Source organism: Streptomyces sp. LUP30 (assembly GCF_001746365.1).
Taxonomy (GTDB): Bacteria; Actinomycetota; Actinomycetes; order Streptomycetales; family Streptomycetaceae; genus Streptomyces.
In genome coordinates this window covers 113,996-171,666 of the sequence record NZ_MJAJ01000008.1, presented here as the reverse complement: position 1 = coordinate 171,666, position 57,671 = coordinate 113,996, and the positions used below count along the sequence as shown (strand labels likewise).

General features: G+C 71.3%; 49 protein-coding genes, 1 tRNA gene and 2 pseudogenes (2 of these 52 running past the window's edge). 28 read left to right on the top strand and 24 right to left on the bottom strand.

Annotation, left to right across the window (positions count from 1 at the left end; translation table 11 throughout):
- The 4 genes and pseudogenes from BG482_RS10305 to BG482_RS10295 form a co-directional block, all read right to left on the bottom strand.
- Positions 1–1,210 carry the 5' portion of a penicillin-binding transpeptidase domain-containing protein gene (locus BG482_RS10305; RefSeq protein WP_069768632.1) on the bottom strand. 419 nt of this gene lie to the left of the window's left edge, so 1,210 of the gene's 1,629 nt are visible here — the first part of the coding sequence; it begins with the start codon at positions 1,208–1,210; its stop codon lies beyond the left edge, outside the window.
- Between the two features lie 174 nt (positions 1,211–1,384).
- A pseudogene (locus BG482_RS45080) lies at positions 1,385–1,620 on the bottom strand (hypothetical protein).
- A 6-nt stretch (positions 1,621–1,626) separates the two neighbouring features.
- Positions 1,627–2,796 carry a right-handed parallel beta-helix repeat-containing protein gene (locus BG482_RS10300; RefSeq protein WP_141746563.1) on the bottom strand — a complete coding sequence of 390 codons (1,170 nt, stop codon included), beginning with the start codon at positions 2,794–2,796 and terminating at the stop codon, positions 1,627–1,629.
- Between the two features lie 249 nt (positions 2,797–3,045).
- Positions 3,046–4,794: a dolichyl-phosphate-mannose--protein mannosyltransferase gene (locus BG482_RS10295; RefSeq protein ID WP_069768630.1), complete on the bottom strand. Its 1,749-nt coding sequence runs from the start codon at positions 4,792–4,794 to the stop codon at positions 3,046–3,048.
- 62 nt (positions 4,795–4,856) lie between these two features.
- On the opposite strand from BG482_RS10295, the gene rsmI reads away from it, so the two are divergent.
- The 12 genes from rsmI to BG482_RS10235 all read left to right on the top strand — a co-directional run bounded on the left by rsmI (position 4,857) and on the right by BG482_RS10235 (position 20,080).
- Entirely contained in the window at positions 4,857–5,729 is an 873-nt protein-coding gene (gene rsmI / locus BG482_RS10290) for a 16S rRNA (cytidine(1402)-2'-O)-methyltransferase (RefSeq protein ID WP_069768629.1), read from the top strand.
- Positions 5,730–6,073: 344 nt separating this feature from the next.
- Complete coding sequence (locus BG482_RS10285) at positions 6,074–6,529, top strand: hypothetical protein (RefSeq protein WP_069768628.1); 456 nt, start codon at positions 6,074–6,076, stop codon at positions 6,527–6,529.
- Between the two features lie 47 nt (positions 6,530–6,576).
- Entirely contained in the window at positions 6,577–7,467 is an 891-nt protein-coding gene (locus BG482_RS10280) for a TatD family hydrolase (RefSeq protein WP_069768627.1), read from the top strand.
- 116 nt (positions 7,468–7,583) lie between these two features.
- Entirely contained in the window at positions 7,584–9,098 is a 1,515-nt protein-coding gene (locus BG482_RS10275; RefSeq protein ID WP_069768626.1) for a resuscitation-promoting factor, read from the top strand.
- A 48-nt stretch (positions 9,099–9,146) separates the two neighbouring features.
- Positions 9,147–10,028: a 16S rRNA (adenine(1518)-N(6)/adenine(1519)-N(6))-dimethyltransferase RsmA gene (gene rsmA / locus BG482_RS10270; RefSeq protein WP_069768625.1), complete on the top strand. Its 882-nt coding sequence runs from the start codon at positions 9,147–9,149 to the stop codon at positions 10,026–10,028.
- On the top strand, positions 10,025–10,930 hold the full coding sequence (locus BG482_RS10265; protein WP_069768624.1) for a 4-(cytidine 5'-diphospho)-2-C-methyl-D-erythritol kinase: 906 nt from the start codon (positions 10,025–10,027) through the stop codon (positions 10,928–10,930). Before rsmA ends, BG482_RS10265 begins: the two co-directional genes overlap by 4 nt.
- Before the next feature lie 122 nt (positions 10,931–11,052).
- A complete protein-coding gene (locus tag BG482_RS10260; RefSeq protein WP_256096324.1) occupies positions 11,053–12,330 on the top strand; it encodes a hypothetical protein in 1,278 nt (425 codons plus the stop codon).
- A gap of 342 nt (positions 12,331–12,672) precedes the next feature.
- Positions 12,673–14,478: an ABC-F family ATP-binding cassette domain-containing protein gene (locus tag BG482_RS10255; protein ID WP_069768623.1), complete on the top strand. Its 1,806-nt coding sequence runs from the start codon at positions 12,673–12,675 to the stop codon at positions 14,476–14,478.
- A gap of 189 nt (positions 14,479–14,667) precedes the next feature.
- Positions 14,668–16,494 carry a PQQ-binding-like beta-propeller repeat protein gene (locus BG482_RS10250; protein ID WP_069768622.1) on the top strand — a complete coding sequence of 609 codons (1,827 nt, stop codon included), beginning with the start codon at positions 14,668–14,670 and terminating at the stop codon, positions 16,492–16,494.
- A gap of 109 nt (positions 16,495–16,603) precedes the next feature.
- Positions 16,604–18,661: a PQQ-binding-like beta-propeller repeat protein gene (locus BG482_RS10245; RefSeq protein ID WP_069768621.1), complete on the top strand. Its 2,058-nt coding sequence runs from the start codon at positions 16,604–16,606 to the stop codon at positions 18,659–18,661.
- A gap of 253 nt (positions 18,662–18,914) precedes the next feature.
- Complete coding sequence (locus BG482_RS10240) at positions 18,915–19,613, top strand: LuxR C-terminal-related transcriptional regulator (RefSeq protein WP_069768620.1); 699 nt, start codon at positions 18,915–18,917, stop codon at positions 19,611–19,613.
- The gene (locus BG482_RS10235; protein WP_069768619.1) at positions 19,610–20,080 is read left to right on the top strand and encodes a hypothetical protein; all 471 of its coding nucleotides are present in this window, start codon (positions 19,610–19,612) and stop codon (positions 20,078–20,080) included. The genes BG482_RS10240 and BG482_RS10235 overlap by 4 nt, the downstream gene beginning before the upstream one ends.
- On the opposite strand, the gene BG482_RS10230 is transcribed toward BG482_RS10235, so the two are convergent.
- Together BG482_RS10230 and BG482_RS10225 are read right to left on the bottom strand one after the other, a co-directional pair.
- Entirely contained in the window at positions 20,081–20,278 is a 198-nt protein-coding gene (locus BG482_RS10230) for a DUF397 domain-containing protein (protein WP_069768618.1), read from the bottom strand.
- Between the two features lie 9 nt (positions 20,279–20,287).
- Complete coding sequence (locus BG482_RS10225) at positions 20,288–21,139, bottom strand: helix-turn-helix transcriptional regulator (RefSeq protein WP_069768617.1); 852 nt, start codon at positions 21,137–21,139, stop codon at positions 20,288–20,290.
- Between the two features lie 199 nt (positions 21,140–21,338).
- On the opposite strand from BG482_RS10225, the gene BG482_RS10220 reads away from it, so the two are divergent.
- On the top strand, positions 21,339–21,767 hold the full coding sequence (locus BG482_RS10220; RefSeq protein WP_069768616.1) for an ATP-binding protein: 429 nt from the start codon (positions 21,339–21,341) through the stop codon (positions 21,765–21,767).
- 115 nt (positions 21,768–21,882) lie between these two features.
- Positions 21,883–22,155, top strand: a complete 273-nt coding sequence (locus BG482_RS10215; RefSeq protein ID WP_069768615.1) for a hypothetical protein — start codon at positions 21,883–21,885, stop codon at positions 22,153–22,155.
- Between the two features lie 68 nt (positions 22,156–22,223).
- Here BG482_RS10215 and BG482_RS10210 read toward each other — a convergent pair whose 3' ends face one another.
- Together BG482_RS10210 and BG482_RS10205 are read right to left on the bottom strand one after the other, a co-directional pair.
- Positions 22,224–22,607: a hypothetical protein gene (locus tag BG482_RS10210; protein WP_069768614.1), complete on the bottom strand. Its 384-nt coding sequence runs from the start codon at positions 22,605–22,607 to the stop codon at positions 22,224–22,226.
- 34 nt (positions 22,608–22,641) lie between these two features.
- Positions 22,642–24,333 (bottom strand): sodium:solute symporter family protein, encoded by a 1,692-nt coding sequence (locus BG482_RS10205; RefSeq protein WP_069768613.1) that lies wholly within the window; start codon positions 24,331–24,333, stop codon positions 22,642–22,644.
- 148 nt (positions 24,334–24,481) lie between these two features.
- Here BG482_RS10205 and galT point away from each other — a divergent pair, with 148 nt between their 5' ends.
- Genes galT through galK form a run of 3 tightly spaced genes read left to right on the top strand, consistent with a single transcriptional unit; the run spans position 24,482 to position 27,707 of the window.
- Complete coding sequence (gene galT, locus BG482_RS10200) at positions 24,482–25,543, top strand: galactose-1-phosphate uridylyltransferase (protein ID WP_069768612.1); 1,062 nt, start codon at positions 24,482–24,484, stop codon at positions 25,541–25,543.
- Entirely contained in the window at positions 25,540–26,550 is a 1,011-nt protein-coding gene (gene galE, locus BG482_RS10195; protein WP_069768611.1) for a UDP-glucose 4-epimerase GalE, read from the top strand. Before galT ends, galE begins: the two co-directional genes overlap by 4 nt.
- Positions 26,550–27,707, top strand: coding sequence for a galactokinase (galK, locus tag BG482_RS10190; RefSeq protein ID WP_069768610.1), 1,158 nt, complete (start codon positions 26,550–26,552; stop codon positions 27,705–27,707). The genes galE and galK overlap by 1 nt, the downstream gene beginning before the upstream one ends.
- Before the next feature lie 46 nt (positions 27,708–27,753).
- Here galK and BG482_RS10185 read toward each other — a convergent pair whose 3' ends face one another.
- Positions 27,754–28,221, bottom strand: coding sequence for an N-acetyltransferase (locus BG482_RS10185; RefSeq protein ID WP_069768609.1), 468 nt, complete (start codon positions 28,219–28,221; stop codon positions 27,754–27,756).
- Positions 28,222–28,555: 334 nt separating this feature from the next.
- Here BG482_RS10185 and BG482_RS10180 point away from each other — a divergent pair, with 334 nt between their 5' ends.
- The gene (locus tag BG482_RS10180; RefSeq protein ID WP_069768608.1) at positions 28,556–29,323 is read left to right on the top strand and encodes a response regulator transcription factor; all 768 of its coding nucleotides are present in this window, start codon (positions 28,556–28,558) and stop codon (positions 29,321–29,323) included.
- On the opposite strand, the gene BG482_RS10175 is transcribed toward BG482_RS10180, so the two are convergent.
- Positions 29,282–29,779, bottom strand: a complete 498-nt coding sequence (locus BG482_RS10175) for a MarR family winged helix-turn-helix transcriptional regulator (RefSeq protein WP_069768607.1) — start codon at positions 29,777–29,779, stop codon at positions 29,282–29,284. The two genes, BG482_RS10180 and BG482_RS10175, sit on opposite strands and share 42 nt — an antisense overlap.
- 87 nt (positions 29,780–29,866) lie before the next feature.
- On the opposite strand from BG482_RS10175, the gene BG482_RS10170 reads away from it, so the two are divergent.
- From BG482_RS10170 to BG482_RS10160, 3 genes are all read left to right on the top strand, one after another.
- Positions 29,867–30,664 (top strand): trans-aconitate 2-methyltransferase, encoded by a 798-nt coding sequence (locus BG482_RS10170; RefSeq protein WP_069768606.1) that lies wholly within the window; start codon positions 29,867–29,869, stop codon positions 30,662–30,664.
- A 1-nt stretch (position 30,665) separates the two neighbouring features.
- The gene (locus BG482_RS10165) at positions 30,666–31,052 is read left to right on the top strand and encodes a VOC family protein (protein ID WP_069768605.1); all 387 of its coding nucleotides are present in this window, start codon (positions 30,666–30,668) and stop codon (positions 31,050–31,052) included.
- 65 nt (positions 31,053–31,117) lie between these two features.
- A complete protein-coding gene (locus tag BG482_RS10160) occupies positions 31,118–31,291 on the top strand; it encodes a CsbD family protein (RefSeq protein ID WP_069768604.1) in 174 nt (57 codons plus the stop codon).
- Between the two features lie 141 nt (positions 31,292–31,432).
- Here the strand turns inward: BG482_RS10160 and BG482_RS10155 are convergent, their stop codons facing one another.
- Positions 31,433–32,119, bottom strand: coding sequence for a TetR/AcrR family transcriptional regulator (locus tag BG482_RS10155; RefSeq protein WP_069768603.1), 687 nt, complete (start codon positions 32,117–32,119; stop codon positions 31,433–31,435).
- Positions 32,116–33,126 carry a fatty acid desaturase gene (locus tag BG482_RS10150; RefSeq protein WP_069768602.1) on the bottom strand — a complete coding sequence of 337 codons (1,011 nt, stop codon included), beginning with the start codon at positions 33,124–33,126 and terminating at the stop codon, positions 32,116–32,118. The genes BG482_RS10155 and BG482_RS10150 overlap by 4 nt, the downstream gene beginning before the upstream one ends.
- A 292-nt stretch (positions 33,127–33,418) precedes the next feature.
- Between BG482_RS10150 and ppc the strand changes: the two genes are divergently transcribed.
- Positions 33,419–36,172 carry a phosphoenolpyruvate carboxylase gene (gene ppc, locus BG482_RS10145; RefSeq protein WP_069768601.1) on the top strand — a complete coding sequence of 918 codons (2,754 nt, stop codon included), beginning with the start codon at positions 33,419–33,421 and terminating at the stop codon, positions 36,170–36,172.
- 134 nt (positions 36,173–36,306) lie between these two features.
- Here the strand turns inward: ppc and BG482_RS45075 are convergent.
- The 7 genes and pseudogenes from BG482_RS45075 to BG482_RS10110 form a co-directional block, all read right to left on the bottom strand.
- Positions 36,307–36,869 (bottom strand): annotated as a pseudogene (locus BG482_RS45075) (hypothetical protein).
- A 41-nt stretch (positions 36,870–36,910) separates the two neighbouring features.
- A complete protein-coding gene (gene pth, locus BG482_RS10135; protein ID WP_069768600.1) occupies positions 36,911–37,513 on the bottom strand; it encodes an aminoacyl-tRNA hydrolase in 603 nt (200 codons plus the stop codon).
- 187 nt (positions 37,514–37,700) lie between these two features.
- Positions 37,701–38,285: a 50S ribosomal protein L25/general stress protein Ctc gene (locus tag BG482_RS10130; protein WP_069768599.1), complete on the bottom strand. Its 585-nt coding sequence runs from the start codon at positions 38,283–38,285 to the stop codon at positions 37,701–37,703.
- 223 nt (positions 38,286–38,508) lie between these two features.
- Positions 38,509–39,483 (bottom strand): ribose-phosphate diphosphokinase, encoded by a 975-nt coding sequence (locus tag BG482_RS10125; RefSeq protein WP_069768598.1) that lies wholly within the window; start codon positions 39,481–39,483, stop codon positions 38,509–38,511.
- Positions 39,484–39,617: 134 nt separating this feature from the next.
- Positions 39,618–41,066, bottom strand: a complete 1,449-nt coding sequence (gene glmU, locus BG482_RS10120) for a bifunctional UDP-N-acetylglucosamine diphosphorylase/glucosamine-1-phosphate N-acetyltransferase GlmU (protein WP_079141725.1) — start codon at positions 41,064–41,066, stop codon at positions 39,618–39,620.
- Positions 41,067–41,196: 130 nt separating this feature from the next.
- Positions 41,197–41,267: transfer RNA gene (locus BG482_RS10115), tRNA-Gln, on the bottom strand.
- 11 nt (positions 41,268–41,278) lie between these two features.
- The gene (locus tag BG482_RS10110) at positions 41,279–42,154 is read right to left on the bottom strand and encodes a hypothetical protein (RefSeq protein WP_069768596.1); all 876 of its coding nucleotides are present in this window, start codon (positions 42,152–42,154) and stop codon (positions 41,279–41,281) included.
- Between the two features lie 166 nt (positions 42,155–42,320).
- Here BG482_RS10110 and BG482_RS10105 point away from each other — a divergent pair, with 166 nt between their 5' ends.
- The gene (locus tag BG482_RS10105; protein WP_069768595.1) at positions 42,321–43,601 is read left to right on the top strand and encodes a sensor histidine kinase; all 1,281 of its coding nucleotides are present in this window, start codon (positions 42,321–42,323) and stop codon (positions 43,599–43,601) included.
- 182 nt (positions 43,602–43,783) lie between these two features.
- Here the strand turns inward: BG482_RS10105 and BG482_RS10100 are convergent, their stop codons facing one another.
- Both BG482_RS10100 and BG482_RS10095 read right to left on the bottom strand, forming a co-directional pair.
- On the bottom strand, positions 43,784–44,278 hold the full coding sequence (locus tag BG482_RS10100; RefSeq protein ID WP_069768594.1) for an SUKH-3 domain-containing protein: 495 nt from the start codon (positions 44,276–44,278) through the stop codon (positions 43,784–43,786).
- Positions 44,279–44,346: 68 nt separating this feature from the next.
- Positions 44,347–44,928, bottom strand: a complete 582-nt coding sequence (locus tag BG482_RS10095; protein WP_069768593.1) for a YwqJ-related putative deaminase — start codon at positions 44,926–44,928, stop codon at positions 44,347–44,349.
- 308 nt (positions 44,929–45,236) lie between these two features.
- Here BG482_RS10095 and BG482_RS10090 point away from each other — a divergent pair, with 308 nt between their 5' ends.
- The 3 genes from BG482_RS10090 to BG482_RS10080 all read left to right on the top strand — a co-directional run bounded on the left by BG482_RS10090 (position 45,237) and on the right by BG482_RS10080 (position 50,178).
- On the top strand, positions 45,237–46,241 hold the full coding sequence (locus tag BG482_RS10090; RefSeq protein WP_079141726.1) for an SMI1/KNR4 family protein: 1,005 nt from the start codon (positions 45,237–45,239) through the stop codon (positions 46,239–46,241).
- 8 nt (positions 46,242–46,249) lie between these two features.
- A complete protein-coding gene (locus tag BG482_RS40790; protein ID WP_079141724.1) occupies positions 46,250–48,982 on the top strand; it encodes an SUKH-4 family immunity protein in 2,733 nt (910 codons plus the stop codon).
- A 311-nt stretch (positions 48,983–49,293) separates the two neighbouring features.
- The gene (locus tag BG482_RS10080; RefSeq protein WP_069768590.1) at positions 49,294–50,178 is read left to right on the top strand and encodes a cellulose-binding protein; all 885 of its coding nucleotides are present in this window, start codon (positions 49,294–49,296) and stop codon (positions 50,176–50,178) included.
- A gap of 204 nt (positions 50,179–50,382) precedes the next feature.
- On the opposite strand, the gene BG482_RS10075 is transcribed toward BG482_RS10080, so the two are convergent.
- The 3 genes from BG482_RS10075 to BG482_RS10065 all read right to left on the bottom strand — a co-directional run bounded on the left by BG482_RS10075 (position 50,383) and on the right by BG482_RS10065 (position 54,284).
- On the bottom strand, positions 50,383–51,993 hold the full coding sequence (locus BG482_RS10075; protein ID WP_069768589.1) for a cation acetate symporter: 1,611 nt from the start codon (positions 51,991–51,993) through the stop codon (positions 50,383–50,385).
- Entirely contained in the window at positions 51,990–52,427 is a 438-nt protein-coding gene (locus tag BG482_RS10070) for a DUF485 domain-containing protein (RefSeq protein ID WP_069768588.1), read from the bottom strand. The genes BG482_RS10075 and BG482_RS10070 overlap by 4 nt, the downstream gene beginning before the upstream one ends.
- A 351-nt stretch (positions 52,428–52,778) precedes the next feature.
- Positions 52,779–54,284 (bottom strand): MFS transporter, encoded by a 1,506-nt coding sequence (locus BG482_RS10065; protein WP_069768587.1) that lies wholly within the window; start codon positions 54,282–54,284, stop codon positions 52,779–52,781.
- 597 nt (positions 54,285–54,881) lie between these two features.
- Here BG482_RS10065 and BG482_RS10060 point away from each other — a divergent pair.
- On the top strand, positions 54,882–55,670 hold the full coding sequence (locus BG482_RS10060) for an ABC transporter ATP-binding protein (RefSeq protein WP_069768586.1): 789 nt from the start codon (positions 54,882–54,884) through the stop codon (positions 55,668–55,670).
- Positions 55,667–57,671 carry the 5' portion of an ABC transporter permease gene (locus tag BG482_RS10055; RefSeq protein ID WP_069768585.1) on the top strand. The gene runs 575 nt beyond the window's last position, so 2,005 of the gene's 2,580 nt are visible here — the first part of the coding sequence; its start codon is at positions 55,667–55,669; its stop codon lies beyond the right edge, outside the window. The genes BG482_RS10060 and BG482_RS10055 overlap by 4 nt, the downstream gene beginning before the upstream one ends.

The window sequence follows — 57,671 nt, the reverse complement described above, 5'->3', positions numbered from 1 at the left end:
CGGCGGAGACCGGGACCGAGCCGTCGAAGGAGGGGATGCCGGTCTTCCAGTCGAGACCGATCCCGAAGCGGTCCCGGGCCTCGGCGTTCAGCCAGCCGTCCTTGACGTCGTCCGCGAACTTCACGAACGCCGTGTTGCAGGAGCGGGCGAAGCTCTCGGAGAGCGTGGCCTTCTCGTTCGGCTTCATACCCGTGAGGTTGTGGAAGGTCTGGCTGTCCGAGACGGCCGAGTCCGGACAGGGGGCGGGTCCGGTCGCGGTGGTGAGCCCCTTGTCGATGAGGGTGGCCGCGCTGACGATCTTCATGGTCGAGCCGGGCGCGACCTCGCCCAGGAAGGCGGCGTTCCAGCCGTCGGTGCGGTTGTTGGCGACCGCCAGGACCTCGCCGGTGCTGGGCTTGACCGCCACCGTCGACGACTGGGGGTGCTTCTGCACCGCCTTCTCGGCGGCTGCCTGCACGCCCGCGCTGAGCGTGGTGCGGAGCCTGCCGGGCTTGCCCTCGGCGAGGGTCAGCAGCGAGGTGTCGGCCGAGCCCGCGGCGGTGTGTCTGATCGTCAGCTCGATGCCGGGCGTGCCGCCCGCCTTGTCGCCGTACTTGGCGCGCAGCTGGTCCAGGATCGGCCCCAGGGAGGGGTACTTCTCCTTGGTCAGCACCCTGCCGTCGCGGTCGACCGCCTCGATCGACGGCGTCGACGATGCGCCCGTGACCAGCGTGTCGTCCATGTTCTTCAGCTGCGGGTGGACGACCGACGGCTGCCAGTCCACCAGCGCCTTGCCGGTGGTCACGCCCCGCACGACCGTGAGGCGGCTCGCGTAGGAGAGCGGCTTGGACTTCCCCTCGTACGACACCGTCGCCTCGACCTTGTAGGGCACGACGGCGCCGGACGCCTTGCCCGGCGTGATCTTCATGCCGGTGATGTGCGCGGCGCCGTAGGAGGCGAGCAGGGACTCGGCCCTGGCGGCGTTGTTGGTGAGATCGGCGGCCGCGGCGGCCTGTCCCTTCGTCCACGCGGCGAAGAACGCGGCGCTGGTGTCCTTCACCTCGGAACCGCTCGGCGGCCCGCTCTTCACGGCCGCCGGTTCGGCGCCCCCGGGTCCCGCGGCCCCGCCCCCGTCCAGCGCGTTCACGATGTTGAAGGCGCCGTACCCCGCCCCGCCCACCATCACGGCGAAGACCGAGCCGATCACGGCTGCCTTGGCCCCCTTGCGCATCTGTGAACCCCTCCCCGTTGCGGCTTCCCGGGCCCGCGTTTTCTGAACGCGTTCAGAAAGCTCTTCTCCGGCTCACAGTAAGGGGTAACGGCGGCGCGCAGGGCATCAGTTTCCGCAATCGTTAGCCCCATGTATCCGGCCACGTACATGAACCCCGGCCGCTGATACGACTGATCAGGGGAAGCCCGGGACGGTGTACCCGTCCAGCGCGGGCTGGGCGGCCCCGGGATGTGCCTGCCGGCGCGAACCGGGGCACGAGACCGGTTCCCCGCTCCCCGCACGCCGGGCGGATCGCGCCGGGCGAACCGTCCCGCGACCACGGTGACCTCCCGGCGGCACTCCGGGCAGTTGCCGGCACCTGGAAGGGGCGAAACGAACAACGCCGCCACGTCGTGGTCACCGCCATGCATTCTCGACTACGCAAGGTGCGGATCATCGTTCGTGATGTCCGCCGCCACTCCGATGAACGTGTTGCCGGCCGAAACGCCGAGCGCGCCCTTGTAGTTGTAGATGGCCCACTGCATGCCATTGAACGTGTTGTCGTAGACGTTCGCGCCGATGTAGTGGTTGATGCCCACGCCGAACCTGTCGGCATTGCCGATGTCGTGGATGTGGTTGTTGTAGACGTTCAGATTCGTCACGGCGTTGAACGGGCCGCCGCTGATGCCGATGACCAGGATGCCGTCCGTGAACCTGGTTCCGCTGATGTCGTTGTCGTAAATGTTGATGTTGTCGGCCGCCGCGTTCTGGAAACCGCTGTACACGATGCCGGGCAAGGTGCCCGTGCCGCTCTCGGAACCGCCGACGATCGTGTTGTGGTGGACGAACACGTCGGACAGGGTCTCCGCGAACGAGTTGGGCTCGAGGTCGATGGGCCCGGGCATTCCGGAGCGCGAACACTTGACGAACCTGTTGTGGTGCACCTCGATGTGGGTGCCGGTGACGATGGAGACGCCGTTCCGGTTGAAATGGTCGGACGTGAACGTGTTGTCCGGCCCAATGGTGCAGTTCTTGGCGGAACTTCCGATGTTGACGTAGACGCCGTCGCCGATGATGTCGCTGAACTCGCAGTTCTTGACGACGACACCGCTGACGTTCCCCTGAATTCTCACGCAGTGCCGGTATTGGGACCAGGTGGCACCCTGCTTCGACGCGCGCCCGTCGAACTTGAGATTGTCGATCGTGACGCCCGATCCACTCACGGCCAGAATCTCGTCACTATGGGTGGTGGACTCGGTGGAGTTGTCCGGGAATCGCAGAGTCGAACCGTTGCCCTCGACGTGACACCCGGCGGGAATCGACAGCGACGTGACCGTATACGTCCTCCCGGCCGGGAAGACCAGGCGCTTGCCTGCAGCGGCGTCGGCCGCCAGCTGGGGCGTGGGGTAGTCCTTGACGAGCACATCGCTCTTGGCGCCGCCGAGAAAACGCTGCCCACCGACCAGAAGCGGGATGGAGACCAGGGCCAGCATCGACCTGCGGGAGACGGGGCGGGACCCGGACAGCATCTCCGCCGGTGATTTCTGCGCTCGGAACAAAACCAGTGACTCCATGCGTGGGGGGCATCGGCGGTCGGCGCCGCTCACGCGGAGATTTTATCTGTAAATGTCTAAATCGACATTAATGCACCGATGTGTCGATCCTCACTCAAGCCTTGGGCCTGTGTGGAGTTGTGAGCGAGAGGGGCAGGCATTGCGGCCCACAGAACAGATGCGAGCACCGGTGCACGGGACCGTCTCCGGGCCGTCCGAGGCCGGCCCGTGACGACCGGAAACGCCCGACGACGACCACGACTGCGGACTGCCCGTCGTGGTCGTCGTCGCGTGTCCGCCCGGCTAGACCCAGGTGTCCAGCCACATCCGGGAGCGCCAGGAGTCGATGGGGATCGCCTGGCCCGTGTAGAGGGGCCAGAAATAGATGAAGTTCCAGGCGATGAGCAGGACGAGGACGCCCGCGCCCGTCGCTCCTGCCACTCGGCGGGTGTCGTTCGCGCCCGGTGGGCCGACCAGTGCGCCGATCATCATCGCCACCGCAAGGCAGAGGAAGGGCAGGAAGACGACCGCGTAGAAGAGGAAGATCGTGCGTTCCTGGTACAGGAACCACGGCAGATAGCCGGCCGCGATGCCGCAGGCGATCGCGCCCGCCCGCCAGTCCCGCCGGAACAGCCAGCGCCACAGCACGTAGAGGACGGCGAAGCAGGCCGCCCACCACAGCAGCGGTGTGCCGATCGCGAGGACCTCGCGGGCGCACTTCCCGCTCGCGTCGGCCGGGCAGCCGTCCTTGCCGGGCGCGGGCGACTCGTAGAAATAGGACACGGGACGGCCCAGGACGAGCCAGCTCCACGGGTTCGACTGGTAGCGGTGCGGCGAGGTGAGGTGGGTGTGGAACTCGTACACCTCGTGCTCGTAGTGCCACAGACTGCGCAGCCAGTCCGGCAGCCACGTCCAGTGGCCGCCCTTGCCGTCGGTGGCCGCCCAGTTGCGGTAGTAGCCGCCCTTGCCGTCGGCGGCCGAGCGGATCCAGCCCGTCCACGACACCAGGTACGTGACCAGCGCGACCGGGACGGTGGCCAGGAAGGCGAGACCCGTGTCGCGCCTGAGCACCGTCCGGTACGGGTGACGGGCGCCGGCCACCCGGCGCGAACCGACGTCCCACAGAACGGACATCAGGCAGAACGCGACCATGATGTAGAGGCCGTTCCACTTGGTGCCGATGGCCAGCCCCAGGAACAGGCCGGCTCCCCAGCGCCAGGGCCGCAGGCCCAGGCCGGTGGTCTCCGCGACCGTCGCGTTCGGGCGGTAGCGGCCGTCGGCGTCCGGCGGCAGCGCGGCGGCGAGCCGCGCACGGGCCCGGTCGCGGTCGACGACCAGACAGCCGAACGCGGCCAGCACGAAGAACATCAGCACCCCGTCGAGCAGCGCGGTGCGGCTCATCACGAAGTGCAGCCCGTCCACGGCCATCAGGGCGCCCGCGAGGCAGCCCAGGAACGTGGAGCGGAAGACACGGCGGCCGATCCGGCACAGCAGGAGGACCGAGAGGGTCCCCAGCAGGGCGGTCATGAAGCGCCAGCCGAACGGGTCGAACCCGAAGAGCAGCTCGCCCAGACCGATCACGTACTTGCCGACCGGCGGATGCACCACGTACGCCGCGTCCGTCGGAATGGCGACGTGACCGCCCGAGGACAGGATCAGATTGTTGGCGTTCTTGTCCCAGTTGACCTCGAACCCGCGGTGGACGAGCGCCCACGCGTCCTTGGCGTAGTACGTCTCGTCGAATATCACCGCCTTGGGGCTGCCCAGGTTCCAGAACCGCAGCACCCCCGCCATCAGCGTGACCAGCAGCGGCCCTCCCCACGGCGACCAGCGCGCGATCCGGTCGGCCCACCCGTGCGGGACGCCGAGCGCCTGCCACAACCGCGGGCCGGGCTGCGCGTACGGCGGCGACAGCCGCTCGCGGACGTCGGCGGAGGGCTCCGCCGTGTATCCGAAGCGGCGCAGCCGCTGCTGCCACGACGGCCGCCGCTCGTGCGGCGTCCGGCCCGGCCGGTAGTCCGTTGAGTCCATGGAGGACGCGGTACTGGTCACCGCGCCATCGTAGGGAACAGGTCTGTGTGAGTCCCGTGTCTCTCCCCTGCGAGGATGGAAACGTGACAGCCACCCCCCGAACCGCCTCCGGACTCCTCGTGCTCGCCGGCACCCCCATCGGCGACGTCGCGGACGCCCCGCCCCGTCTCGCCGAAGAGCTGGCCGGCGCCGACGTCATCGCCGCCGAGGACACCCGGCGGCTGCGCCGGCTGACCCAGGCGCTGGGCGTGACGACCAAGGGGCGGGTGGTGTCCTACTTCGAGGGCAACGAGTCCGCCCGCACGCCCGAGCTGGTCGAGGAGCTGGTGAACGGCGCGCGGGTGCTGCTGGTCACCGACGCGGGAATGCCCTCCGTGTCCGACCCGGGCTACCGGCTGGTCGCCGCGGCCGTGGAGCGGGACGTCCGCGTCACCGCCGTCCCCGGCCCGTCCGCCGTGCTCACCGCGCTGGCGCTGTCCGGGCTGCCCGTCGACCGGTTCTGTTTCGAGGGGTTCCTGCCCAGGAAGGCGGGGGAGCGGCTGTCGCGGCTGCGGGAGGTCGCGCAGGAGCGGCGCACCCTCGTCTACTTCGAGGCCCCCCACCGGCTCGACGACACCCTCGCCGCGATGGCCGAGGTGTTCGGCGCGGACCGGCGGGCCGCCGTCTGCCGCGAGCTGACCAAGACGTACGAGGAGGTGCGGCGCGGGCCGCTCGGCGAACTCGCGGAGTGGGCCGCGCAGGGGGTGCGCGGCGAGATCACCGTCGTCGTCACCGGCGCGCCCGAGCGCGGGCCCGAGGAACTGGACGCGGCGGAGCTGGTGCGCCGGGTGCGGGTGCGCGAGGAGGCGGGAGAGCGGCGCAAGGAGGCCATCGTGGCGGTGGCGGCGGAGACCGGACTGCCCAAGCGCGAGGTGTTCGACGCGGTGGTGGCGGCGAAGAACGCGGGGGAACTGTGAGGGTTCCCGCGCGTTCGGGTGACGGTTGCGCCAGGGGTCTGTGACGGCTGTTGCCGAGGTGCTGTGAACCGGCTCACACCCCCTCTGAGCAGGGCGCATTTCGTCTGAGCATGCGCCCCATGCGGGGGCAAAGGGCGGTGGCCGAAAGCAAAGTCCAGCCCCCTCGCCGGGGCCGCTTCGGCAAGGAAAGTCCAAATCGCCTCCAACAGTGCGCAGACCTGATGCCTTCGCGCCCGCCGAGGAGTCCACTGGTGACAGGGGCGCACCCGTCCCTCGCTCCCAAGGGCGTTCCGGGGGGAACTCCCGCGCCGGGAGCGCTTGTCCAGCGGACAGCAGGAGCTGGCATGAGTGAGATCACAGGGCAGACCGACCTCCGGGACGGTGCGAGCGCCGTCGTCAACGAGTCGTACTCCTTCGCCTGCATGCGGTGCGGGCACGGCTGGGAGCAGTCGTACGAGATCGAGCACCACACCGACGGCGACGGACATCAGTTCGTGCTCTACGTGGCGGAGGGCCGGGTCGTGCCGTCGCCGCTGAGCCGCCCCGCCTGCCAGAACTGCGACGGACACATCGTGCGGATCATGCGCGCCGGACAGGTCTCGTCGGTGCGCGACGCCGCCCGCCCGCGCAAGGCGGCGCCCCCGGCCGGACCCGTGGCGGCGCCGACGCCGGCGGCCGCGGTGCCTTCCGAGGCGCGCGAGAGCGACGGAACCGGTGGAACCGGCGATCGCACCGAGCACGCCGACCACCACTGGCATCTCTCCGATCTGCTGCACCCCTTCCACCGCAAGGCGGGCTAGGCAAGGGCGTCGGCCGGGGGCGCGCGCCGTTTCCGTAGGATCGGGGCATGTCTTCGAACGCCGGCAGGAACGCCGACACCAGCGCCGCGCCGCCGCTTCCGGCTCCCCTGGGGGTGCCGGTCGCCGACTCCCACACCCACCTCGACATGCAGTCGGGCACGGTGGAGGAGGCCCTCGCGAAGGCGGCGTCGGTCGGTGTGACGACGGTCGTCCAGGTCGGCTGCGACGTACGGGGCTCCCGGTGGGCGGCCGAGACGGCGGCGGCGCACGACAGCGTCCACGCGGCGGTCGCCCTGCATCCGAACGAGGCGCCGCGCATCGTGCACGGCGATCCCGACAACTGGTCCCGGCAGGGCGCCCGCAAGGCGGGCGGCGCGGCGGCGCTCGACGAGGCGCTCGCCGAGATCGACCGCCTGGCGGCGCTCCCGCACGTCAAGGGCGTCGGCGAGACGGGGCTGGACTACTTCCGCACCGGCCCCGAGGGCAAGGAAGCCCAGGAGTACTCCTTCCGCGCGCACGTCGAGATGGCCAAGCGGCACGGAAAGGCCCTGGTCATCCACGACCGTGACGCCCACGCCGACGTCCTGCGCGTGCTGAAGGAGGAGGGCGCCCCCGAGCGCACCGTCTTCCACTGCTACTCCGGCGACGCCGAGATGGCGGAGATCTGCGCCCGCGCCGGATACTTCATGTCCTTCGCCGGCAACGTCACCTTCAAGAACGCGCAGAACCTGCGGGACGCCGTCGCCGTGGCCCCGGCGGAACTGATCCTGGTGGAGACCGACGCCCCGTTCCTGACCCCCGCGCCCTACCGCGGACGGCCCAACGCCCCGTATCTCGTCCCGGTCACGGTGCGTGCCCTGGCCGCCGTGCGCGGCGTCCACGAGGACGCTCTGGCCACCGCACTCGCCGCGAACACGGCACGCGCGTTCGGCTACTGACGGCGGGCGACGGAGTCGAACACAACTCTCGGTAGCCGCGCCACTTTGGAGAGTGACCGCCGCTCCGCTAGGTTCTGGGGGCCCGATCCGGAGCCCACCCCCTGGAGCGTGTCGGCGTGAGCAACTCGCAGCACCTCGAGTACGAGCCGTACGGCGGTGGCGGGCCGTACGTCGACCTGCACAACGCCGAGACGGTCGCGTACGGCGTGTACGCGGCCCCCGGGACCTACGACGACACCTACCGGCCCGCGTACGAGGCCTTCGAGCCGCCTCAGCCGCCTCCGCCGCGCCGGCCTCACGAGCCCTACCCGGCGCCCGCGCCGCACGACCCCTGCGCGCCGCAGGGAGCGCACGGGCCCTGGGCCGCCGACGAGGCGTACGCGCCCCCCGCGGCGCACGGGGCCCACGGATCGCACGACCCCTACGCGTCCCGCCCCCGGCCGCCCGAGACCCTCCAGCTGCCCGCGCCGCTGCCCGGACAGGACGAGCTGGGCGGGCGGGCCGCGCGCCGACGCAGATCCCGCTCCGCCGAGCGCCCGGAGTCGACGATGCGCCGGCTGCTCCCGCAGGCGCTCGTCGTCGCGTTCCTGGCCGGCGGCACCACCGCCTTCGTCGCCGAGGACAAGGCGGTCGAGCTGACCGTCGACGGCAAGCCGCGCACTCTGCACACCTTCGCCGACGACGTGGGCGAACTCCTGGCCGAGGAGGGCGTGAAGGTGGGTGCCCACGACGTGGTGGCGCCCGCCCCCGGCGCGGCCCTCACCAGCGGCGACGAGGTCGCCGTCCGCTACGGACGTCCCGTCCGGCTCACCCTCGACGGTCACCGCCACGACATGTGGACGACCGCGCACACCGTGGAGGAGGCGCTGCGGCAGCTCTGGGTGCGAGCCGAGGGCGCGTACATGTCCGTCTCGCGTTCGCAGCCCATCGGGCGCGCCGGCCTGGCGCTGGACGTGCGCACCGAGCGCTCCGTCACCGTCATGGCCGACGGCCGCGCCCGCACCGTCCGCACCAACGCGGCCACCGTGCGCGAGGCGGTGCAGGCGGCCGGGATCACCCTGCGCGGGCAGGACACCACCTCCGTCGACCCGGGCAGCTTCCCGCGCGACGGGCAGACCGTCACCGTGCTGCGGATCACCGGCTCCCAGGAGGTGCGCGAGGAGCAGATCCCGTTCCCGGTGCGCCGCACCGAGGACCCCTCGCTGTTCAAGGGCACGGAGGTGGTGGAGCGGGCCGGGCAGCCCGGGCTGCGCCGCATCACGTACGCCCTGCGCACCGTCAACGGGGTGCGGCAGCGGCCGCGGCGGATCCGCGACGAGGTGGTGCGGGCGCCGCGCACCCAGGTGGTGAAGGTCGGGACGAAGCCGCGGCCGACGTCCGTGCAGGGGGCCGACGGCCTGAACTGGCAGTCGCTCGCCGCCTGCGAGTCGGGCGGCCGGCCGAACGCCGTCGACTCCTCGGGCACCTACGGCGGGCTCTACCAGTTCGACACCCGCACCTGGCAGAACCTCGGCGGCAGCGGACGGCCTCAGGACGCGCCGGCGGAGGAGCAGACGTTCCGCGCGAAGAAGCTGTACGTGCGCCGCGGGGCGAGCCCCTGGCCGCACTGCGGGACGCGGCTGCACGGGTGAGGCCCGGCGGCGGCCGGGAGGGCCGGCGGACCCCCGTACCCTGGTCCCGTGAGTAGCAGCCCCACCCCCGACGCCCTCCTGGGCCCCGCCGACGTCCGCGAGCTCGCGGCGGTCCTCGGCGTGCGTCCCACCAAGCAGCGCGGCCAGAACTTCGTGATCGACGCGAACACGGTCCGCCGCATCGTCCGCACCGCGGAGGTCCGGCCCGACGACGTCGTCGTCGAGGTCGGCCCGGGGCTCGGCTCCCTCACCCTGGGACTGCTGGAGGCCGCCGACCGGGTCACGGCCGTCGAGATCGACGACGTCCTGGCCGGCGCGCTGCCCGCGACGATCGCGGCGCGCATGCCGCAGCGCGCGGAGCGCTTCGCGCTGGTGCACTCCGACGCCATGCAGGTGACCGGGCTGCCGGGCGCCGCCCCGACCGCGCTGGTCGCGAACCTGCCGTACAACGTGGCCGTGCCGGTGCTGCTGCACATGCTGGAGACGTTCCCGAGCATCGAGCGCACCCTCGTCATGGTCCAGTCGGAGGTCGCCGACCGGCTCGCCGCCGGGCCCGGCTCGAAGGTCTACGGCGTGCCGTCCGTCAAGGCCAACTGGTACGCCCGCGTCAAGCGGGCCGGCGCGATCGGGCGCAACGTCTTCTGGCCCGCGCCGAACGTGGACAGCGGGCTGGTGTCGCTGGTGCGGCGGACCGAGCCGATCGCGACCACGGCGTCGCGGCGCGAGGTGTTCGCCGTCGTCGACGCGGCGTTCGCGCAGCGCCGCAAGACCCTGCGGGCGGCGCTGGCCGGCTGGGCGGGCTCCGCGGCGCGCGCCGAGGCCGCCCTCGTGGCGGCCGGAGTCTCCCCGCAGGCCCGCGGCGAGGCCCTCACGGTCGAGGAGTTCGCCAGGATCGCCGAGCACAAGCTCCCCGAGGAGGCGTCCGCGTGAGCGTCACGGTGCGGGTGCCCGCCAAGGTGAACGTGCAGCTGGCGGTGGGCGCCGCCCGCGCGGACGGCTTCCACGACCTGGCGAACGTCTTCCTGGCGGTCGGTCTGTACGACGAGGTCACCGTGACCCCGGCCGCCGGGCTCCGCGTCACCTGCGAGGGGCCGGACGCCGCCCAGGTCCCCCTGGACCGCACGAACCTGGCCGCGCGGGCGGCGATCGCCCTGGCCGGGCGCTACGGCCGCACCCCCGACGTGCATCTGCACATCGCCAAGGACATTCCCGTCGCCGGGGGCATGGCGGGCGGCAGCGCGGACGGCGCGGGCGCCCTGCTGGCCTGCGACGCACTGTGGGGCGTCGGCGCGTCCCGCGAGGAACTCCTCGACATCTGCGCGGAGTTGGGCAGCGACGTGCCGTTCAGCCTGGTGGGCGGGGCGGCTCTGGGCACCGGGCGCGGCGAGAAGCTGACGGCCCTGGAGACCGGCGGCGCCTTCCACTGGGTGTTCGCGATGGCCGGGCGGGGGCTGTCGACGCCGGCCGTGTTCCGGGAGTTCGACCGGCTCACGGCGGGGCTGGACGTCCCCGAGCCGGTCGCCTCGCGCGAACTCCTCGACGCCCTGGCCAAGGGCGACCCGGATGCGCTCGCGGCCACCGTGTCCAACGACCTCCAGCCCGCGGCCCTCTCGCTCTTCCCCGAGCTGGCGGACACGCTCGCCGCGGGGAGGGCGGCCGGGGCGCTCGCGAGCCTCGTCTCGGGCTCCGGCCCCACCACCGCGTTCCTCGCCCGCGACCCCGAGGCCGCCGCCCGGATCGCGGGGGCGCTACGCACGTCCGGGACCTGCGGGAGCGTGCGCGTGGCGTCGGGCCCGGCACCGGGTGCGACGGTCGTCGGGGGCGCGGCGTAGCACTCCTGCCCTGCGGTGGCGCGGCCGTTCGGCTGCCGGTAATCGGGCTGCCGTGGGCGGCCCGCGCCCTCTAAGCTCCATCGGCCGGTCACACCGTGGGACCGGCCGGGGGAGGGATGCGCGTGAGGTCGACGGAACTGGTCGAAGCCGTCCGGCGGGGCGACGCCGAAGCGGCCGGGGAACTGCTGGCCGGCGGGGCGGACCCGGAGACCTGTGACCCGGCCGACGGTCTCCCCCTGCTCTGTGCGGCCGTCGCGGCGTACGACGCGAAGATCGCCGAGGCGCTGGTCGGGGTCGGCGCAGACCCGCTGCGCCCGCTGCCCGACGGCGGGGCCCCGCTGCTGCGGGCGGTGGACGGCGGCTCGACCGCCATGACCTCGGCATTGCTGCCGGAGACCGTGCGGCTGACGTTCGAACAGCGCACGGAGCTGCTGGACCGGGCCCGGTTCTGGACCGGCGCCGATCCGGAGGCCGAGCTGCGCCGCAGGACGGGCCTCCCGGGGCCGGCGGTGCGCGAGCGGGTCGAGGACCCGGACGGCTTCTGCCACTACGAGCAGATCACTCTGGGTGGGCTGACCGTGCGCGACGGCCATGCCGGGGTGCTCATCCTGCTGGAGGAGCGCTTCGGGAAGGGGGCGCCGTTCGACGAGGTGCTCGCGCGGGCGCTCGTGCGGCCGGACCGGGATCACGCGGTGTGGACGGAGGCGGTGGTCCGGTTGTCCTGGCGGCGGCACGAACCGACCTGGGCGGCCGCCGCCGGCCTGCGCGACCACCCGGACCGCGGGCGCCGCCTCTTCGCCGCGGACCTGCTGCGGCTCATGGCCGTCAGCGGCCCGCACGACGGCTCCCGGGCGCCCGCGGGGCGGGACTTCGCGCTGTTCTTCCCGTGGGCCTCGACGGAGGAGGACCCCGAGGTGCTGGCGCTCGTGCTGGACGCGGCGGCCGACGAGGGCGAGGAACACGCCGAGGAGATCGGGGCGCTCGGGCTGCGGTACGCGACCCACCCCGATCCCCGGGTGCGGTGCGAGGTGCCGTCCACCCTGTTCGGGTGGCGTGCGGGAGACGGGGGCGCGCAAACGCGTTCCGCGCGCCTCGACGCCCTCTACGCGCTGGCGCGTGATCCGGACCGCGCCGTACGCGAGCGGGCGGCCTACCAGTTGACGCACGTCGTCGGGGAGGCGCCCGGCCTCGAGGACGTGCTGGCCGGACTCCTCGACGACGAACTGCGGGAGACCCGGGTGCACGCGGCCCGCGGCCTCGCGCTGCGCGGCGACCCGCGCTGTGTGGAGGCCGCGCGTCGACTGCGCCCTCTCGAACCCGAGGGCTGGCCCGACAGCGACCTGATGCGGGCGATGTGGAGATACGAGGAGGCCACGGGGACCGCCGCCGAGCCCGGCTGAGGACCGGCGGACGGGCGCGGACTCGTGCAAGGGGCCGTCCGCCGGGGCTTGCGGGGTGCGGCGTCCGCCGGGGGCGCGCAACCGGCCGCCGTCCGCGGCCGGCCTCCGCCGGCACACCTCGACACCTGGGGGCGCGGGCCGACCGCGCACACGCCGCCGCTGAGCAGCGCGCACGCCCTTCACGGGTCGCGCGCTGGACATCGCGCGCTCCGGGGAGCCGTCTCCCCTCCCACACACCGCTCCGATCCCGGGGCCCCCGGCCCCCAGCCGGACGGGTGGGCGGGCGGTGCGGGCCGCCGGACTACCCTGGAGGGTCGATCGATCCCCCCGGGCAGGAGAGAAATGGCCGTCAATCTGGTCAATGTCGAGAACGTCAGCAAGGTGTACGGCACCCGTGCACTCCTCGACGGCATCTCGCTCGGCGTGTCCGAAGGGGACCGGATCGGCGTCGTCGGCCGCAACGGCGACGGCAAGACCACGCTGATCCGCATGCTGGCCAAGCTGGAGGACGCCGACACCGGCCGGGTCACGCACTCCGGCGGCCTGCGCATGGGCGTGCTCACCCAGCACGACTCCCTGGACCCGGCCGCCACCGTCCGGCACGAGGTCATCCGCGACCTCGCCGACCACGAGTGGGCCGGCAACGCCAAGATCCGGGACGTGCTGACCGGACTGTTCGGCGGGCTCGACCTGCCCGGCTTCCCGCAGGGCCTGGACACCGTCATCGGCCCCCTCTCCGGCGGTGAGCGCCGCCGGATCGCGCTGGCCAAGCTGCTGATCGACGAGCAGGACCTGATCGTCCTCGACGAGCCGACCAACCACCTCGACGTCGAGGGCATCTCCTGGCTCGCCCGGCACCTGCGCGAGCGCCGCTCCGCGCTCGTCTGCGTCACCCACGACCGCTGGTTCCTGGACCAGGTCTGCACCCGCATGTGGGACGTGCAGCGCGGCGACGTCCACGAGTACGAGGGCGGCTACTCCGACTACGTCTTCGCACGCGCCGAGCGCGAGCGCATCGCCGCGACCGAGGAGACCAAGCGGCAGAACCTGGTCCGCAAGGAGCTGGCCTGGCTGCGGCGCGGAGCCCCCGCCCGCACGTCCAAGCCGCGCTTCCGAGTGGAGGCCGCCAACGAGCTCATCGCGGACGTGCCGCCGCCCCGGGACAGCAGCGAGCTGATGAAGTTCGCCTCCTCACGCCTCGGCAGGACGGTGTTCGACCTGGAGGACGTCACCGTCCAGGCCGGACAGAAGGTGCTGCTCCAGCACATCACCTGGCACCTCGGCCCGGGCGACCGCATCGGCCTCGTCGGCGTCAACGGCGCCGGGAAGACCTCCCTGCTGCGGGCCCTGGCCGACGCCGCCCGCAGCGAGGGCGAGACACAGCCCGTGGCCGGCCGGATCGCCGTCGGCAAGACGGTCAAGCTGGCCTACCTCTCCCAGGAGGTCGGCGAGCTCGACCCGAACCTGAGGGTCCTGGAGGCCGTGCAGCAGGTGCGCGAGCGCGTCGACCTCGGCAAGGGGCGCGAGATGACGGCCGGGCAGCTGTGCGAGACGTTCGGCTTCAACAAGGACAAGCAGTGGACGCCGGTCGGGGACCTGTCCGGTGGTGAGCGCCGCCGTCTGCAGATCCTGCGCCTGCTCATGGACGAGCCCAACGTCCTCTTCCTCGACGAGCCCACCAACGACCTCGACATCGAGACCCTCACCCAGCTGGAGGACCTCCTCGACGGCTGGCCCGGCTCGATGATCGTCATCTCCCACGACCGCTTCTTCGTGGAGCGCACCACGGACCGGGTCTTCGCGCTGCTCGGCGACGCCGCCCTGCGGATGCTCCCGCGCGGCATCGACGAGTACATCGAGCGCCGGCAGCGCATGGAGGAGGCCGCCGCCGCCTCCGTCCCGGCCGCCGCGCAGAAGGCCGCGCCGGAGAAGAGCGCGGCCGACCAGCGCGCCGCCAAGAAGGAACTGCAGAAGATCGAGCGGCAGTTGGACAAGGCGTCTGAGAAGGAGGCCAAGCTGCACGCCCAGATCGCCGACCACGCCACCGACTTCGAGAAGGTCGCCGGACTGGACGCCCAGCTGCGGGAGTTGGCCTCCGAGCGCGAGGAACTGGAGATGCGGTGGCTGGAACTCGCCGAGGACGCGTGAAGGCTGCGTGAAGGCGCATAACGACGGCATCACGGGCCGGTCCTCCCTTGGGAACAGGGGCGGATCCGGCCCGTTGGCCTGTCGACGCCAGGTGATAGAAAGAGCCGTCTGCGTCCTACTGAAGACGGCTCCGGGTGGTCACTGACCCGGGGGCGTGGCTAAAAAACAGTGACAAGGGGGAACACGCTGATGGCTCAGCCGCCGGATCAGCCGCCGCAGCAGGGTGGTTTCGGAGCACCGCAGGACCGCCCGCAGCCACCGGCCGGACAGACGCCGCCGCAGGGCGGGTTCGCCGCACCGCAGCAGCCGCCGCAGCCGCCGCAGCCGCCCCAGGGCCCGCCCGCCCCGCCCTCGCCGCAGCCCGGCTACGGCTACCCCCAGCAGCCGGGACCGTACGCGCCGCCCCAGCAGCCGGGCCCCTACGGCCAGCCGGGGCCCTACGGCGGGCAACCCGTTCCGTACGGTCAGCAGCCCGGCCCGTACGCTCAGCCGAGCGGCCCCTACGGCCCGCAGCCCGGCTACGGCTACCCGCAGCAGCAGCCCCAGTTCCCCGGCGCGCCCGGCACCCCGCAGGGCGGCGGCCGCAACCCCTTCAAGGGCCGGCCCGCGCTGGTGGTGGGCGCCGCGGTGGCGGCGCTCCTGGTCATCGGCGGGACGGTGTTCGCGGTCACCAAGGGCGACGACAAGGGCGGCAAGAAGCCGGTCGCCGGACCGAGCGACGACGGCAAGGCCACGGCGAGCGACGCCCCGGTCAACCCCGGGGACGGCAGCGGCGACGGCGGCGGTGACGACGACCAGGACTTCAACGCCGGCCGCAAGGCCGGCGAGGCGAAGGTGCTCTGGTACAAGGAGGCGCCCGACGCCCCCGCATCCGGCGCCGACGCCCCCGGCATGTGGATCACCGCCAAGGCGGCCGTGAAGGCGGCCTACAAGGAACTCGTCGCGTACAACGTCGGCGACGGCAGGCCGACCTGGGCCGCCATCACGCTGCCGCAGAAGATCTGCGCGGTCACCCCGCAGAAGACGGCGGACGACAAGGTCGTCGTCGCGTACATGAGCGGCACCAGCGACCGCGCCAAGTGCAACCAGCTCCAGCAGATCGACCTGAACACCGGCGCCAAGGGCTGGACGGGCGTGGTCGCGGACGGCGCACTGTTCGACAGCGCGATCAGCGTGGAACTGTCGCTGTCCGGCAACACCCTGATGGTGGGCCGCTCGCAGTCCGGGACGGCGTACGACGTCCGCACCGGCAAGAAGCTGTACGACAAGCAGAAGTACGGCGACGCGTGCTTCCCGACCGCGTTCGCCGGCGGGACCCGGCTCATCGCGGTGGCGTCCTGCGACGCGAGCGACCCGACCGAGCACGACGAGATCCAGGAACTGGACCCGGCGACCGGCAAGGTCAGGTGGACGCAGAAGTTCACCAAGGGCTGGTCGGTCGCGAAGACGTACTCCGTCGACCCGCTGGTCGTCTACAGCACCGACGAGGACAAGAAGAGCTGGAACATCACGGTGTTCAAGCCGGACGGCTCGCTCCGTTCGCAGGTCCGCGTCGACGAGAGCTTCGCCCCCAAGTGCGAGGGCGGCTTCCTGCAGCGCAACCTCACGGGCTGCGCCGGCGTGGCCTCCGACGCAGGCACCCTGTACCTGCCGACCGAGACGAAGAGCGGTCCCAACGAGATCGTGGCGATCGACCTGTCCACCGGCAAGGAGAAGTGGCGCGTCAAGTCCCCGACGGACGAGGCGATGCTGCCGGTGAAGACCGAGGGCGGCCGGCTCGTGGCCTACGTGGAGCCGTCGTTCGAGGGGCCGGGCCGCGTGGTGGGCATCCCGACGGCCGGTTCCGCGCACACCCCGAAGATGCTGATGCAGCTTCCCAAGAGCACGGCCGACATCGAAAACAGCTTCTTCTCGCGGGACATCGACTGGGTCGGCGGACGCTTCTACATCTCCACCACCAGGCTGACGGGCAACGACGACACGAAGGAGAAGCTGATGCTCGCGTACGGCCAGTAGGGCGACCTGCCCCTTCCGGCCCGCCACCGTCGTCCAGGCCCGTCTTCCCGGGCTTCCCGAGCTTCCCCTGCTCGCGCAGCCTCCCGAGTTGTTCCGAGGTACCCACACCATGACCCAGCCGCCGCCTCCGCCGCCGAACGAGCCCCCGCAGCAGCCCTCGCAGCCGCCGCAGGGCGGATTCGGCCCGCCCCCGCAGGACGCCACGCCCCAGGACGCCACGCCCCAGGACGCCACGCCCCAGGACGCCACGCCCCAGGACGCCACGCCCCAGGACGCCCCGCCGCAGCCTGCCGGGCCCGACCTGACCAAGGCCCCGCAGCCGGGCTACGGGTACCCCCAGGCCCAGCCTCCGGCGCCCGCCCCGGCCCAGTCCCAGGGACAGCCGTCACAGCCGCCCCAGGCTCCCCAGCCGCCGCAGACGCCTCCCCCCGCGGCGCCCTCCGGGCCCCCGCAGCCCCAGCCGGGCTACGGCTACCCGCAGGCGCCGCCCCCGGCCGCCCCCGGCTACGGCTACCCCGCCCAGCCGGGCGCCCCCGCCCCGGGACCGGCCGCGTACGGCCAGCCCGCCACGGCGTACGGCCAGCAGCCGGGCTACGGCTACCCGGGCCAGCCGGGGCAGCCGGGCTATCCGGCCCAGCCCGGCTACGGGTATCCGGGGCAGCCGACCGTGCCCATGCAGCCGCAGGTCGGCGCGGGGTCCACCGGGTCCGGACGGAAGATCAACGCGCAGGTGGCGATCATCGTCTCCGCCGTCGCCGCGATCGCGCTCATCGTGGGCGGCGGCGTCTGGTACGCGAACTCCGGTCACGGCGGCAAGAAGGACGAGGCGAGCTCCGGCGGCGCGAACGGCGGCGGAGGGGACAAGGGCACGGGTGGCGCCGGAGGCGGCGGCACGACGGCGGGCGGCAGCGAGAAGGCGCCGGCCGACCCCGCCGCCAGCGTCCTGTTCAAGGTTCCGATGCCCGTGGTCAAGAAGGGCGCCAGCGTCGGCATCAAGGGCTCCTGGCTGACCGACAAGGCGTACGTGAAGACGAGCGTCAACGAGATCTCCGGATACGACCTGGTCAAGGGCACCAAGCTCTGGACGGTGCCGCTGCCCGGCCCGGTCTGCGAGGCCAGCAAGTTCGCCACCGCCGACCACCGCACGGCGGTCACCTTCCAGGCCAGCGCCGCCAAGACGGCCGGCTGCGACCAGGTCGCGGCGATCGACCTCGTCGCGGGCAAGCAGCTGTGGAGGAAGACCGTCGCGACCGGGGACCGCGCCGTCACCTTCGACAACGTGACGGTCAGCGCGAAGACGGTCGCCCTGGGCAGCACCGAGGGCGGCGCGGCCTTCGACATCGACACCGGCAAGCCGCTGTGGGCGCCGAAGCCGGCCGACACCTGCTACGACGACGGCTACGGCGGCGGTCCGAAGCTGGTCGCCGTGCGCAAGTGCGGCCCCTACGACAACCCCGAGCTGCACATCCAGACCATCGACCCGGTCTCCGGGAAGGTGATCTCCGAGTACAAGCTCGCCTCGGGCATCGAGTACGCGTCCGTCGTGTCCACCGACCCGCTGGTCGTGGCCGCCGACGTCGGCGACAGCGCCGGTGACGGCAGCGGCATCTCGGACTTCTTCTCCATCGACAACAAGACCGGCAAGCTGCGCACCCGCATCTCGGTGCCGGGCGACGACTACGCGGCCGACTGCGAAGGCATCACCCGGGTCGAGGCCTGCATGGGCCTGGCCGTCGGCAACGACCGGATCTACGTCCCGACCGAGGAGCACGACAGCGGCGGCGACCACAGCCGGACGAACGAGATCGTCGCCTTCGACCTGGCCACCGGCAAGCCCACCGGCCAGCGGGCGGACGCCGGCGACGGCTACACGATCTACCCGCTGCGCATGGACGGCGCGAACCTGATCGCCTACAAGCGGCCCCCCTACGACAAGGGCGGACAGGTCGTCAGCATCGACGGCGGCTCCTTCAAGGAGACCAAGCTGCTGGAGAACCCGGCCACGGACGAGGTGCACGACGTGGAGATCGCCATGTCCCCGGAGTACTCCGAGGTCCTCTTCGCCAAGGGACACCTGTACATGTCGGAGGTGTACGCCGACGACGGGGCGACGTCGAGCGGCGACCCGCAGTACCTCGCGGTCGGGTTCGGCACCGCGGGCAGCTGATCATCTTAATTGCCGTCGCGGCCCCGTCCCTGCTCAGGGGCGGGGCCGCGCACTTATCGCGCATGACCCTCGAATGCGAGGATTTTCGGCGATCCGGGGCACTTCTCTCCGGTAGGGGGAGCGCAACGTCGAACAAGCGTGTAGCTTCCTCGGGCATGAAGAGGGGGTGCCGGGGGGCGCCCCCCGTTGGTGCGTGTGGATCCGTGTGGGCATCCATGGGGGGACTGGGGGGTTGCTGGTGGGAGTGCGGCTGATGGTGGTCGACGACCACCGACTGCTCGCCGAGGCGCTGGCCTCGGCTCTCAAACTGCGCGGGCACCGGGTGCTCGCCGCGGCGGCCCCGGCCGCGGGCGCGGCGGAGCTGGTGATCACCCGTGCTCCGGAAGTGTGCCTGATGGGCACGGCGGTCCCGGCCGAGCCGGGCATCTTCGATCCGGTGGTGCGCATCAAGCGGGAGCGTCCGCAGGTGGCCGTGCTGGTCCTCGGGCCGGTGCCGAGTCCGCGCGGCATCGCGGCGGCCTTCGCGGCCGGCGCATCCGGCTACGTACGCCACGACGAGCGTATAGAGGGCGTGGAGCGGGCGATCATGAAGGCGAGGGCGGGCGAGGCGGCGGTGGCTCCGCAGCTGCTGCAGGGCGCGTTCAGCGAGTTGCTCAACCCGGCGGCCCAACCGGACGACGAGGGCCAGCGTCTGCTGCAGATGCTCACCCCGCGCGAGGTCGAGGTCCTGGTCCGGGTCGCGGACGGCGAGGACACCCGGCTGATCGCCGCCGGCATGCGCATAGCCCCGTCGACGGCCCGCACCCACGTCCAGCGGGTCCTGATGAAACTCGGCGTGGGCTCCCGCCTGGAGGCGGCTGCCCTGGCGGCCCGTACGGGCCTTCTGGACCGCGCGGGCCCACTGCCGCACGCGACCCGGCCCACGGAGACGGATCCGGAGCAGCCCGCATGAGAGCACGCGCGGTCGTCCGGCGCGGAGCACGGCTCGGCGCGCTGATCGGGGCATGGCCGGCCGGCATCGGCGGCGTCCTGTGCCTGGTCGCGGCGTTCGTCTTCCTGACCGGCGGCCTGTACGGCACCGCGCGGACGCTGACGGCTGCCGCCGGACTCGCCGTGCTCGGCAGCCTCGCGGTCGGCCTCGCCGTGGGCACGGCCACCGGCCTCGCCCTGGCGCTCGCCCCACGGCGGCTGCTCGCCCGGCCCGTGCCGCGAGGCCTGCTGGCCGCCGTCACCGCGGGCCTGCCGCTCGCCGTGCTCTCCGTCGTCCTGCTCACCGGAGACGGCTACACCCTGGCGAGCTACCCGCCGTCGACGCACATCGTCAACGGGGCGGTGATCCTGACGATCGCCCTGGTCGCGGCCGCCCACAGCGGCGAGATCGCGGGCTGCGACGCCGAGGGGCGTGCCGCCGAGGGCTGATCAGCGGCCCAGACCGGCGCGTATCCCTGCCAGGAGGTGGGCGAGGGCGGCGGGGGTGGTGGTGAGAGCGGTCCCCGGCTCCTCGCTCTCCCGAAGGTGCAGGGCCGCGGGGGCGGGGGAGGCGGCGAGTTCTACGCAGGTGTCCCCTTCGCCGCCGTCGGAGAACGTCGATTTCTGCCAACGCAGCTTGTGGTCCACGAAGTTGCCTCACAGTTCCTTCGTCAGGCGATGAATGAAGTCGCGTGACGCAACCGGGTCCAGCGACGCGTCCTCCACTCTACGAAGAAGTGTTCGGAGTCGTTCCAGCTGGGGCTCTTCATCAATGAATACAACCCCGGTGGGAGCGTCCCGGAGGCCGGTGTCCAGTCGAGGCACCGAGCCTCTGGCGTACACCATCGAGGCACCGGCCCCGGCGAAACCGTCCTGATCGGTGGGGATGACCCGCACAGCGGCGTGGCCCTGCTCGATCTGGTCCAGAATCCAATGGAGTTGGGCGACGGCGGTCTGGCGGTCGGCCACGCGGACGCGCAGGGCGAACTCGTGGACGATCGTCTCGTAGGGGGTGGAGGCGTCGCCTTCGAGGACGCAGCGTCTCCTCAGTCGGTACTCGACGCGGGGTTCGAGCTCACTCTCGGACAGCTCCGGGCGCATGTACCGGAAGACCGCTCGGGCGTAGTCCGGGGTTTGCAGGAGTCCTGGGACTCGGTTGATGACGATCTCGCGCAGGGACGTCGCGTGATGCTCCGCCTCGGCAACGTCCAGGTTCACCTGGGGCAGGACGCCGCGGTACTCGTCCCACCAGCCGCGCGAGCGATCGCCCGCCATGGCGGCAAGCGCGTCGATGAACGCCTCGTCCGTGCAGCCGTAATGGGCGGCGAGACGTCGGATGCGTTCCGCGCTGACGGCAGCGATGCCCGCTTCGACCTGACTCATCTGCGCGGACGTCGAGTTCAGGAGCGCCGCCACTTCGCGCGCTTTCAATCCGGCCGCTTCGCGTAGCTTGCGCAGCTCGGTCCCCAGGCGCACCTGTCGCGCGGTGGGATGGCTCCTCGCTGCCATGTGCTCCCCAACGTCCTTGTGGTCATGCCTCTTTCGGGTGCCAGATTACGGCAATGGCTTGCAGGGGCAGAAATTATTGCCTTACCTTCGGTGACGCACCGCACACGCTGCGGAAGTGCACCGCTCCGCCCTGCCAGGGCGGCTGAGGCAGGCCACCGCCGGTGCGTCCGAATCCCCACGCCCCTCCTGGAGCTGACCCATGCCCGCCGCAGCCCACTCCGTCGACCCCGGCGACTCCTGGGAGTACTCGCTCTACATCCCGAGCGACCCCCGCGCCGTCACCGTCTGCCGCCGCACCCTGCGTCTCGTCCTCACCCTGCACGGGCTGATCGGCCTCCTCGACACCGCGGAGCTGCTCGCCTCGGAGCTGATGTCCAACGCCGTCCTGCACACGAAGGGCCCCGCCTGTCTGCGGCTGCGGTTCCGGGACGGCGTGCTCCAGATCGGGGCGTGGGACGCGGACCCCGAGCCGCCCGAGCCGCCGTGCCGGCTGGAGGAGGTGACCGGCGCGGAGAGCGGGCGGGGGATGGGCCTCGTCCGGGCCTGCGCCGACGTCTGGCACTGGCAGCCGCTCTCCCGCATGGGGCGCCGCGGCAAGCTCGTGTGGTGCGAGCTGGCCGTCGCGTGAGGCGCGCGGATGGGCGTCCGCGGAGGTGCGGATCGGATCATCGCACCATACGGTCGGTGATCGTACCGCTCCATTCAGTGACGAAGCCTGTCACTCAGCCGGAAAAGGGAATGTAATGCGCAAGCTTCACAAGACCGTGCTCGTGGCTGCCATGATCGGGACCCTCGGCCTCGCCGGGGCCGGAACCGCCTCCGCCCACGGCTCGGGCTCGGACGGCGACTCCAGGCAGTGCGCCAATCACGTGGAGAACATCTCGTTCGGTCTGATCAACATCCCGAACCTGAACCTCCCGCTGCTCGGGTCCTCGTCGAACCAGACCGCGACCCAGCAGATCTGCAACAACGGTGACGACGCCGTCAACGCGAACGTCGCGAGCCACGAGGACTAGAACGACGGGGGCGGCTCCGGGGCCGGAGGGCGAAGGCCCGGCTCCGGAGCCGCCCCGCTCCACCGCCGCTACTCGCCGCGCGGGTGGTCCCCCTCCAGGGCCTCCGGCGGCAGGGTGGGCGTCACCGGGGCCACCGGCCGCAGCTTCAGCCAGACCAGGAAGAAGACGCCCAGGGCCAGCATGCCCAGGCCGGTCCACAGGTTGATGTTGATCCCCTGGGCCTTGTCGATCTCCGCGTCGCTGTCCGTGATGCCGGCGATCGTGACGATCACGCCGTAGACGACGAACAGGCCGCCGATGATGCGGCGCAGGTCGAAGATGCGGGCCGCGGTCGCGGACTTGTGCTCCAGCTCGGTGACCTCGCGCTGGACGTCGGCCTCGGAGTACCCCGCGCGCCGCAGCCGCTCCGCGGCGGCCTCGGCGCTCTCGGACGGTTCGAATTGCTCGGACATGGCGTTTCCATCCTCCCGCAGGTGTCGCGAGGGCTCAGAACGAGAACGGGATGTAGCAGAGGGCGGCCAGGATCATCGCGCCCCAGCCCAGCAGCGCCGGACGGCGGTACCACGCGTCGTCGCCCGCGGCCGGCGGCTCGGCCATGCCGGGGGAGACGGTGCCGTAGACCAGGCCCTGGAGCTCCTCGTCCGGCTTGGGGGCCGTGAACAGCGACACGATCACCATCACGACCGCACCCGCCACGAAGCCCGCGATCGCGGAGACGAAGTTGGCGCCCTGGTCGGTGGGGATGCCGATGACGTCCTGCTTGTAGAGGACGAAGTAGTTCACCATCGCGGCGGTGGTGCCCGCGAGCAGGCCCCAGAAGCCCGACTTCTTCGACGCCCGCTTCCAGAACATGCCGACGATGAAGACGACGAACATCGGCACGTTGAAGAAGGAGAAGAGCGTCTGGAGGTAGCTCATGATGTTGGAGAAGGACGACGCCAGGAACGCCGTGCCCACCGACGCGGCCACGCCGATCGCCGTGATCAGACGGCCGAACCGCACGTAGTAGCCGTCCTCCCGGCCCCGCACCACGTACTTGGCCCAGATGTCGGTCGTGAACACCGTGTTGAACGACGAGATGTTCGCCGCCATGCCCGCCATGAACGCGGCCAGCAGACCCGTCACCGCGATGCCCAGGACACCGTTCGGCAGCAGTTCCTGCATGAGGTAGGGGATCGCGTCGTTGTACTGCAGGTCCGAGCCGCTGGTGCCGATCTTCGGGACCAGGACCGCCGCCACCAGGCCCGGGATCATCACCAGGAAGACGATGAAGATCTTCGGGAAGGCCGCGATGAGCGGGGTGCGCTGGGCCGCGGAGAGGTTCTTCGCCGACAGGGCGCGCTGCACCTCGGCGAAGTTCGTCGTCCAGTAGCCGAAGGACAGGACGAAGCCGAGGCCCAGCACGATCGTCAGCCAGTTCGCGCCCAGCGGGTTGGCGCTGCCGATGCCGGTGCCGCCCCACGCGGTCACGAAGTTGTCCCCGTGGGTCGCGGTCAGCTTGTCGCTCAGGCCGTCCCAGCCGCCCACCTTCTTCAGGCCCAGCACCGACAGCGGGATCAGGGCCGCCAGGATCACGAAGAACTGCAGGACCTCGTTGTAGATCGCCGAGGACAGGCCGCCGAGCGTGATGTACGCCAGCACGAAGAAGCCCGCGACCACGATCGCCACCCACTGCGGCCAGCCCAGCAGCGCCTCGACGACGATCGCCAGCGCGTACAGGTTCACCCCGGCGATCAGGATCGCCGCGAAGGCGAAGAGGGCCGAGCTGAGCAGGTGGGCCGCCTTGTCGAAGCGCAGGAGCAGCATCTCCGGGACCGAGCGGACCTTGCTGCCGTAGTAGAACGGCATCATCACCAGGCCCAGGAACACCATCGCCGGGATGGCGCCGATCCAGTACCAGTGCACGGTGTACGCGCCGTACTGTGCGCTGTTCGCGGCCATGCCCAGGATCTCGGTCGCGGCCAGGTTGGCCGAGACGAACGCGAGACCGGTGATCCAGGCGGGCAGTGAGCGGCCGGAGAGGAAGAAGTCGAGGGTGGTCTTCACCGATCTGCGGGCGGCGAAGCCGATGCCCAGGACCACGACGAAGTAGATGCCGAGGATCGTGTAGTCCAGCCAGTTCGTCGGGAGGCGCAGCTCCGCCGCCAGCTGTGGCGCCGAGTGTGTGGGGGTTCGCATGCCCTGCTCACTTCTTTTGGTGTTCTTTGTTTGGTTGTGGTGATGACTCGCCTGGGACTTTGTGGTTTTATGTGTTTGGTTCTGTTGGAAGCTTCGCTAGGTGTACGGGTCTAGGTCCGCGGATCTAGAGGTACGGAGGAGAGTCGCGGTGAAGAAGACCTCGACCCGCTTGGCCGACGGTCGTGAGCTGATCTACTACGACCAGCGGGACGACGCGGTGCGCGACGCGGTGGACAAACGTCCGCTGGACCCCACGGTCACCACTTCGGAGGTACGGCGCGACCCGCTGCTCGGCGACTCCATCGCCGTCGCCTCGCACCGGCAGGGACGTACCTACCACCCGCCCGCCGACGAGTGCCCGCTCTGCCCCTCGCAGGGCGACCGGCTCAGCGAGATCCCGGACTCCTCGTACGACGTCGTCGTCTTCGAGAACCGTTTCCCCTCCCTGGCCGGCGACTCCGGGCGCTGCGAGGTGGTCTGCTTCACCTCCGACCACAACGCCGCCTTCGCCGACCTCACCGAGGAGCAGGCGCGTCTGGTCCTCGACGCGTGGACGGACCGGACGTCCGAGCTGTCGCATCTGCCCTCCGTGGAACAGGTGTTCTGCTTCGAGAACCGCGGCGCCGAGATCGGCGTGACACTGGGTCACCCGCACGGGCAGATCTACGCCTACCCCTTCACCACCCCCCGCACCGCCCTGATGCTGCGTTCGGTCGCCGCGCACAAGGAGGCCACCGGAGGGGAGAACCTCTTCGACGCCGTCCTGGAACGCGAACTCGCGGGCGAGCGGGTCGTCCTGGAGGGTGAACACTGGGTCGCCTTCGTGCCGTACGCCGCCCACTGGCCGTACGAGGTGCACCTCTACCCCAAGCGCAGGGTGCCGGACCTGCTGGCCCTCGACGAGGACGCGCGCACAGAGTTCCCCCAGGTGTACCTGGAACTCTTGAGGCGCTTCGACCGGATCTTCGGCGAAGGTGAACCGCCCACGCCGTACATCTCCGCCTGGCACCAGGCGCCGTTCGGCGCGCTGGAGGAGTTCGAGGGCGTCAACCGCGACGACTTCGGGCTGCACCTGGAGCTTTTCACCATCCGTCGCACGTCCGGCAAGCTGAAGTTCCTCGCGGGCTCCGAGTCCGGCATGAACGTCTTCATCAACGACGTGCCGCCGGAGTTCGCGGCCCGGCGACTGCGAGAGGTAGCGAGTTCATGAGCGGCACCACCGGCAGCGGCACCACCGGCACGAGCGGCAAGTATCTGGTCACGGGCGGCGCGGGCTACGTCGGCGGCGTCGTCGCCCAGCACCTGCTGGAGGCGGGCCACGAGGTCGTCGTCCTCGACAACCTCTCCACCGGCTTCCGCGAGGGCGTCCCCGCGGGCGCCACGTTCATCGAGGGCGACATCCGCGACGCGGGCAAGCACCTCGACGACTCCTTCGACGCGGTGCTCCACTTCGCCGCGTTCTCGCAGGTGGGCGAGTCCGTCGTCAAGCCGGAGAAGTACTGGGAGAACAACGTCGGCGGCACCATGGCGCTGCTCGGCGCCATGCGCGAGGCGGGCGTGCGCAAGCTGGTGTTCTCGTCCACCGCGGCCACCTACGGCGAGCCGGAGCAGGTCCCGATCGTCGAGACCGCGCCCACGAAGCCGACCAACCCGTACGGCGCCTCCAAGCTCGCCGTCGACCACATGATCAGCGGCGAGGCCGCGGCCCACGGGCTCGGCGCCGTCTCCCTCCGGTACTTCAACGTGGCCGGCGCGTACGGCGCGCAGGGCGAGCGCCACGAACCCGAGTCGCACCTCATCCCGCTCGTCCTCCAGGTCGCCCAGGGCCGCCGCGAGGCCATCTCGGTCTACGGCGACGACTACCCGACCCCCGACGGCACCTGCGTGCGCGACTACATCCACGTCGCCGACCTCGCCGAGGCGCACCTGCTCGCCGTCGCGGCCGCGCAGCCCGGCGAGCACCTGATCTGCAACCTCGGCAACGGCAACGGCTTCTCCGTCCGCGAGGTCGTCGAGACCGTCCGCAAGGTCACCGGACACCCGATCCCCGAGGTCGCGGCCCCGCGCCGCGCCGGGGACCCGGCCGTCCTGGTCGCCTCCGCGGCCACCGCCCGCGAACGGCTGGGCTGGAACCCGTCCCGCGCGGACCTCGCGGGTATCGTCGCGGACGCCTGGAAGTTCGCGCAGCACATCGCCGACGGCGCAGGGGAGCGGTAATGGGGGCAGAGCAGGTCCGGGACGGCTTCGTCGAGCTGTACGGCACGCGACCCGACGGGGTGTGGGCTGCGCCCGGCCGCGTCAACCTCATCGGTGAGCACACCGACTACAACGACGGCTTCGTGATGCCCTTCGCGCTGCCGCACACCGCCGTCGCCGCGGTCTCCCGGCGCACGGACGGCGTCCTGCGGCTGCACTCGGCCGACCTCGACTCCGGCGTCGCCGAACTGCGCCTGGACGAGCTGACGCCCGAGTCCGACAAGGCCTGGACGGCGTACCCGGCCGGTGTCGTGTGGGCCCTGCGCGAGGCCGGCCACCCGGTGACCGGCGCCGACGTCCACCTGGCGTCGACGGTCCCGTCGGGCGCGGGCCTGTCCTCGTCGGCGGCCATCGAGGTCGTCGTGGCGCTGGCGCTGAACGACCTGTTCGAACTCGGGCTCCAGGGCTGGCAGCTCGCCCGGCTGTGCCAGCGCGCCGAGAACGTCTACGTCGGCGCCCCCACCGGCATCATGGACCAGACGGCGTCCGCGTGCTGCGAGGCCGGCCACGCGCTGTTCCTCGACACCCGCGACCTCTCCCAGAAGCAGATCCCCCTCGACCTGGCCGCCGAGGGACTGCGCCTGCTGGTCGTCGACACCCAGGTCACGCACGCCCACAGCGGCGGCGAGTACGGCAAGCGGCGGGCCGGCTGCGAGAAGGGCGCCGCCCTCCTCGGCGTCGACGCGCTGCGCGACATCGCGTACGCCGACCTGGCCGCGGCCCTCGACCGCCTCGGCGACGAGGAGGAGGTCCGCCGGCTGGTCCGCCATGTCGTGACGGAGGACCAGCGCGTCGAGCAGGTCGTCGCCCTCCTGGAGTCGGGCGGCGACACCCGTGCCGTGGGGCCGGTCCTGACGGCGGGTCACGCCTCGCTCCGGGACGACTTCCGGGTCTCCTGCCCCGAGCTGGACCTCGTCGTCGACACCGCGCTCGCGCACGGTGCGCTGGGCGCGCGGATGACCGGCGGCGGCTTCGGCGGCTCGGCGATCGTCCTGGCCGAGGCCACCGACGTCGAGGCGCTCACCAAGGCCGTCGGCGAGGCGTTCACGGCCGCGGGCCTCAAGGCTCCGCGGGTCTTCGAGGCGGTGCCCTCGGCGGGAGCGCGACGCCTGAGCTGAACCGGCGTCGAGCGGACGTCACCACCGGGGTGAGGCGGAGGGCGCCTCACCCCGGTTCGTGCGTGAGGCGCTTGGTCAGCGTGTACTCCGTGATGCCCGGCGGGTAGTCCTCGATCACGCACACCACCTGGTAGCCGTGCCGCCGGTAGAACTCCGGGGCCTGGAAGTCCCAGGTCTCCAGGCGGACCCGGGTGCAGCCCCGTTCGTCGCGGGCGGCGCGCTCCGCCTCGGCGAGGAGCCTGGAGCCCAGGCCCGCCCCCCGGTGACGGGCGTCCACCCACAGCTGGGCGACGTGCAGCCAGGCCGTCCAGGTGTGGCCCACCAGACCGCCGGCCAGCTCGCCCCCGGGCCCGCAGGCCCACACGTGCAGCGGCGACTCGCGTGCCGCCGGGGTGCCGCGCAGGGCGCGCAGGACCGGTGAGGCCTCCGTGTTGGCGGCCAGAAGCCGGGAACGGAGAAGATCGCGCCGAGTCCTGTCGACTTCTGTCTCAAGACGGAACATGCGGCACACCATAAACGCGTCCGCGAATTAGTTCTGCACATTGCCTTCCGCTGTCGGCCCACAGCTCTACGCTGTGAACAACACCGGTGGGGGCCGGTGCTGATCAGGGGGCGGGACAGCCGGGTACGACGCCCGCGGTGGGGGTAGCAGTGTCTGCACGGCGGCGGCCGTGCGGCCAGGGCGCTCCCTGTGGGCGCCGTATCCGCGCCGGTCGTCGTTCTCCGTGTGCTCCGCCGTACTCCGTGTGTTCCGTGTTTTCCGTGTTTTCCGTGTTCCCTGGTGTTCTCCGTCTCCGGACCTTTGGGGTATCCCCTGCTCCGTCAAGGAGCTTGGGGAAGGGGGTTTCGTGGTTCGCATCCGTGTACTGGTCGTCGACGACCACCGCATCTTCGCCGAGTCGCTCGCCGCGGCGCTGGCCGCCGAGCCGGACGTCGACGTGTCCGCGGCGGGCAGCGGCCCGGCGGCGCTGCGCAGTCTGGAGCGCGCGGTCGCCGAAGGGCGCCGGTACGACGTGCTGCTCGTCGACGCCGACCTGGGCGGCACCCTGCCCGGCATACGGCCCGCCGTACCCGTGCAGGAGGTGGGCGAGGACGGCCTCGTCGACGGGATATCGCTGGTCACGGGCGTGCGCGGCGCACAGCCCCACATCCGGATCGTCGTGCTCGCGGAGAAGGACGACCCGCGCCGCGCGGCACTCGCGTTGCAGGCGGGGGCGTCCGGCTGGGTGGCGAAGGACTGCTCGCTCTCGCGCCTGCTGACCGTCATCAGGGGTGTGCTGCGCGAGGAGACCCATCTGCCTCCCGCCCTGCTCACCGGCGTTCTGCGGGAGTTGACGGCCGCCCGCAAGCACCGCACCGAGAGCGAACGTCTGGTGGAGTCCCTCACGCCGAGGGAACGCGAGGTGCTGCGGTGCATGGTGGCGGGACTGGGGCGCAAGGCCGTCGCCGAGCGCCTGTTCCTGTCCCCGCACACCGTCCGCACCCATATGCAGAACGTCCTCGGCAAACTGGGCGTGCACTCGACCCTGGCGGCGGTCGCCCTCGCGCGCCGGGCGGGCGTGGGACCGGTGGACCTAGCCGGGGATGTTGTCGAACGGGGCGGTCAACTGGCGTAGCAGGCCCGCCAGTTCGCCGCGCTGGGCCTGGGAGAGCTCGGCCAGGATCGCCCGCTCCTGGTCGAGCAGGCCGGCGAGCGCCTGGTCGGCGCGGTCCTTGCCGTCGTCCGTGAGGCGGACGAGCACGCCCCGCCGGTCGCTCGGGTCCGGCAGCCGCTCCACCAGGCCCTTCTTCGCGAGGCGGTCGATGCGGTTGGTCATCGTGCCCGAGGTCACCAGCGTCTGCGTCAGCAGTTGCCCGGGCGAGAGCTGATAGGGCGCTCCCGCGCGCCGCAGCGCCGTCAGGACGTCGAACTCCCACGGCTCCAGCTGGTGCTCGGAGAACGCCAGCCGGCGCGCCCGGTCCAGGTGCCGGGCCAGCCTGCTCACTCGGCTGAGTACTTCCAGCGGCTCCACGTCGAGGTCCGGGCGCTCCCGGCGCCACGCTGCGACCAGCCGATCGACCTCGTCCTCCATGACGATCAGTGTAGTGGTTGTGTCGACATGAAGTCTCTTGATGTGAAGTCTCTTGACGTCGAGATAAATCGGAGGGAGAGTCGGATCATGACGACCAACCCCTCCTGGGACCCGGCCCAGTACCTGCGCCACGCCGGCCATCGCGCCCGCCCCTTCGCCGACCTCCTCGCCCGCGTCCCGGTCCTGCCCCGCGAACCACCCCGCATCGCCGACCTCGGCTGCGGCCCCGGCAACGTCACCGTCGTCCTCGCCGACCGCTGGCCCGACGCCCGGATCACCGGCTACGACAATTCGCCGCAGATGCTCGCCGACGCCGCCTCCCACGCGGGCCCGCACCTCGACTTCGCCCACGCCGACCTCACCGACTGGACGCCCGCCGAGAGCTACGACCTGCTCGTGTCGAACGCCGCCCTCCAGTGGGTCCCCGGCCACCTCGACGCCCTCGCCGGCTGGCTGGACGGCCTCGTCCCGGGCGGAACCCTCGCCTTCCAGGTCCCGCACAACGCCGACGCGCCCCTGCACGCCCTGATGCGCGAGCTCGGCGGCAGCGCCCGCTGGAAGAGCCGCCTCGGCCACGTACTGCGCCACGAGGACTCCGTCCACGCACCCGGCGTCTACCTCGACCGGCTCGCCCGCCTCGGCTGCGCCGCCGACGTGTGGACCACGACCTACCTGCACGTCCTGCAGGGCGAGGACCCCGTCCTGGACTGGGTCAAGGGCACCGGACTGCGCCCCGCCCTCGACGCCCTCGCCGACGACCCCGAGGCCCGCGACGCCTTCGTCGCCGAGTACCGCGACCTGCTGCGCGAGGCCTACCCGAGCGCCGGGTACGGCACCGTCCTGCCGTTCCGCCGCCTGTTCGCCGTCGCCACCAAGGCGGGCTGAGATGATCGCCGCCGTCGACCACGTCCAGCTCGCCGCCCCGCCCGGCTCCGAAGACCTCCTGCGCCCCTTCTACGTGGACGTCCTCGGCATGACCGAGATCCCCAAGCCGCCCGCGCTCGCGGCCAACGGGGGATGCTGGTTCCAGGCCGGATCCGTCCAGCTCCACCTGGGCACGGAGCCCGGCTTCACGCCGTCCCGCAAGGCCCACCCCGGACTGCGCGTCACCGGCATCGAGGCGTACGCGGCCCGGCTGGCGCGGCACGGCACGCAGATCGCCTGGGACGACGCCCTGCCCGGACACCGCCGCTTCCACACCCACGACCCCGTCGGCAACCGACTGGAGTTCCTGGAGCCCGACGACGGGCGATCCGACGAGTGCGGTGTTTGAGACCCGCCAGGCGGGTCACCCGCTGTGTAGAGAGCGCACGCAAACCTGACTGGGAGTGATGAACAGTGGCAGGCGAGCAGAAGTCCAAGGCGAAGATGGAACAGGCCAAGGGCAAGGCCAAGGAGACGGTCGGCCGCGCCGTGGGCAACGAGAGGCTCGAAGCCGAGGGCCGCGCGGACCAGGCCAAGGGTGACGCCCGACAGGCCAAGGAGAAGACGAAGGACGTCTTCAAGCACTGAGCAGCACATGCGCTGAGCGAGCACGCAGACGCCGCGCAACGCGGACAGACGCCGCGCAACGCGGACAGGCCCCCCGTCCCGACGGACGGGGGGCCTGTCCGCATGCGTCGAAGCGCCCGATGCCGACGGCGCCGAATCGGCTCAGCTCTTGCGCCGCCCGATCAGGTGCGGCTTGGCCTCCAGGCCGTCCAGACCGTGCCAGGACAGGTTCACCAGATGCGCCGCCACCTCCGCCTTCTTCGGGCGGCGCACGTCCAGCCACCACTGGCCGGTCAGTGCGACCATCCCCACCAGGGCCTGCGCATAGAGGGGGGCCAGCTTCGCGTCGAACCCGCGGTTCTTGAACTCGCGGCCCAGGATGTCCTCCACCTGCGTCGCGATGTCGGAGATCAGCGAGGCGAAAGTGCCCGTCGACTGCGGGATGGGGGAGTCGCGCACCAGGATCCGGAAGCCGTCCGTGTACTCCTCGATGTAGTCCAGCAGCGCGAACGCCGCCTGTTCGAGCAGCTCACGGGGATGGCCCGCCGTCAACGACGACGTGACCATGTCCAGCAGCCGGCGCATCTCCCGGTCCACCACGACCGCGTACAGCCCCTCCTTGCCGCCGAAGTGCTCGTACACCACCGGCTTGGACACCCCGGCCTTCGCCGCGATCTCCTCCACCGACGTGCCCTCGAAGCCCTTCGCCGCGAAGAGGGTGCGACCGATCTCCAGCAACTGCTGACGACGCTCCGCCCCCGTCATCCGGGTGCGACGCGCGCGCCGCGGACTCACTTCACCGCTGGGACTGGAGGTGTTGCTGGGATCGGTCGCCACGCCGTCAATCATGCCGCCTCGGCGGTCGCCCTCCCCTGCCGGGAGCCGCCCTCACCGGTGTCACGGCGTGAATCGATACGCGAGCGTGACGGCCAGCGCACGTCGTACGCCCAGCCGAGCATCTCGAACCACCGGATGAAGCGCGCCGAGGAGTCCACCTGGCCCCGCATCACCCCGTGCCGCGCCGACGTCGGGTCGGCATGGTGCAGGTTGTGCCAGGACTCGCCGCAGGACAGGACCGCCAGCCACCACACGTTGCCGGAGCGGTCCCGGGACTTGAACGGACGCTTGCCCACCGCGTGACAGATCGAGTTGATCGACCACGTCACGTGGTGGAGCAGCGCCACCCGCACCAGCGAGCCCCAGAAGAACGCCGTGAACGCGCCCCACCAGGACATCGTCACCAGCCCGCCCACCAGCGGCGGGATCGCCAGCGACACCACCGTGAACAGGACGAACTGACGGGAGATCGCACGGATCGCCGGGTCCTTGATCAGATCCGGCGCGTACTTCTCCTGCGACGTCTGCTCCTCGTCGAACATCCATGCGATGTGAGCCCACCACAGGCCCTTCATCAGCGCCGGCACGGTCTCCCCGAACCGCCACGGCGAATGCGGATCGCCGTCCGCGTCGGAGAACTTGTGATGCTTGCGGTGATCGGCCACCCAGCGCACCAGCGGCCCCTCCACCGCCATGGAGCCCATGACCGCCAACGCGATCCGGAGCGGCCGCTTCGCCTTGAACGAACCGTGCGTGAAGTACCGGTGGAAACCGATCGTGATGCCGTGGCAGCCGAGGAAGTACATGAAGACCATCAGCCCCATGTCCAGCCAGCTCACCCCCCAGCCCCACGCCAGCGGCACCGCCCCCAGCACCGCGAGGAACGGAACGACGATGAAGAGCAGAAGCATGATCTGCTCGATCGACCGCTTCTGCTCGCCACCGAGCGTGGCGGAAGGCGTGGTGGCGCCGTCGGGCGACTTCGACGGGTCTTCGATCACGTTGGAGCCTGTGGTCATGCGCGTCCCCTGGGGGGTCTTGGAAGGAGGGAGGGTGCCGTGCTGCCGGAACCACGACCTGATTCCTACGGTTCCGTAACCTACGGCGTCGTAAGTATGGCAGCGCACCGCCCTGCGGCAAGAGCCCGCCAACCTGCGCGTCTCCGAGGAGACCTATCCTTGGAGACGGTCGGACAGCGCGGTCCGCTCTGTTTTCTTCCCGGATGTCAGGGCCCCTAAGCGGCGTCCGCCGCGAGGCCCGACATCCGAGTTCCCTCCCGGACGAGCTTCAACACTGCAAGGAGCCGCACCTGTGAGCAGTGCCGACGACCTTGGCCAGGCCACCACGACGACCAGCACCGAGCTGCGCGCCGACATCCGCCGACTGGGCGACCTCCTCGGGGAGACCCTCGTCCGGCAGGAGGGCCCAGAACTCCTCGACCTGGTCGAAAAGGTCCGCCGCCTCACCCGAGAGGACGGCGAAGCCGCCGCCGAACTCCTGCGTGGCATCGAACTGGAAACCGCGGCCAAGCTGGTCCGCGCCTTCTCCACCTACTTCCACCTCGCCAACGTCACCGAACAGGTCCACCGCGGCCGCGAACTGCGCGAACGCCGCGCAGCCGAGGGCGGCCTCCTCGCCCGCACCGCCGACCGCCTCAAGGACGCCGACCCCGAACACGTCCAGCAGACGGTCCGCCACCTCAACGTGCGCCCCGTCTTCACGGCGCACCCCACCGAAGCCGCGCGCCGGTCGGTACTCAACAAGCTCCGGCGCATCGCAGCACTCCTCGAGACCCCCGTCATCGAGTCCGACCGCCGGCGCTACGACACCCGCCTCGCCGAGAACATCGACCTCGTGTGGCAGACCGACGAACTGCGCGTCGTCCGCCCCGAGCCCGCCGACGAGGCCCGCAACGCCATCTACTACCTCGACGAACTCCACGCCGGCGCCGTGGGCGACGTCCTCGAAGACCTGACGGCGGAACTGGAACGCGTCGGCGTCAAGCTCCCCGACGACACCCGCCCCCTCACCTTCGGCACTTGGATCGGCGGCGACCGCGACGGCAACCCCAACGTCACCCCCCAGGTCACCTGGGACGTCCTGATCCTCCAGCACGAACACGGCATCAACGACGCCCTGGAGACCATCGACGAACTGCGCGGATTCCTGTCGAACTCCATCCGCTACACCGGCGCCACCGACGAACTCCTCGCCTCCCTCCAGGCCGACCTCGAACGACTCCCCGAGATCAGCCCCCGCTACAAGCGCCTCAACGCAGAAGAGCCCTACCGCCTCAAGGCCACCTGCATCCGCCAGAAGCTCGAGAACACCAAGCAGCGCCTCGCCAAGGGCATCCCCCACGAGCCCGGCCGCGACTACCTCGGCACCAGTGAACTCCTGCAGGACCTCACCCTCATCCAGACCTCCCTGCGCGAACACCGCGGCGGCCTCTTCGCCGACGGCCGCATGAACCGCACCATCCGCACCCTCGCCGCGTTCGGCCTCCAACTCGCCACCATGGACGTCCGCGAACACGCCGACGCCCACCACCACGCCCTCGGCCAGCTCTTCGACCGCCTCGGCGAAGAATCCTGGCGCTACACCGACATGCCCCGCGAGTACCGCACCAAGCTCCTCGCCAAGGAACTCAGGTCACGCAGGCCCCTCGCACCCACCCCGGCCCCCGTCGACGCCGCCGGCGAGAAGACCCTCGGCGTCTTCCTCACCGTCAAGCGCGCCCTGGAGGTCTTCGGACCCGAGGTCATCGAGTCCTACATCATCTCCATGTGCCAGGGCGCCGACGACGTCTTCGCCGCCGCCGTCCTCGCCCGCGAAGCCGGACTCGTCGACCTCCACGCAGGCTGGGCCAAGATCGGCATCGTCCCCCTCCTGGAGACCACCGACGAGCTCAAGGCCGCCGACACCATCCTGGAGGACATGCTCTCCGACCCGTCGTACCGCAGGCTGGTCGCCCTGCGCGGAGACGTCCAGGAAGTCATGCTCGGCTACTCCGACTCCTCCAAGTTCGGCGGCATCACCACCAGCCAGTGGGAGATCCACCGCGCCCAGCGCCGGCTGCGCGACGTCGCCCACCGCTACGGCGTCCGCCTGCGCCTCTTCCACGGCCGCGGCGGCACCGTCGGCCGCGGCGGCGGCCCCTCCCACGACGCCATCCTCGCCCAGCCCTGGGGCACCCTCGAAGGCGAGATCAAGGTCACCGAACAGGGCGAGGTCATCTCCGACAAGTACCTCATCCCCTCCCTCGCCAGGGAGAACCTGGAACTGACGGTCGCCGCCACCCTGCAGGCCTCCGCCCTGCACACCGCCCCCCGCCAGTCCGACGAGGCCCTCGCCCGCTGGGACGCCGCCATGGACGTCGTCTCCGACGCCGCCCACGCCGCCTACCGCGCCCTGGTCGAGGACCCGGACCTGCCGACGTACTTCCTCGCGTCGACGCCGGTGGACCAGCTCGCCGACCTCCACCTCGGCTCCCGGCCCTCCCGCCGCCCCGGTTTCGGCGTCTCCCTCGACGGCCTGCGCGCCATCCCGTGGGTGTTCGGCTGGACCCAGTCGCGACAGATCGTCCCCGGCTGGTTCGGCGTGGGCTCCGGCCTCAAGGCACTGCGCGAGGCAGGCCTGCGGCAGGAAGGGGACACCGTGCTCGAGGAGATGCACGAACAGTGGCACTTCTTCCGCAACTTCATCTCCAACGTCGAGATGACCCTCGCCAAGACCGACCTGCGCATCGCCCAGCACTACGTCGACACCCTCGTCCCCGACGAACTCCGCCACATCTTCGACACCATCAAGACGGAACACGCCCTCACCGTCGCCGAAGTCCTCAAGATCACCGGCGAACGCGAACTGCTCGACGCCACCCCCGCCCTCAAGCAGACCTTCAGCATCCGCGACGCCTACCTGGACCCCATCTCCCACCTCCAGATCACTCTGCTCAAGCGCCAGCGCGACGCCGCGGCCGCCGGCTCCGAACCCGACCCGCTGCTGTCCCGCGCCCTCCTCCTCACCGTCAACGGCGTCGCGGCCGGCCTGCGCAACACCGGCTGACCCACACCCACACCCACGCCCCACACACCCACGCCGGACACCCACGAAACGACCGCGCCCCCGGGTTCACCCGAACCCGGGGGCGCCGCCACGTCCACACAGCCACCACCCACACCCCCCAACCCCCGCACCCCTCACATCGCCACGAAAGCCGCCGTCAACAACGCCACACCCGACCCCGCCAACACCCACCCCGCCCCCCCCCCCCCCCCACCCGCCCCAGACCACCCGCCACCACCACCGACGCCAGCAGCAACGCCCCGCCCAACGGCACCCACGCCAACAACACCCCCGCAGGACCCGACCGCACCGCCTCGCCCGAGCCCGGCTTCAGCACCACCGCATACCTCCCCCCGACCCGCACCGCCACCGAATCCTCGATCACCACCCGCGCACGAGCCGTCGACCCCGCCGACACCGGCGCATACCGCCCCGCACACCACCCCCCGTCACACTCCGCCACCACCACCGTGCCCTGCTCCCGGCCCTTCGTCAGCATCACGTGCTGCGCCACACCCCAGGAACCCCACACCCCCGCGAGCAGGATCAGCACCGCCACCCCGCCCATCACCGCGAACCGCCCCCACCGCAACGCCACCGCCGATCCCCCGGCCGGCCCCCTCCACGAGGAACTCCGACGACGATGGGACCGGACGGCTGCGGACCGGACGACTACGGCAGGCATGGCCGGGATCATTGGCCATGCCCGAACGACACGTCAACCTCCCGAGCGACGGATCAGGAGTTGTACGTGCTCTGCGCCCGCTCCAACCCCTCCAGCACCAACGCCTCCACCGCATCCGCCGCCCGGTCCACGAAGTAGTCCAGCTCCTTGCGCTCCGCCGACGCGAAATCCTTCAGCACGAAATCCGCCACCTGCATCCGACCCGGCGGCCGCCCGATCCCGAACCGCACCCGGTGGTACTCCGACCCCATCGCCTTCGTCATCGACTTCAGACCGTTGTGCCCGTTGTCCCCACCGCCCAGCTTCAACCGCAGCACCCCGTAGTCGACGTCCAGCTCGTCGTGCACCGCCACCACGTTCCCCAACGGCACCTTGTAGAAGTCCCGCAACGCGTTCACCGGACCACCCGACAGGTTCATGAACGACATCGGCTTCGCCAGCACCACCCGCCGGCTCCCCATCCCCGGCGGACCCACCCGCCCCTCCACCACCTGCGCCTGCGCCTTACCCGCCCGCTTGAACCTGCCGCCCATCCGCCCGGCCAGCAGATCGGCCACCATGAAACCCACGTTGTGCCGGTTCATCGCGTACTCCGGACCCGGATTGCCCAGGCCCACGATCAGCCAGGGCGCACTGGCATCGGTCGTCACGTCCATGTCTCCTCGACTCGGCTTACAGGCAGGGGCTACCGACAGGGTCTGCAGGCAGGTGCTACTGACAGGGGTGCAGGCTGCAGGCGAGGGCCGCGGAGCGGCAATCGCACACAGGGACCGACACGGGGACCATACGCAGACCGCCGCTCCCCGGGGGAAGCGGCGGCCGACGGAACGACGATCCGGAAGATCAGGCCTCGGTGGTCTCGGCCTCGGTCTCGGCCGGGGCCTCCTCCGCCTGGGCGGCCAGCACCTGGAGGACGACCGCGTCCTCGTCGATCACCAGCGTGGTGCCCTTGGGCAGCGGGATGTCCTTCGCGAGGATGGAGGCGCCGGCCTCCAGGCCCTCGATGGAGACGGTGACCGACTCCGGGATGTGCGTGGCCTCGGCCTCGACGGTCAGCGTGCTCAGCACGTGCTCGAGCAGGTAGGCGCCCGGCGCCAGGTCGCCCTCGGTGTGCACGTAGACCTCGACGTTGACCTTCTCGCCGCTGCGGACCAGCAGCAGGTCGACGTGGTCGAGGAAGCCCTTGATCGCGTCACGCTGCACGGCCTTCGGGATGGCCAGCTGCGTCTTGCCCTCGAGCTCCAGGCTCAGCAGGACGTTCGGAGTGCGCAGCGCGAGCTGGAGCTCGTGGCCCGGCAGCGTGATGTGCATCGGCTCGGCGCCGTGACCGTAGACGACGGCGGGAACCTTGCTGGCACGACGGATACGGCGGGCGGCGCCCTTGCCGAACTCGGTGCGGGTCTCGGCTGCGAGCTTGACCTCGGCCATGTTCACTCCTCGTAGAACTGGGGAAAGGTGGTCACCCGGCCAAACCATCGGCCTGCTACGAAGAGCGCGTCGATAACGGACCGCCGTACATACGCGCAAACGCACGCGTACGGCCTCCCTCGCCGAGCAACTGGGACAGTCTACGCAGCGGGAAGGCCGTACAAGAAATCGATCTAGACGAGAACCGTCACGGCGACCGTCACCACGGCCGCCACGGCGACCGTCACTGCTCGTCGAACAGGCTCGTCACCGAACCGTCCTCGAACACCTCGCGCACCGCGTTGGCGATCGTCGGCGCGATCGACAGCACCGTGATCTTGTCGACCTCCAGCTCACCCGGCGTCGGCAGGGTGTTGGTGAAGATGAACTCGCTCACCTTGGAGTTCTTCAGACGATCGGCCGCCGGACCCGACAGCACACCGTGCGTCGCCGTCACGATGACGTCCTCGGCGCCGTGCGCGAACAACGCGTCGGCCGCCGCACAGATCGTGCCGCCCGTGTCGATCATGTCGTCCACGAGCACACAGACGCGACCCTTGACCTCGCCCACGACCTCGTGGACCGTCACCTGGTTCGCCACGTCCTTGTCACGCCGCTTGTGCACGATCGCCAGCGGCGCGCCCAACCGGTCGCACCAACGGTCCGCCACCCGCACCCGACCCGCGTCCGGCGACACGACGGTCAGCTTCTGCCGGTCCACCTTGCTGCCCACGTAGTCCGCGAGCAACGGCAGGGCGAAGAGATGATCCACCGGACCGTCGAAGAAACCCTGGATCTGGTCCGTGTGCAGATCCACCGTCAGGATCCGGTTCGCACCCGCCGTCTTCATCATGTCCGCGATCAGCCGGGCCGAGATCGGCTCCCGCCCGCGGTGCTTCTTGTCCTGCCGCGCGTAACCGTAGAACGGCACGATCACGGTGATCGAACGGGCCGACGCACGCTTCAACGCGTCGATCATGATCAACTGCTCCATGATCCACTTGTTGATCGGAGCCGTGTGGCTCTGGATCAGGAAGCAGTCCGCACCGCGCGCCGACTCCTGATACCGCACATAGATCTCACCATTGGCGAAATCGAAGGCCTTCGTCGGGACGACCCCGACACCCAGCTGGTGGGCGACCTCCTCGGCAAGCTCGGGGTGGGCGCGGCCGGAGAAGAACATCATCTTCTTCTCGCCGGTCGTCTTGATCCCGGTCACAGCACTGTCTCCTCAGAGGTGTCTCAGCTGGATGTCGAGAAACCACGCCGCTGGGCGCGACGAGGCCGTCTCAGCTGGTGGGGTGCGGGTGTGCACTTATCACGGTACGCCGAGTCCGACGCGCCTGTTTCCGGTCAGCCTTCGCTCTCCGCCCGGCGGGACGCCGTCTCCGCCGCCTTCGCCGCCGCACTGCCCGGACGCTTACGAGCCACCCAACCCTCGATATTGCGCTGCTGGCCACGGGCCACGGCCAACGAACCGGGTGGCACATCCTTCGTGATCACGGACCCCGCGGCGGTGTACGCACCGTCCCCGACCGTGACAGGCGCCACAAACATGTTGTCCGAACCCGTCCGGCAATGCGACCCGACGGTGGTGTGATGCTTGTCCTGTCCGTCGTAGTTCACGAACACACTCGCAGCGCCGATGTTCGAGTACTCACCGATCGTCGCGTCCCCCACATAGGACAGATGCGGGATCTTCGTCCCCTCGCCGATCGAGGCGTTCTTCGTCTCCACGTACGTGCCGATCTTGCCCTTGGCGCCCAGACGCGTACCCGGCCGCAGATACGCGAACGGCCCCACCGACGCGTTCGCACCGATCCGCGCGCTGTACGACACCGTGTTGTCCACCCGCGCCCCCGCACCGACCTCCGTGTCCGTCAGCCGGCAGTTCGGACCCACCTCGGCGCCCTCGCCCAGATGCGTCGAACCGTGCAACTGCGTACCCGGGTGAACGACCGCGTCCTGCTCGAACGTCACCGTCACGTCCACCCACGTCGACGCCGGGTCCACCACCGTCACACCCGACAGCATCGCCGCCGTCAGCAACCGGTCGTTCAGAATCCGACGCGCCTCGCTCAGCTGCACCCGGTTGTTGATGCCCGCGATCTCACGGTGATCCGCGGCGACGGACGCACCGACCCGGTGACCGGCCTCGCGCAGGATCCCCAGCACGTCCGTCAGGTACTCCTCGCCCTGGCTGTTGTCCGTGCGCACCTTCTTCAACGCGTCCGCCAACAACTCCCCGTCGAACGCGAACACCCCGGAATTGATCTCCCGGATCGCCCGCACCGACTCCGACGCGTCCTTGTGCTCCACGATCCCCGTGACGGCGCCCGACGCCTCGTCCCGCACGATCCGCCCGTAACCCGTCGCATCCGGCACCTCGGCCGTCAGCACCGTCACCGCGTTCCCGTCCGCCTGATGCGTCGCAGCCAGCTGCGCCAGGGTCGCGCCGGTGAGCAGCGGAGTGTCGCCGCAGACGACCACCACGGTCCCCTCGACACCGCCGCCGAGCTGCTCCAGCCCCATCCGCACGGCGTGACCGGTGCCGTTCTGCTCCTCCTGCACGGCGGTGCGCACGGCGGCGTCGACCTCGGCGAGGTGCGCGGTGACCTTCTCGCGGGCGTGCCCGACGACGACGACCAGGTTCTCCGGGTCCAGCTCGCGGGCGGCGGCCAGCACATGGCCCACGAGGCTGCGGCCGCTGATCTCGTGCAGGACCTTCGGTATGGCCGACTTCATACGGGTGCCCTCACCCGCTGCGAGTACGACGACGGCTGCCGGGCGAATGGCGCTCACGGAGTTGCCCTTCGGCTGTGGAGAGGTGGGGACATCCGAAGGATACCGGGGCGTTTCCGGGGGGACATGAGAGCGGGCCCCGACCCCGTGCTGGGGCAGGACCCGAACTGGCTTTTTGTGTGGTGTGGGGCTCCCGGAGAAGGATTCGAACCCTCATTCAACGGACCAAAACCGTTTGTCCTGCCCTTAGACGATCCGGGATGGATTTCGCGCTATGTCCGATTTCGTTGATCGGCTGCGCGCGCGGACTCCACTATGCCGTACCAGGAGCCCTCGATGCGACGGTACAAGTCGGCGCTCTTCAGGACTTTGATCACCAGGCAGCCCCGGTACGACTCCCCGGTGTTCTTCCGAACGGTCTTGGGGTTGTGCTTCTTGAGGGTCGTCTTGGTGAACGAGGAGCGGTCGGCTCCGACGAGGTCGGCCCAGTACTCCTCGGCGCTCGTCACGTCCGCGCTCTCGTGGATCATGACGGCGAAGCGCAGCCGCTCGGGCCCGACGCCGAGCCGGTCGAGCCAGGCCAGGAAGATCAGGATCATTCCCGGATCGCTGTTGACGAAGGCGACCCGCTCGCGGCGGGCGTACGCCTTGTCCTTGGCTCCCTCTGCCCAGTAGAGGCCCACTCCGACCAGGAACAGTTCTCGCGCCGAGAGGTCTCCCACCGCCTGGCGCGCCTCCTCCTTCTCGCGGCGTCGTACCTCGTCGCGGATGCGCAGCCGCGCATCCCATCCGCGCCTTGCGACGGCGGCGGCCTCCTCCGTGCTGCGACGCTTGCGCTCCGGCTTCGGCAGATCCCGAACCCACAGCGAGATCGAGCTCTTCGAGCAGCCCAGCTCCACCTGGATCTGGTCGTACGTCCACCCCTGGAGCCGTAGTTCGCGCGCCCTGTCCCGCAGGTCGTCCTTGGCGTTCGGGCGTTTCGTCCAGTCCGGCGGGGGTTCGCCGTCGAGGAGCCGGTTGAGGATGTCGTTGTTGTGGACGTGGAGCCGGTCGCGGATCTGGCGTCGGCTGAGGCCCTCGCGTCGCAGGGCGAGCGCTCGCTCCCGCAGTCCCTCGAAGTCCGCGTACTTGCCATGGGTATGTGCCATACGCATACCGTCCGGGCGGAATGCTCGGTTCCGGGGTCGAACGGGTGTGGTTCAGCAGTTCGAGGGATACCGGTGGGTTTCGATGTTGTTCGGTTACGGTGTGTGGTGTGGATCGGTCGGAGAAAGTCGCCGGAAAAGGCGGGGGCCGCGCCCGTAGGGTGGAGTCATGACCACGACGGGGGAAGAGGACACGGCGGCCCGGGGAGGGCCGTTGTGGTGGGGCAGACGGCGTAGCGCGGCGTTCGACTGGAGCCTGGGGTTCGTGTCCGCCGTGGAGTGTGCGGTGGAGGGGGTTCCGTTCGCGCAGGACGCCGGGATTCCGGTGGCGGTGGGGGTGGTGTTCGGGGCGCTGGCGGGTTCGGTGCTGGTGGTGCGGCGGAAGTGGCCGATCGCGGTGGTGTTGGTGGCGATCGCGATCACGCCGGCGCAGATGGGTTTTCTGATGGGGATCGTGGGGTTGTACACGCTCGCCGCGTCGGAGTTGCCTCGGCGGATCATCGGTTCGCTGGCGGGGATGCAGTTGCTGGGGACGTTGATCGTGACCTTCGTGCAGGTGCGGCAGAGCATGAACCGTGGGTCGTTGACGCTGGGGGACTGGTTCGTTCCGTTCGCGGCGATCACGACGTCGTTGGGTTTGACGGCCCCGCCGTTGCTGCTGGGAATGTACGTGGGGGCGCGGCGGCGGTTGATGGAGAGTCTTCGGGAGCGGGCGGACAGCCTTGAGCGGGAGTTGCAGTTGCTCGCGGAGCGTGCGGAGGAGCGGGCCGAGTGGGCGCGGGGTGAGGAGCGGACGCGGATCGCGCGGGAGATGCACGATGTGGTGGCTCATCGGGTGAGTCTGATGGTGGTGCATGCGGCGGCGTTGCAGGCGGTGGCGCGGAAGGATCCGGAGAAGGCCGTGCGCAACGCGGTGTTGGTGGGGGACATGGGGCGGCAGGCGTTGACCGAGTTGCGGGAGATGCTCGGGGTTTTGCGCAGTGGTGGTTCGGGGGCGCGGGTTGCGTCGGCGCCGTTGGTGGCGGTGGCCGCGGCGGTGGTGGAGGAGGGGGAGGGGCCTTGTCTGGAGGAGTTGGAGGAGCTGGTGGGGCAGTCGGCGGCTGCGGGGATGGTGGTGGAGCTGTTGGTGGAGGGTGAGGTGCGGGCGTATGCGCCGGAGGTGGAGCAGACGGCGTATCGGGTGGTGCAGGAGGCGTTGACGAACGTGCACAAGCATGCGGCGGGGGCGAAGACGCGGGTGCGGTTGGCGCATCGGGTGGCGGAGATCGCGATGCAGGTGGAGAACGGTGCGCCGCCCGAGGTGGGGTCGGCGTCGTCGGCGGGGCTGCCGTCGGGGGGCAACGGGTTGGTGGGGATGCGGGAGCGGGTGGTGGCGTTGGGCGGGGTGTTCGTGTCGGGGCCGACGGAGTCGGGGGGGTTTCGGGTGTCGGCGGTGATTCCGGCGTCGTGACCGAGGCGTTGTGACCCAGGTGTTGTGAGGGCGGCGTAGTGGCCGAGGCGTGGTGGTCGCTGCGCTGTGACCGCGGCGCTGTGACCGCGGTGCTGTGACCGCTGCGTGGGGATTGCAGCGTCATGTGACCGGGGTCTGTTTCGTGTGGCCGGGAGGGGGCGGGGTGTGGTCGGCCGGGGCGGTCAGGGTGCGGTGAGGCGGGTGGGTTCGACGCCGGTGGTGAGGGCGCCGAGGGCTTGGTCGATGTCGGGGCCGAGGTACCAGTCGCCTGTGTGGTCGAGGGCGTAGACGCGGCCTTCCGCGTCGATGGCGAGGAGGGAGTGGGTGTCGGTCTCGGTGCCGAGGGGGGCGACGTCGGTGTCGAGGGCGCGGCCGAGGTCGGCGAGGGTGCGGGCGAGGTGGAGGCCGTGGAGGGGGTCGAGGTGGAGGGTGGTGGGGGCGATCTGGCGGCCGGGGCCGGCGGGGGTGACGGTGAGTCCGCCGAATTCGGCCCAGGCCTCGACGGCGGCGGGGAAGACGGCGTGGCGGTGGCCGGCGGGTGAGGTGTGTTCGCGGAGGGTGTCGGCCCAGATCTCGGCTTGTTTGATGTCCCAGCGTCCGGGTTGCCAGCCGGCGGCGCGCAGGGCGGCGTCGACGGGTACGGGGAAGCGCGTGGTGGAGGTGCGGTCGGGGTGCATCTGCCCTTCGTTCGTCGTGCTGGTGGTGCGTGGCCGGGTGTGGGGGGTGTCGGCCTGGGGTGTGCGGGTCAGTCGGCGGTGGCGGGGTCGACGATGCGGACGCCGAGGTGGGCGCTGAGGGCGGTGCAGGCGCGGCAGGGGGTGGCGAAGCTGCCGTGGAGGGGGTCGCCGTCTTCGCGGATGTGGCGGGTGGTGAGTTTGGCTTGTTTCAGTGTTTTGCGGGCTTCGCCGTTGGTCATGGGGCGGCGGGCGGCGCGTCTGCTGCGGGCGGCGTCTGCTGCGGCGATGTGGCGGGAGATGAGGAGTGCTTCGGCGCAGCGGCCGGTGAAGCGGTCGCGTTGGGTGCTGGGGAGGGTGTCGAGGAAGTCCTGGACGAGGGGGTGCAGGGGTGGGGGCTGGTCGCCGCGGGCGGCGGTGCCGGTGAGGGTGGCGCCGCGGACGGAGAGGGCGGCGGCGACGGTGGGCAGTATGCCGTCGCGGCGGTGGCGCAGGGTGGGGGTGCGGGGAGGTTCGGTGGCGGACCAGCCGATGCGGGGGTCGCCGTTGGCGGGGTGGTTTTCGGCGGTGGGGGCGGTGTGGTGGTCGCCCGTGGTGTGGGGGTGCAGGTCGCCCGACCTGCCGGTGTGTGACCCCGTCTGCGTCGCGTTCATGATCGTTTTCCCCTCCCGTGCATCCCCCGGAAGGTCACAGGGTGCCAAATGGGGTGGCGGGTGGGGAAGCTGGGGCGGTGCGACACGCCCGGGTTCGGGCTGGCTGTCACGGCGGGGTGACGGCTGGTCACGGAAGCGGAGGGCCGGTGACCGCTGTCGTCGTACCGCATAGGCTGTCGCCACCGTGAGCGCGCGGTTGACGCGCGTTGGCGATTGTTGAAGACAGTCGATACGGGGCGTGGTGGGCCGGTTCGCGAAGCGGAACGGGTCGCTGCGGGCCGTACAGAGTGCCGCAGGGGGCAACCGCCATGACTACAGGTCGGCTCGGGCAGCAGGCCGCGCCGCCGAACGCGGCCTATGCCGGGCAGGTCGTGCATTTCCCGGACCCGGTCCGGGCGGCACGGCACCCGAGGGGTGTGCGGGTGGACGAGCGGGGTTACCCGGATTTCTCGCCGTACGCGCGCGCGGTCGCGGAGATCGCTGATCCGCCGGAGGGTTTCGGCGTGGACGAGTTGCGGTTGACGGACTACGTGTCGGCGAACGCGGCGTCGGCGGCTTCGGGGCACGAGCTGTGGGACACGGTGTCCCCGGTGGCGACTCCGCACGGCTGGACGTGGCATCACGTGGTGGGTTCGCGGCGGCTGGAGCTGGTGCCGGTCGAGGTGAAGGCGTTGTTGCGGCATCACGGTGGGGTGTCGACGGCGGTGGTGGATCAGTCGAAGCGGGGGACGCGTCCGTTGCAGGAGACGCGTCCGGCGCATTTCGGGCTGCCGAAGTCGGGTGTGGCGGTGACGGAGCAGCAGGTGCAGGGGGTCGAGGAGGACCTGGGGTACCGGTTGCCGGGTGCGTATCGGTCGTTCCTGAAGGCGGCGGGCGGTTGTGCGCCGGTGGGCGCGGCGTTGGACGCGGAGCTGGGGCTGCTGGTGGACCAGCCGTTCTTCACGGTGCGGGACGAGGCGGCGGTCAACGACCTGGTGTATGTGAACAAGTGTCTGCGTGATCATCTGACGAAGGACTACCTGGGCGTCGGTTTCGTGCAGGGCGGGCTGCTGGCCGTGAAGGTGCGGGGCGAGCGGGCCGGTTCGGTGTGGTTCTGCGCGTACGACGACGTGCGGGACGTGGATCCGGGGTGGTCGGCGGCGGAGCGCATGGAGCGGTTGCTGCTGCCGTGCGGTGAGGACTTCGACGTCTTCCTGTCGCGGTTGGCCGGTAATCCGCCGGAGCTGGAGACGGTGGCGAATCTGATGGTGGACGGCGGGTTCGCGCGGGCGGTTCCGGTGTCGTCCGTGTCGTCCGCGGGTGCGGGGGAGTGAGCTGAACGATGGTGACGTTCGCACAGGCGCAGGAGCGCGCCGAAGAGTGGATCAACGGGGACGTGCCGGCGTATCAGCACCGTGAGGTGCGGGTGCGGGAGTTCGGGCTGGGCTTCGTGGTGTGGGCCGAGGACCGGGCGGAGGGCCCGCGTTCGGACGGGGGCGCGCAGCGGCTGGTGATCGCCCGGGACAGCGGGGAGGCCACGTTGTGGCCCGCGGCGCCGGTGGGTGAGGTGATCCGCCGGTACGAGGAGGAGTACGGCCGTCCGGACGGTCCCGTCGACGCGGTGCCGGCGCCTGCGGCGCGGGTGGACCTGAATCAGACGTCGTTCCTGCTGTCGCCGCCGGAGTGGTTGCAGGAGGCGGCGGACAAGCTGGGCATCCCGGACCGGCGGGACGCCGGTCCGGGTGACAGTGACAGTGGTGGTGACAGCGGCGGCGGTGACGCTGCGGAGCCGGCCGCGGTGGCCGGGCCGGGTTCCGGTTCGGGTTCCGGTCCGGGTGTCCCGGCCGGCGCTGATCCTTCGCTTCCCCGTACGCAGGGCGGGGTGCCCGGGAGCGGGTTGCCGCAGACGCAGGGCGGGGTGCCCGCGGGCGCCGGAGCCGGAGCCGGTGCCGGTGTGGCGTCGGCGGGTTCTGCTGCTCCCGCTCCGGCGGGGGCGACGCCGTGGGCCGGGACGGACACCAACGGGGACGCAGGTGACGACCGTTCCGTGCCGCTGCCCGCGACCGTGTTCGCGCCGCCGCTGAGCGGATCCGACGACGAGTCGGCGCCGCCGTCGGCGTCCTCGGACGCCAAGACGGCGCTGATGTCCGGCGGCAGCCAGCTGCCGCCCACCGCGGTCTCGCCCGCGCTCGGCGCTTCTGGCCCCGGGGCGCAGGGCGGCGCGAGTGGACCGGGCGCCGGGTCGGTCGGCGGCCCGGGTGCGCCTGGTGGGCCCGGTGTGCCGTCGGGTCCGGCTGCCGCGTCGTACGGCTATCCGCAGGGGCCCGGTGCGCCCGGCGGGCCGGGGACTCCGCCGCCGGGGAGTCCGCAGGGACCGCCCGTGCCCGACGGCTCGTCCTACGGCCATCCGCACGGAGCGGGGGCCGCTCAGTCTCCCGCTGCCGCTCCGCCGGGTTCGTCGGCGCGACCGCTCGCGCCGAACGCCGGTGACATCGCCGACGCCGCGACCAGCAAGGCCGCGCCGCCTCCGCGTCGTGCCCGTGGCGCGGGGGCGGTGCCGCCGCCTCCGCCGGCTGCGCCGGGTGCGCCCGGTGCGCGTCCGGGCGGCACGCCGCCTCCGCCTCCGCCTCCGTCCGCCGGGCCGGGTGCTCCGGGTGCCCCGGGGGCTCCGGCGGGCGGTTACGTGCCCACGCAGATGGTGTCCGCCCTGGGTCCCGACGGGCCCGCCGGGCCTGGTGCGCCGAAGCCGCCGGGTGCGCCGGGGGCACCTGGTGCGCCTGCTGGGCCGAACCCGCCCGGGGGCACGCCTCCCGGTGGCGTTCACCATGCCGCGACGATGCTGGCCGACCCCGGCCGGATGGGTCCGGGTGCGGGAGGCGCGCCGCAGCCTCCCGGTGCTCCCGGCGCGGTCCACCAGGCTCAGACGATGCTGGCCGGCCCTCAGCAGGGTGGTCCCGGTGCGCCTCCGCCGCCGCAGGTTCCGGGCGTCCCCGGCTTCCCGGGCGCTCCCCGGCCGCCGCTGCCGCCGGGTGCGATGCCGCCGCCGGGCGGCCCGGTACCGGGGCAGCCTCCGGCGTACGGGTATCCGCAGCAGCAGGGTTTGCCGACGGTCGGCCCGGGTTACCAGGCGGTGCTGCGCTATCGCGCGCAGGACGGCTCGGAGCAGCAGCTGATCCGGCGTTCCGCGCCGGGGACGCCGCACCCGGAGTGGCAGATCTTCCATGAGCTGCGGGCCATGAACGTGCCCCCGGACCAGGTGCTGGAGCTGCACACGGAGTTGGAGTCGTGCGAGCTGCCGGGTGCGTACTGTGCGCGGATGATCCGGGAGCAGTGGCCGCAGGCGAGGATCACGAGCATCGCGCCGTACGGCACGGATCACGCGAGCCGGCAGCAGGGCATGCAGCAACTGCTGGCGCATCAGGGCGAGTTGCACCAGGTGGCGGACGGGCCGGCGCGTCCGGCTCCGGTGCGTGCGCCGTTGCCGCCGGTGCAGCCCGTGCCGCCGGTTCCGCCGGAGGCGGTCGGGCAGGAGCTGGCCGCGGTGTTCGGGCCGGCGGTGTTCCGGTTCGAGCAGGCGGCGGTGTCGCGGCAGGGCGTGCCGCCGGTCGTGGCGCACACGCTGGTGGTGGCGGGTCTGCCGGCGGACATGGGGCCGTTCTTCTGGGCGCAGGCCCAGCCGGGGCGGCCGGTGCCGACGCTGGCGGAGCTGGCGGCGGAGCGCGGCGTTCAGCCGGCTCCGGACGCGGGCTCGTACCTCGTCATGGGCAGTGACTTCGGCAAGGCGATCTGTGTGCAGTACGGGACGGCGAACATCGTGGCGGTGCCGGTGGAGGCCGGGCCGGGTGGTGGGTCCGTGCCGCCGCAGTTCGTGAACACGGGGCTGCCGGAGTTCGCGCGCTGTCTGGCGTTGCTCGGGCGGATGTGGCGGCTGCGGTTCGGTCTGAACCAGGAGCAGGCGGGGCGCTGGACCGTGGACTTCCAGGCGCAGTTGGCCGCGCTCGACCCGGCGGCGCTGGGTTCGCCGGAGAGCTGGTGGTCGGTGCTGCTGGAGGAGATGTGGGACGGGCTGCTGTGACGGGCGGTCTTTGACCCGCCGGCGGTCGAGCGGGTGACACACAGAGGGGCTGGCCCCGGTCGGAGGACCGGGGCCAGCCCCTCTGTGTGTCACGGGCCGGGTCCCCTCCGCGTCGGGGCCGGCCCCTCGTGTTCGGTCCCGCCCCCTCCGCCTTCGGTCGAGCTCGTCCGAGTTCTGGACGTGCTCCGCCTGCTTTCGGGGTTGGCCGTGACCTGTACGCGGAGTGTCGCGTTATGAACACTTCCGTCCGATCCATCAAGATATGCGCGAAATCATCATGTCGTGTCCGTCTGGTGGCGAGGGGTTCAAGGATGAGCAGCGCATCGGTGTCACCGCCCGGGTTCTTGACCGTCCGCGGCCGCGGCTACCGGCCCGAACAGGTGGAGGCGTACACCGCCGCGCTCTGCGCCGACCGGGACGCCGCGTGGGAGCGGGCCGCGAGGCTCACCGTCCTCGCCAAGGAGATGGAGGCGGAGGCCGATCAGATGCGGGCGGTCGTGACACGGCTCGCGCCGCAGACGTACGACTCGCTGGGGGAGCGCGCACGGCGCATCCTCCAGCTCGCGGTCGAAGAGGCGGCGGATCTGCGCGAGAACGCGCGGCGTGTGGCGCTGGAGGACGTCGCGTACGCCGAGACGTGCGCCGTCGATGTGCGCCGGGCGGCCCAGGAGGAGGCGGACGCGCTGCGCGCGGACGCCGAGGAACGCGCCCGTCAGCGGCTGCTCGCGGCGCGCGCCGAGGCCGACGAGGTCCGCATCGGCGCCCGGCGCGAGGTGAAGGAGTACCGCGGGGAGGCGCTGGCCGCCCTGCGCGAGGTGCGTCAGCGCACCGCCGCCATGCTCGCCGGGCAGGAGAGGGACCAGGCCGAGCGGTGGGCCGCCGCGGAGCGCGAGGTGGCCGAGCGGGCCGCTGCCCTGGACGCCCGGTACGCCGTGGCCGTGGCCGGGGCCGAGGCGGCGCTGTCCGAGGCGAAGCAGGCGTTCGCCGAGGCGGAGGAGTCGGCCCGGCGCGGTCAGGAGGAGGCGCACGCGCGTGCCGCCGAGATCCTCGCCGAGGCACGCGCCCGCGAGGAGCGCACCGAGCGGGAGACGGAACGGCTGCTGCAGGAGCACGGCGCGCGTGGGGAGGACGTCCAGGCGCACATGGACCACGTCCGCAACAGCCTCTCCGCCCTCACCGGTCGCACAGCAGACTGACCGCGTCTGACCGGCCGCACAGCAGACTGACCGCGTCTGACCGGCCGCACAGCAGACTGACTGCGCCTCACCGGCCGCACAGCAGACTGACCGCGTCTGACCGGTCGCACAGCCGGCCGACCGTGTCTGACCGGTCGCACAGCCGAGCGGCCGTGTCTGACCGTGTCTGGCCCTCTCGGGCCGGCCGCACGGCCGACGGATGTGTCAGTCCTCCCTCCTGATGGCCCCGGCCAGGATCCAGCCCTCCACCGCCTCGTACTGGCGGCGCTGTTCCTCTGCCTTGTGGCGGCCCGACAGCGCGGTTCCCAGCCAGCCGAAGGCGAAGCCGAGGGGGACGGTGACGATGCCGGTGGTGGTGAAGGGGAACCAGTTGAAGTCGGCCTCGGGGAAGGCTGCGAGGGGGGAGCCCGAGACGAGGTTGGTGCCCGGCATGAGGAGCAGGACGGACACGGTGCCGCCGATGAGGGTGGCCAGGAGGCCGGTGCGGGTGTACCGGCGCCAGAAGAGGCTGTAGACCAGCGCCGGGGCGAGCGCCGAGGCCCCGAGGCAGAAGGACAGGGTGACCAGGGGCTGGAGGCTGCGGTGCTGGACCTGGGTGGCCAGCAGGATCGTCGGCGCCCCGACGGCGAGCGCGGACAGCCGGGCCAGGAGCATCTCGCGGCTCGGTGACATCCGGGGGTTGCGGGCGGCGAAGACGTCGTGGGCCAGGGAGTTGGCGCAGGCGAGGATCATGCCGGCGACGGAGGCGAGCACGGTGAGGAAGATCGCCGTCGTGACCGTCGTGAACAGGAGGGTCTCGGCGGTGGAGATGTCGGGGCCGAACGCGCCCCGGGAGCCGAGCAGGTAGGCGGTGTTGCCGCGCGGGTCGGCCCCGGCGATCACCGCGCGGCCGACGAGCGCCGTCGCGCCGAAGCCGACGACCGTGATGACCAGCACGAACAGGGCGACGCCCGAGACCGCCCAGGACATGGACCGGCGCACCTGGCGGGCACTGGAGGCCGTGTACATGCGCATGGTGATGTGCGGCAGGCAGGCGCCGCCCAGCACGACGGACAACTGGGTGGTGATCATGTCCAGCCGGGGATAGGGACTGCCGGCGAACTCCAGGCCGGAGCGCAGGAAGGCGTCGCCGACTCCGCTGCCCTCGGCCGCCGCGTCGAAGAGCGCGCCGGGGTTCCAGTCGAAGCGGTACAGGACGATCAGGGCGATCGCCCCACCGGAGCCGAGCAGCGTCACGATCTTCAGCATCTGGATGAGGGCGGTGCCCTTCATGCCGCCGATCGCCGCGTAGCTGATCATCAGTACGCCCATGCAGACGATGCAGCCCGACTTCACGGAGTCGCCGGAGAACCCCAGGATGAAGGCGAGGAGCTGGCCGGTGCCGGCGAGCTGCACGAGCATCATCGGCAGCAGTGCGGCGAGGGTCACCGCGCAGGCCGTGATGCGTACCGCGCGTCCGGGCATCCGGCGGGCCAGCGCGTCGCCCATGGTGAACCGGCCCGCGTTGCGCAGGGGTTCGGCCAGCAGGAACATCAGCAGCATCAGGGAGAGCGCCGTGCTCAGGGCGAGGACGACGCCGTCGTAGCCGCACAGTGCGATCACGCCGCCGGTGCCCAGGACGGTGGCCGCGGAGATGTAGTCGCCGGCGATGGCCAGGCCGTTGCGCAGCGGGGAGAGGGAGCGGTAGCCGGTGTAGAACTCGTCGAGGTCGTCGCGGTCGGGGCCGGTCATCACGCACAGCAGCAGCGTGATGGTGGCGACCGCGGTGAACGCCACGAGGGACATGGTCTGTGCGTCGTCGCTGAACTCGGTCATCGTCCGGCCCCCTTGGGGTGGGTTTCCCGGGCGTCCCGCCTGGCGTCGGTTTCGGAGAGGTCGCGGATGCGCTCGGCGAGCGGGTCCACGCGGCGGCGGGCGGTGTACTCGTACACGACGATCGCGAGTCCGGTGACGGGGAGTTGGAGCAGGGCGAGCAGCAGTCCGGCGGGGAGTCCGGGGGCGACGGCGCCGGTCATCAGGGACGGCGCGAACGCGGACAGGACGAGGAAGGCGACGAAGTAGCCGAGCGCGGTGAGCGTGGCCACGCGACGCTGGCGGCGGTACGCGCCGCGCAGGACGCGCAGGTCGCTGTGGCGCCCGAGGGGGGCGTGGTGGGCGAGGCGCCGGCGTGGCGGTTCGGGCGGTGGGGGCGGCGGCTGCCAGGGGTAGGTGGGGTAGGCGGGGTCGGGGCGTGACGGGTGGTGGGACATCCCGCTCCTTGCATGGCTCGGTTCCGTGGCGGCGGACCGCAGGGAGGTGGGGGGTGCGAGGGACGCACGCTACTCGGGAGTACGCCCGCTGCGAAGGGTTTTCACCAAACTGGCCGGTCGGTATGCGCTTACTGTGCGGAACAGTGTCTGACCTGGGGTGTTACCGGCGTTAACCCCGCACCTCGCCGTCCGATCCCGCCCGTTCTCCTTGCCCGCACGCCGCCCGATCACGCCGGCTGATCTCGCCGCCCGCTCGGGTCCGCTCGCCGCCCGCTCGTGGTCCGTTCTCGTCGACCGCTCATGCCCCGCGCTCGCCGACCGTCCCCGGGTCGCGTCGCGCCGCCCCGCGGCTCACTCCGTCCGGACCGGGAAGCGGCGCGGCGCCAGCGTCAGCAGGACGACGAACGCCAGGGCCGCCGCGCAGGCCGCGCCCAGGTACACGGCGTGCACGGCGTCGGCGACCGCCCGGCGGGTCGCGTCGGGGGCGGCGCCGACGCCCAGGTCGCGGGCGAGCGAGTCGAGGTCGCTCGCGCCGCCGAGGCGGGCGGCCAGCACGCCGTTGGCCACCGCCCCGAAGAGGGTCGCGCCGACCGTCTGGCCCGTCTGTCGGCAGAACAGCACGGACGCGGTGGTCGTCCCGCGTTCCGACCAGCCGACCGTCGCCTGCACGCCGACGATCAGCGGGAGCTGGAAGAGGCCCAGCGCGGCGCCGAGCAGCAGCATCAGCGCCGTCGGCTGCCAGGCCCGGCCGGGATACGGCAGCAGCGGGAAGGCGAGCAGGATCAGGGTGGCCGCTCCGATGCCCAGCAGCGCGGTGTCCCGGAACCCGATGCGCCGGTAGACGTGCTGGCTGAGGGCGGCGGACAGCGGCCAGCTCAGGGTCCACACGGACAGCACGAACCCGGCGGTCACCGGCGCGAGACCCAGCACCGCCTGGGCGTACGTCGGCAGGAACACCGTCGGGGCCACCATCAGCAGGCCCAGTGCGCCCAGGGCGAGGTTGACCGCGGCGATCGTCCGGCGCCGCCACACCCAGCCGGGGATGATCGGCTCGGCGGCGCGGCGCTCGACGACCACGACGAGGCCGGCAAGCGCCAGCCCCGTGCCGAACAGGGTCAGCGACGGCGCCGACAGCCACGGCCAGGCCACCCCGCCCTGCACCAGCGCCGTCAGCAGCACTCCGCCGCAGGCGAACACCGCCAGCGCGCCCGCCCAGTCGACACGCGCGCGTGGCCGCCCCTCGCGCCGGGACCGCCGGTGCGGCTCGTGCAGATGACGGACGATCAGCCACAGCGCGGCCGCTCCCACCGGCAGGTTGACCAGGAAGATCCAGCGCCAGTCGGCGTAGGCGGCCAGCACCCCGCCCAGGCCGGGCCCCGCGACCGCCGAGAGCGCCCACACGGTGGACAGCTTCGACTGGATCTTCGGTCGTTCCTCCAGCGGGTAGAGGTCGGCGGCGAGCGTCTGCACGGTGCCCTGCAGCGCCCCGCCGCCCAGGCCCTGCACGACGCGGAAGGCGATCAGCGCCCCCATGCTCCAGGCCAGCGCGCACAGCAGCGAGCCGAGCAGGAACAGGGACGCCCCCGCGACCAGGACCGGCTTGCGGCCGAAGGTGTCGGAGAGCTTGCCGTAGACCGGCAGGGTGACGGTCACGGCGAGCAGGTAGCCGGAGAACAGCCAGGAGAAGACGGAGAATCCGCCCAGGTCGCCGACGATCTGCGGGACGGCCGTGGAGACGATGGTGGAGTCGAGGGCGGCCAGCGCCATGGACAGCATGAGCGCGGCGACCACCGCTCCCCGTCGGTGTGTCTGCGCCGGCCGCCCGGTCTCGCGTGTCGCGGGTCTCGTGTCCCCCACCGGATTCCTCCCCGTGTCCCTGTGCCCTGTGTCCCCGCCGCTCCGCCATCCGCCACTCCGTGTCCCGTGACCTGTGTCCCGTGACCCGTGTCCCGGTGTGCCGTGGCCTGACGCCTTCGTGGCCGATTCTCCGTGCCCCTTGCACCCATTTGGCGGAACCAAGCTTCCCACTTGAGGCTCACGCGACGGGAGGGTGCAGGCTGGGCGGGCCGGAGGGTGGAGACGACCCCGAGAGCTTCTCCACCCCGCGGTGGACGGCCCCTAGGGGTACCTCCGTACTACGGCTGGGGGAGGGTTCGTACTGACGGAGGAGGAGACGGGGCCCGAACGGTCCTTAACCTGGCTTTACGCCGTCGACGGGGGTGGACGGCGACCGGCAGGGGGGCGGTCAGCCCCCGTGTCGGGGGGTGGGGTTAACCCCCCGGGAAGACGGGCCCGAGCACCAGCGCGCGGGATCGCCTCCCGAGACAGACTCTTCGACGTAGCGCTTCACCGGCGAGCATCACCGGGCACCGCGTCACCGGGCACGGCGTCACCCGGCACCACCGCCCGCGGCGCCGCACCATGACTTCTGATATCCGACATAGGAGATTCACCGTGACATCGGCTGTGACCATTCCCAGGCACGGGGGCACTGGAGGGCGTACGGCCGTTGCCGCGCGGGCGCGGCAGGTCGTCAAGGCGTACGGATCCGGAGAGACCCGGGTCGTCGCTCTGGACCACGTCGACGTGGACATCGCCCGCGGTCAGTTCACCGCGATCATGGGCCCCTCGGGGTCCGGCAAGTCCACGCTGATGCACTGCCTCGCCGGGCTCGACACCGTCTCGTCCGGCCAGATCTACCTGGACGAGACCGAGATCACCGGGCTGAAGGACAAGAAGCTCACCCAACTGCGCCGGGACCGGATCGGGTTCATCTTCCAGGCGTTCAACCTGCTGCCCACGCTGAACGCGATAGAGAACATCACGCTGCCGATGGACATCGCCGGCCGCAAGCCCGACCAGGCGTGGCTGAACCAGGTCGTGGAGACCGTCGGCCTCGCCGACCGGCTCAAGCACCGTCCCACCCAGCTCTCCGGTGGTCAGCAGCAGCGCGTCGCCGTGGCCCGCGCCCTGGCCGCCCGCCCGGAGATCATCTTCGGGGACGAGCCGACCGGCAACCTCGACTCCCGCGCCGGCGCCGAGGTCTTGGGCTTCCTGCGCCGCTCGGTGGACGACCTGGGGCAGACCATCGTGATGGTCACGCACGACCCGGTCGCCGCCTCCTACGCGGACCGGGTGCTCTACCTCGCGGACGGCCGGATCGTCGACGAGATGTTCAAGCCGACCGCCGAGACCGTCCTGGACCGCATGAAGGACTTCGACGCGCGGGGGCGTACGTCATGACCGTGCTCAGAACCTCGATGCGCAACTTCTTCGCGCACAAGGGACGCATGGCGCTGTCGGCCGTGGCGGTCCTGCTGTCGGTGGCGTTCGTCTGCGGGACGCTCGTGTTCACCGACACCATGAACACGACCTTCGACAAGCTCTTCGCCGCCACCTCCTCCGACGTGACGGTGAGCGCGAAGGGCGCCTCGGACACCGGTGAGACGACCGCCGACAACGGCAAGCCGCCGGTCATGCCGGCCTCCGTGCTCGACAAGGTCCGCAAGGTGCAGGGCGTGAAGTCGGCGGAGGGATCGGTCTTCTCCAGCGCGGCGACCGTCGTCGACGCCGACAAGGAAAGCCTGTCGCCGTCCAGCGGCGCACCCACCATCGTCGGCAGCTGGAACGCCAACGAAGCCCGCACCATGAAGATCACCGAAGGTGCGGCGCCGAAGGGCTCCGACCAGGTCATGGTCGACGAGGACACCGCCGACAAGCACCACCTCAAGCTCGGCGACGAGATCGGCGTGATCACCGCGGTCGGCACGCACACCGCGAAGGTCTCCGGCCTCGCCGCCTTCCAGGTCACCAACCCCGGCGCGGCGATCTTCTACCTGGACACCGCGACCGCCCAGAAGACGCTGGTCGGCGAGCCGGACGTCTACACGAACGTCAATGTCACGGCCGCGGCCGGGGTCAGCGACGCGCAGCTGAAGAAGAGCGTCGCGGCCGAGCTCGGCGCCGGCTACAAGGTGCAGACGGCCAAGGAGGCGGCCGACGCCAACCGCAAGGACGTCGGCAGCTTCCTGGACGTCATGAAGTACGCGATGCTCGGCTTCGCCGGGGTCGCCTTCCTCGTGGGCATCTTCCTGATCATCAACACCTTCTCGATGCTGGTCGCCCAGCGCACCCGCGAGATCGGTCTGATGCGGGCCATCGGCTCCAGCCGCAAGCAGGTCAACCGGTCCGTGCTCGCGGAGGCCCTGCTCCTGGGCGTGGTCGGCTCCCTCCTCGGCGTCGGCGCGGGCGTCGGCATCGCCGTCGGCCTGATGAAGCTCATGAGCATGACCGGCATGAACCTCTCCACCGACGACCTCACGGTCGCCTGGACGACCCCGGTCGTCGGCATGCTCCTCGGCATCGTCGTCACGGTGCTGGCGGCCTACCTCCCGGCCCGCCGGGCCGGCAAGGTCTCCCCGATGGCCGCGCTGCGGGACGCGGGCGCCCCGGCCGACGCCAAGGCGGGCGTGGTGCGGGCCGTCATCGGGCTGCTGCTCACCGTCGGGGGCGGCGCCGGCCTGTATCTCGCATCCGTCGCCGACAAGGCGGCCGAGGGCTCGATGTGGCTGGGCCTCGGCGTGGTGCTGAGCCTGATCGGCTTCGTGGTGATCGGCCCGCTGCTGGCCGGCGGCGTGGTGCGGGTGCTGGGCGCGGTCCTGCTGCGTGCCTTCGGCCCGGTCGGGCGGATGGCGGAGCGCAACGCGCTGCGCAACCCGCGCCGCACGGGAGCCACGGGCGCGGCCCTCATGATCGGCCTCGCGCTGGTCGCCTGTCTGTCGGTGGTCGGCTCGTCCATGGTCGCCTCGGCCACGGAGGAACTCGACAAGAGCGTCGGCACGGACTTCATCATCCAGAGCGACAAGGGCCAGCGCCTGACCGACGAGGCCGTGCAGGCGATCAAGTCGACCTCGGGCCTGCAGCGGGTCACCGAGTACAAGGGGACCCAGGCCGACTTCACCACCCCCGACGGCAAGACCCTCGACAAGACGTCGATCACGGCGGCCGACCCGACCTACGCGACCGACCTGCGCGTCAAGACCGTCGCCGGCAAGCTCACCGACGCCTACCGGCCCGACTCCATGTCCGTCCACGAGAAGTTCGCCGAGGACCACAAGATCAAGCTCGGCTCCAGGATCGCCGTGGCGTTCCAGGACGGCTCCACCGCACAGCTGACGGTCCGCGCCATCACCAGCAGCGACGGCGTCATCGACCAGGGCGCGATGTACACCTCCATCGCCACCC

Coding starts and splice junctions, on each gene's coding strand:
- galE (WP_069768611.1), top strand. CDS start 25,540: ATGAGCGGCACCACCGGCAGCGGCACCACCGGCACGAGCGGCAAGTAT.
- BG482_RS10155 (WP_069768603.1), bottom strand. CDS start 32,119: ATGATTGACGGCGTGGCGACCGATCCCAGCAACACCTCCAGTCCCAGC.
- BG482_RS10170 (WP_069768606.1), top strand. CDS start 29,867: ATGACGACCAACCCCTCCTGGGACCCGGCCCAGTACCTGCGCCACGCC.
- BG482_RS10220 (WP_069768616.1), top strand. CDS start 21,339: ATGCCCGCCGCAGCCCACTCCGTCGACCCCGGCGACTCCTGGGAGTAC.
- BG482_RS10250 (WP_069768622.1), top strand. CDS start 14,668: ATGGCTCAGCCGCCGGATCAGCCGCCGCAGCAGGGTGGTTTCGGAGCA.
- BG482_RS10240 (WP_069768620.1), top strand. CDS start 18,915: ATGGTGGTCGACGACCACCGACTGCTCGCCGAGGCGCTGGCCTCGGCT.
- BG482_RS10210 (WP_069768614.1), bottom strand. CDS start 22,607: ATGTCCGAGCAATTCGAACCGTCCGAGAGCGCCGAGGCCGCCGCGGAG.
- BG482_RS10280 (WP_069768627.1), top strand. CDS start 6,577: ATGTCTTCGAACGCCGGCAGGAACGCCGACACCAGCGCCGCGCCGCCG.
- BG482_RS10285 (WP_069768628.1), top strand. CDS start 6,074: ATGAGTGAGATCACAGGGCAGACCGACCTCCGGGACGGTGCGAGCGCC.
- BG482_RS10245 (WP_069768621.1), top strand. CDS start 16,604: ATGACCCAGCCGCCGCCTCCGCCGCCGAACGAGCCCCCGCAGCAGCCC.
- BG482_RS10235 (WP_069768619.1), top strand. CDS start 19,610: ATGAGAGCACGCGCGGTCGTCCGGCGCGGAGCACGGCTCGGCGCGCTG.
- BG482_RS10150 (WP_069768602.1), bottom strand. CDS start 33,126: ATGACCACAGGCTCCAACGTGATCGAAGACCCGTCGAAGTCGCCCGAC.
- BG482_RS10080 (WP_069768590.1), top strand. CDS start 49,294: ATGAGCAGCGCATCGGTGTCACCGCCCGGGTTCTTGACCGTCCGCGGC.
- BG482_RS40790 (WP_079141724.1), top strand. CDS start 46,250: ATGGTGACGTTCGCACAGGCGCAGGAGCGCGCCGAAGAGTGGATCAAC.
- BG482_RS10215 (WP_069768615.1), top strand. CDS start 21,883: ATGCGCAAGCTTCACAAGACCGTGCTCGTGGCTGCCATGATCGGGACC.
- BG482_RS10090 (WP_079141726.1), top strand. CDS start 45,237: ATGACTACAGGTCGGCTCGGGCAGCAGGCCGCGCCGCCGAACGCGGCC.
- galK (WP_069768610.1), top strand. CDS start 26,550: ATGGGGGCAGAGCAGGTCCGGGACGGCTTCGTCGAGCTGTACGGCACG.
- pth (WP_069768600.1), bottom strand. CDS start 37,513: ATGGACGTGACGACCGATGCCAGTGCGCCCTGGCTGATCGTGGGCCTG.
- BG482_RS10175 (WP_069768607.1), bottom strand. CDS start 29,779: ATGGAGGACGAGGTCGATCGGCTGGTCGCAGCGTGGCGCCGGGAGCGC.
- BG482_RS10110 (WP_069768596.1), bottom strand. CDS start 42,154: ATGGCACATACCCATGGCAAGTACGCGGACTTCGAGGGACTGCGGGAG.
- BG482_RS10075 (WP_069768589.1), bottom strand. CDS start 51,993: ATGACCGAGTTCAGCGACGACGCACAGACCATGTCCCTCGTGGCGTTC.
- BG482_RS10205 (WP_069768613.1), bottom strand. CDS start 24,333: ATGCGAACCCCCACACACTCGGCGCCACAGCTGGCGGCGGAGCTGCGC.
- BG482_RS10095 (WP_069768593.1), bottom strand. CDS start 44,928: ATGAACGCGACGCAGACGGGGTCACACACCGGCAGGTCGGGCGACCTG.
- BG482_RS10130 (WP_069768599.1), bottom strand. CDS start 38,285: ATGGCCGAGGTCAAGCTCGCAGCCGAGACCCGCACCGAGTTCGGCAAG.
- BG482_RS10185 (WP_069768609.1), bottom strand. CDS start 28,221: ATGGTGTGCCGCATGTTCCGTCTTGAGACAGAAGTCGACAGGACTCGG.
- BG482_RS10105 (WP_069768595.1), top strand. CDS start 42,321: ATGACCACGACGGGGGAAGAGGACACGGCGGCCCGGGGAGGGCCGTTG.
- BG482_RS10100 (WP_069768594.1), bottom strand. CDS start 44,278: ATGCACCCCGACCGCACCTCCACCACGCGCTTCCCCGTACCCGTCGAC.
- BG482_RS10165 (WP_069768605.1), top strand. CDS start 30,666: ATGATCGCCGCCGTCGACCACGTCCAGCTCGCCGCCCCGCCCGGCTCC.
- BG482_RS10225 (WP_069768617.1), bottom strand. CDS start 21,139: ATGGCAGCGAGGAGCCATCCCACCGCGCGACAGGTGCGCCTGGGGACC.
- BG482_RS10255 (WP_069768623.1), top strand. CDS start 12,673: ATGGCCGTCAATCTGGTCAATGTCGAGAACGTCAGCAAGGTGTACGGC.
- BG482_RS10070 (WP_069768588.1), bottom strand. CDS start 52,427: ATGTCCCACCACCCGTCACGCCCCGACCCCGCCTACCCCACCTACCCC.